The organism is Cytobacillus sp. FSL K6-0265, from assembly GCF_038003465.1.
Taxonomy (GTDB): Bacteria; Bacillota; Bacilli; order Bacillales; family Cytobacillaceae; genus Cytobacillus; species Cytobacillus stercorigallinarum.
Window position 1 is genome coordinate 1,210,525 of sequence record NZ_JBBOPE010000001.1, and the last position, 57,671, is coordinate 1,268,195.

Genomic DNA, 57,671 nt, shown 5'->3' on the forward strand with positions numbered 1-57,671 from the left:
CGGATTTATTAGCCATGCAAAAGGGAGAAACGAAGCAAACAGAGAGCGCCTTGGTTTTATTAGCCATGCAAAAGGGAGAAACGAAGCAAACAGAGAGCGCCTTGGTTTTATTAGCCATGCAAAAGAGAGAAACAAAGCAAACAGAGAGCGCCTTGGTTTTATTAGCCATGCAAAAGGTAGAAACGAAGCAAACAGAGAGCACTCTGGATTTATTAGCAAAAAGGTAGAAATAAGGCAAACAGAGAGTGCCTTGGTTTTATTAGCCATGCAAGAGAGAGGAACGAAGCAAACAGAGAGTGCTTTGATTTTATTAGCCATGCAAAAGGGAGAAACGAAGCAAACAGAGAATGCCTTGGTTATTAGCCATGCAAAAGGGAGAAACAAAGCAAACAGAGAGCGCTCCGGATCTATTGCCATGCAAAAGAGAAAAACAGAAGCAAACAGAAATAGCCCTGGTTTTATTAGCGATGAAAAATGGAGAAACAAAGCAAACAGAAATAGCCCTGGACCTATTAGCCATGCAAAAGGGAGAAACGAAGCAAACAGAGAGCGCCCTGGATCTATTTGCCATGCAAAAGAGAAAAACGAAGCAAACAGAAATAGCCCTGGTTTTATTAGCGATGAAAAATGGAGAAACAAAGCAAACAGAAATAGCCCTGGACCTATTAGCCATGCAAAAGGGAGAAACGAAGCAAACAGAGAGCGCCCTGGATCTATTAGCGATGAAAAAGGTAGAAACAAAGCAAACAGAGAGTGCCTTGGAGCTATTAGCCATGCAAAAGGGAGAAACGAAGCAAACAGAGAGCGCCCCGGATCTATTAGCCATGCAAAAGGGAGAAACGAAGCAAACAGAGAACGCTCCGGATCTATTTGCCATGCAAAAGAGAAAAACGAAGCAAACAGGGAACGCCCTGGTTTTATTAGCCATGCAAAAGGGAGAAACGAAGCAAACAGAGAGCGCCCTGGATCTATTAGCCATGCAAAAGGGAGAAACGAAGCAAACAGAGAGCGCCCTGGATCTATTAGCGATGAAAAAGGTAGAAACAAAGCAAACAGAGAGTGCCTTGGAGCTATTAGCCATGCAAAAGGGAGAAACGAAGCAAACAGAGAGCGCCCCGGATCTATTAGCCATGCAAAAGGGAGAAACGAAGCAAACAGAGAACGCTCCGGATCTATTAGCCATGCAAAAGAGAAAAACCAAGCAAACAGAAATTGCCCCGGAGCTATTAGCCATAAAAAAGAGAAAAACAAAGCCAACAAAGTTCCATCAAAATTTTTAAGCAACATAAATATAGATACAGTATAAGAAGTAAAAATCCCCATTAAATAAATGTAAAATTCTTGTTATAATTACGTATAAGAACAAGTATTCGTCTTGGTAGAGGACAGTTGTAAAAAGGATCGAAAAAGGTACTTAGTATAATACAAGACAAAACAGTGAAGGATGAACGGAGAATGGAGATAATAAAAGAAATAGCTGGTCCATATAATTTTGATGCTGTTTTAAGTCGCTTATCAAGTGACCCACTTCTATGGGTTAATCGGGAAAGGAGAATGTTAAAGGTACCTCTTAAGCTACAAAATGAATCCATCGTCGTTACGATTACAGGTTTGGGTACAACGAACAAACCAAAATTTCATATTACAGGATTAAATGAAGCAACTAATGAAGAAGCGTTGGTTAGATTAACTGAGATTTTTCGTTGGAATATTCCTTTAGCAGGTGTTCATCAACATTTTCTAAAAACGGATTTACGCCATATTTTTCTTGCTCATTATGGAACACCTTTTGTGTTGGATTTTGATTTATTTGGTTCGCTCCTCAAATGTATTGTTCATCAACAATTGAATATGAAATTTGCTTATACGCTTACAATGAGGTTTGTGCAAAAGTTTGGGTATGAGATAGATGGTGTTTGGTTTTATCCTGATCCTGCAACAGTAGCTGATTTAACCATTGAAGATTTAAGAGCATTACAATTCAGTGGGAGGAAATCGGAGTATGTTATTGGCATTGCTAAAGAGTTGGCAGAAAAGCAATTATCATTATTGCAACTAAAAGAACTGTCAGATCGTGAAATTCATGATAAACTGATTAAATTAAAAGGCATAGGTCCATGGACAGTGCAGAATTTTTTGATGTTTGGTTTAGGTCGAGAGAATCTTTATCCAATGGCAGATATTGGCTTGCAAAATGCGTTAAAACAGCTTTATCAATTGGACAAGAAACCTTCCTACGAACAAATGGAATTATATGCAAAAGACTGGACGCCTTATTTAAGTTACGCCACCTACTATTTATGGCGTAGTATCGAATAACTGTGGAGTGATTATTTTTGAATAAACAAACGAATCGTAAAAAAGAAACTGCCGTTCAGTTAAAACTTAAGCAACGGTTTCCTTTAACAATCAAAAGGTTAGGGATTAACGGGGAGGGCGTCGGATATTTTAAAAAGAAAGTTGTCTTTGTTCCTGGTGCTCTGCCTGATGAAGAGGTTGTCGTAGAGGTTACAAATGTTCAGCCGAAATTTTCAGAAGCAAAGATAAAAAAATCAGGAAATCTTCTCCTTACCGAGTAGAGGCACCATGTCCGTTATTCGGTGAGTGCGGCGGATGCCAGTTACAACATCTTCGTTATGATCGTCAGTTAATAGAAAAAAGGGATATGATTATTCAATCACTGGAGAGACATACCAAAATAGATCCAAGCACCATTCATATAAAACAAACAATCGGAATGGAGGATCCTTGGAGATACCGGAATAAAAGCCAATTCCAAGTAGGGGTGAAGCAAGGTGAAGTGATTGCCGGGTTATATAGTATGAATTCGCATCAGCTAATTGATATTGATGAATGCATCGTACAGAAGCCAGAAACGATATGTAACGAATACGATGAAACGTATTCTTCAAGATTTAAACATTAGTGCGTATAATGAACGCACACGTAAAGGTGATATCCGGACAATTGTGACAAGAGTAGGCGTGAAGACCGGGGAAGTACAAGTTGTGCTCATTACAAGACAAAAAGAGCTCCCAAAATCTTCACTCATAGTAGAAGAAGCTACCAAGCGGATTCCCAATTTACGTTCGATTATCCAAAATGTCAATGGCCAAAAAACATCTCTCATTTTTGGAGATGAAACTATACCACTTGCGGGTGAAACGTTTATATATGAAATGTTAGGGGATATCCAATTTGAATTATCTGCACGTACTTTCTTCCAACTCAATCCTGAGCAAACCGTCAAATTGTATAATGAAGTCAAAAAAGCAGCCAATTTAACTGGTAAAGAAACGATTGTTGATGCGTACTGCGGAGTAGGAACAATTGGATTATGGTTGGCAGATCAAGCAAAAGAAATACGAGGAATGGATATCATTAAGGAATCAATTGCAGATGCAAAAAGAAATGCAGCTAAACATGGAGTGAAACATGCTAAATATGTAACGGGTAAGGCAGAAGAATGGTTACCTAAATGGGTGAAAGAAGGCTTTCGTCCAGATGTTATCGTTGTCGATCCCCCAAGAACAGGTTTAGATCAAGCATTATTAAAAACGATTCAACAAGTCAAACCGAAAAAATTGGTTTACGTGTCTTGTAACCCATCTACACTAGCAAAAGACATCGATTTTCTCCACCGTCAATATAAAGTGAAAAGCATACAGCCGGTAGACATGTTTCCACAAACGGCGCACGTGGAGTGTGTCGCCTTATTAACCTTGATTTAACAAGGTGTTTGGGCAAGGAATTGATGTGATTCATCGCGTTTTAACTACGTCAGAATGACCACATCAACTTCTTGCTTTTTTAGTTTGTAGCGACACTATATTAACTTATTACTATTTAAATACTTTATCAAACTGTGGAGTCTAATGGTTATTTACGAGAGCTAGAACCAGAACCAGAGCCAGAACCGGAACCAGAACCAGAACCAGAGCCAGAGCCAGAGCCAGAACCAGAACCAGAGCCAGAACCTGAACCGGAGCCAGAACCAGAGCCAGGACGATTATCTTTACCTTTTGATCCTGGATTTTTACTTAGGAATTCCTCATTTCCAGCGTCTTTTGCTTCCTTAAGGAGCTTTTTTACGTCGTCTTTCCCCATCTATAAAACCACCTTCCAATAATAATCCTTAATATTTAAGGTAGTTTATTTTATGAAGAAATTTTTTATTGGTTCTAAACTTCCAATTAATTAATAATCATTTGCCTTATTTTTTTCATATGATAATGAGTAAAGTGAGGGAGGCGATGATATAAGATGCAGAAGAATACGATACCTACTTTAAGTATTTCTGCGCAACCGGAACTAATAGAATTTTTGGAAAAAAATATTTGGCATGAGGAATTAATTCCTGCCAAATTAGTTATAAACAATCATCCATTCGATATCGGTATTACTTATCGAGGAAATCATACACGGAAATTAAGAAAAAAATCTTACAAAATTGATTTTGGCACATATAATGAAGAATTTTTCGGACGTGAAGTTCACTTCAATGCAGAGTATTGCGATCCTTCTCTTATTCGAAATAAGCTATCTTTTGATTTTTTTAAGCAAATTGGGAGCCTTTCCCCTGATTGCAGGCATGTTTTCATTGAGGTTAATGGAAGACCTTCAGGAGTTTACTTACAGCTTGAATCTGTCGATGATCTGTTTTTACAAAAAAGACAACTTTCAAATGGACCTATTTATTATGCAACCAATCATCAAACTAATTTTTCTTTATTAACTACGAAAGGAGAGCCCAAATCTTCCCTGATTGCAGGGTATTTTCGTAAATTAGGGGATAGCGAGGATGATTTTGATTTAGAAAAGCTAATAATAAAAATTAATACGATACCACGTAATGAATTTGGCAAAGAAATTATAAAGTACTTGGATGTCAAAAAATATTTCATTTGGCTGTGTGGTGTGATTTGCACACAAAACTACGATGCTTTTATTCAAAATTATGCACTTTATCGAAATGGTGAGACAGGATTGTATGAAATGATCCCTTGGGATTTCGATGCAACATTTGGCAGAGATTGGAATGGACGGGTTATGAAGTTTAACCGAGTACCTATTGAAGGTTTTAATACACTCACTGCAAGACTTCTTGATGTAAAGGAATTCCGTGTTCAATACCGCATACTTTTAGAAGAAATATTAGAGAATTATTTTACCGTTTCGGAATTTGAACCAAGAATTACTAATCTTTATAATCTATTACGTCCCTATATAGCATTAGATCCATATAAAAAGGATGCCATAGAATTATTTGATAAAGAGCCAGCATTTATCCTGCAATTTATTTTACAACGCAATCATTATCTTAGAAATCAACTTAATGATCTGGTATAGACTCTCAGTATTTTAGATGGGAGTCATATTGGTGTGCAAAGGGGGGAAACAGAGTATGAAAGGTCCCTATGGACGGGGATTCGACCGCATACGAGTATGCCTCGTCGGTGGTGCTGAATTTGAAGGCAGCCCTAGATAAATCCTCTTGAATCGCTTTCAAGTTTAATTTTTATTGGACTAGTTTGTTAAACAAAACACGGTTGAGATCAGGCTGCGGAATCTCCATAAATCGTTAAAATGCATTCGTTGTGTCTTACTCTAATAATGAATGTGCATGTAATGACAGGATAATTCAAGTGATTTAACCGATGATTATTCATCCTCTTTTTCAGAATGGCTCATTAATTTTTGAATAAGTTTGAAATATCCTTTATCCGTACCGATGTCATAGCGTTTTGCAGATACTTCCACACCGTAACACTTTTCTAACTTTAATAATTTTTGTATTGCATCGGTTAGTTGAACTTCACCTCCAACTCCTTTCTCACCTTTTTCTAAATATGAAAAAATAGATGGTTCAAAAATGTATCTCCCACTTACGGCTAAGTTAGATGGCGGAGTGGAGCGGGGTTTCTCTACAATATCAGAAATTTCATAAGTATTATCTTTCAAATTAATTCCTTTCACTACCCCGTAGTTTTTTAATAACTCTTCGTGCAATTTTTCAAGCGCAATTACTGTAGATTGATAATTTTCGTATACGTCTAAAAGCTCTCGTAAAGCGGGTTGCCTACTTTGTAAAAATATATCATCAGGAAGAAGAACAGCAAAAGGATCTTTATTCGCAAATCTTTTACCTAAAAGTATTGCAGTACCTAGTCCATCTGCAAAGGGTTGACGGACATATTGAATAGAAATAGCAGGTCCTACAATTTTTTTCAATAAATGCTGCTTTCCTGTTTTTTCTAAAAAGGCTTCATATTCTAGAGATCGATCAAAATAATCTAAAATCATATTTTTGTTACGGGATACCACGATTAAGATTTCCTCAATTCCTGATTCTATCGCTTCTTCAATAATATATTGTATGGCTGGTTTACCTGCAATCGGAAACATTTCTTTGGGAAGCACCTTTGTTATTGGCAAATTTCTCGTACCGAAACCTGCAGCAGGAATAATTGCTTTTTTTATTGTCTTCATCTTAAACCTCTCCTCTTCACTTTCTATATATTAATCTAATATATTTTACTTGGTAATTTGTCCAATAAGAAAAGGTACATAACCATCTAGTTTTTGTTTTTTCAATTTTATCCTAAATCCTTTTCCCGCTTTCACGTTTTGTTTGAAGCTAAATAAGATAATGATAAATTGATGTTTTTAACATGAGCAAGTAAGGATGATAATGGTGAAAATATGTGTCATTGGTACAGGGTATGTAGGTTTAACTACTGGTGCTGTGTTGGCTGACTTAGGTCATGAGATTTATTGTGTTGATAAGAATAAATCGAAAATAGAGAAATTAATTAAGGGAGACATCCCTATTTATGAACCAGGTTTAAAGGAACTGATTGTTCGAAATAAAAAAAGACGTCTCCTTCATTTTTCAACCGATATTCAGAGCGTGATAAAAGAATGCCCAATTCTTTATATTACAGTCGGCACCCCCACAAATGAGGATGGGAGTCAAAATCTAACTGCTTTGAACGAAGTCATAGACACCCTAGTACAGACGATAACCTCTCATAAAACAGTTATTATTAAAAGTACGGTATTACCAGGTACAAATGAATGGATACATCAAACTTTAATAGAAAAAGGGATCGACTCTCGTCTGTTCGATGTTGTATCCAATCCAGAGTTTCTTAGAGAAGGAAATGCTGTATTTGATATGATGAATCCAGATAAAATTGTTGTGGGTGGAAAAAGCCCCCAATCTATGAAAATCATAAAAACGCTCTATGAGAAGTTAGATGCTCCTTTTATTCTTACTTCATTAACGGGAGCAGAGATGATTAAATATGCCAATAATGCTTTATTGGCAACAAAAATCTCATTCATGAATGAAATCGCCCGTATTTGCGACGCCTATAATGTGGAAGTTACTCAAATTGCAAAAGCGTTAGGGACAGACACTAGAATTGGTCCCTATTTTTTAAATGCAGGATTAGGTTATGGTGGGTCTTGTTTTCCAAAGGATATTCGCGCATTAGAATACGCTGCGAAACAGAAAAATATCGATCCGGAGATGTTAAAGGCTGTTCAAAATATCAATGACTCTCAAATTGATTTATATATTGATAAATTAACAAATAAATTAACCAACTTGGATGGAAAAAAAATAACCGTTTGGGGTTTAGCTTTTAAGCCCGACACAGATGATATACGTGAGTCAAGGTCATTATTGTTAATTGAGAAATTATTGGAAAGAGGGACAGAGGTCCACGCCTATGATCCTATTGTTCATTCTTTTGAACATGCCATTACCATTCATCAAGATATGTATGACGCTATTAAAGGAGCAGATGCATTAATCATTGCTACAGAATGGAACCAGTTTAAAACCGTAGACTGGAAAATGGTACATGATTTAATGAAGGGGAATATTTTAGTGGATGGCCGGAATATTATTGACCCTAAAACTGTAAGAAACCATCAACTTCAATATATTGGGGTGGCGAGACAATGAGGATTATCGTAACAGGAGCCGCTGGGTTTATCGGTTCTCATTTATGTGAGAGGTTATTAAAGGAAGAAGAGAATGTTGTTATTGGCATTGACGGCTTTATAGATCCTTCCAAGAAGTCAATTAAACTAAGAAATATAGAAAATCTGTTGATCCATCCACGTTTTCAATTTATAAATAAGAATTTACTAGGCATTGATTGGAGTGAAATTCTTAGCAAAGATGATGTGATATATCATTTAGCTGCTGTACCTGGTGTTCGTTCTAGCTGGGGTAACAACTTTAAACTATATGAAGAAAATAATATTCTCGTCACCCAACGGTTATTAGAGGCTTGTAAAAATATTCCTTTAAAGAAGTTTATTTACGCTTCTACCTCTTCTGTATATGGAGAAAAGGTTGGTATGGTTTCAGAAGATTGCCCGCTTTCGCCACTTTCTCCCTATGGGGTAACGAAGCTGACAGGAGAGTATTTATGTAAGGTATACAGTGAAAATGATGGTCTCCCAATAACTATACTTCGATACTTTACTGTTTATGGACCTAGGCAACGGTCTGACATGGCGTTTCATCGATTTATTGAATGCATTTTAAAGAATAAATCTATTCCAATATACGGGGATGGCAACCAAACACGTGATTTTACGTTTGTAGAAGATTGTGTAGAAGGAACTTTCGCTGCTCTATATGCAGAGGATACCATTGGAGAGACAATAAATATCGGTGGTAAAGAACGGAAATCGATCTTGGATGTCATTAAAATATTAGAAGAGCTAACAGGTAAAAAAGCGACTGTGGAATTTATCGGGCAAACACGTGGAGAACCACGACATACTTGGGCAGATATTTCAAAAGCATGGAAGATTCTTCAATATAAGCCAGTTGTGCCGTTAAAAGAAGGGCTTCTCCGAGAAATAAATGATTTAAGAATTATTTACAAGGAGGAAGAGTAATGAGGCTTGCTTTAATTTGTACAGAAAAACTCCCTTCTCCTGCTATAAAGGGAGGTGCTATTCAAATGATGATTGACGGTGTAGTTCCTTTTCTCAGTAAAGAATATAACCTAACTATTTTCTCTGTCACTGATCCATCTCTACCTGATAATGAAGTACGTAACGAAGTGCAATACATTCGGTTACCACCTGAAAGTTATGAAATGGATATTGCTAAAATACTTACTGAAAAAAGGTTCGACATTATTCATGTTTTTAACCGTCCTTTAAATATTCCTCTCTACAAAAAGGCTTCCCCATCAAGTAAATTTGTTTTAGGACTTCATAATGATATGCTTGCTGAAAAAAAAGTATCATTAGAGAATGGCAAGGAAATTGTAAACGCTGTGGAAAGGATTGTTACCGTTAGTGAATATATAAAACGAACGGTTGTGGAGCGGTTTCCAGAAGCGGAATCAAAAACAAAAGTAGTGTACTCAGGGGTAGATCTATTAGAATATCCTCCTGTCTGGTCAGAGAAAGGAAAACAAATTAGAGAAGAATATCGACAAAAATACAATATCGGAGAGAAAAAGGTCATATTATTTGTTGGAAGGCTTACTAAAAATAAGGGTCCTCATCTTCTAATAGCCGCCTTTAAGGCTATTGCTAAAAGACACCCTGATACAGTACTTGTGATAGCTGGGGGAAAGTGGTTTAGTGATGATGGAATAAATAACTATGTTCGTAATTTGAAGAAACTAGCTGAACCATTAGGTGACAAAGTTATCTTTACGAATTTTATTCCGGCAAGTGAAATTTCGAATATCTTTTTAATGAGTGATATTTTCTGTTGTTCTTCACAATGGCAAGAACCCTTAGCTAGGGTACACTATGAAGCATTTGCTGCTGGTATCCCTATTATCTCAACTAATAGGGGAGGAAATGCAGAGATCGTTTCTCATAAAGAAACAGGTTATTTAATTGAAAAGTATGATCAAGTGAGTGAATTTGCAAAAGGAATGAATTTTTATTTAAAGAACCCGGATGCAGTAAATAAAATGACACGAAATGCAAGAGAATTAGTGGAAGCAAATTTTCAATTCCATCATGTGGCCAGCCGATTAACCAACGTTTATTCTGATTTGATGCCAAAACAAAACAAAGACAATTTTCGTAATATGTTCCGGTTGCCGCTCTTTCGATTTTAATCATTTAACAAAATTAGGTTGAGTTAGAGTTGCTAGCAACCCTTATGCTCATCCTTTTTAATGTTTAAGAAACATCATGTAAATCCTTGGCAGTTAATAAAGCAAAATCTAGTGTGTAATCTTTAAAAAGAAGGACCCTTCTTTCTGATTTTATGTTGTTGTGGTAACTTAACTTTATCAGAAGTTATCCTTATTTTTATTAAATCAAACAAAGCCGTTGAAATTTTATAATCATAAATTTCAACGGCTTTGTCATTTATGAGGATGTTTTTGTTAAGATTCAATAGTTGCTTGCTTTATTAGCGATTATTTCTTTATTAAGCCATGGTATGGAAGAAGTAGTAATCTTCTTAATTGGCTGCTTTTGTTTTGGTCGGGTATGTTTTTTCTCTAGAGGCGAGACCTTTTCAGCTACTGCTTTTTTGGTTAACAGTTGCTCTTCTTTCTCGTCATTCATTTTTGAAGTACTGCTAATGTCAACGTTATTTTTAATTTTATATTCAATCCCGCTCCAAACTTGGGAAATATCGTCGATGACTCGATTCCAATTATGATTTTTTTCTGCATAGCTACGTCCATATTGACCCATTTCCTTACAGAGGGAAGGACTAGAAAGTAATTTGGATAAGTGAGTGACAAATTCTTGAGGATTATCTGCTTGCTCAACAATAAACCCGTTTTTTCCAATCTCGATTATTTCAGGGTTTCCACCACGGGCAGTTGTCACAATGGGTAACCCTGCTGCCATTGCTTCATAATGTACTCGAGCTAAAGGTTCTTCCCATTGAGAAGGACAAACGAATATATCTGCAGCAGCAAACCAATCTTGAATTTGATCAGGGTGAACAAAGCCAGTCGTTATAACTGGTATAGGAAGGCGGTCTGCAATCGCTTTAATATAAGCAATGTAATCGGTCATTCTATTATCACTAAAACCTTTACCCCCCATTAAAACCAAAGCCACATTAGGATGCTTTTTAGCTAAATCCACCATAGATCGTAACAGGGTATCTGCTCCTTTGTTTACTGAAAGCCGCCCTGCAAATAAAATCACCTTTTTCGATTCGAGCTTGTGTTTTTGCCGCATGGAAGCTCTAATTCTTTTACCCTTGGCAGAATACGTTGGAACAAAGCGTTCTAAGTCCACACCTGAATAAATGGTTTGAATTTTAGGTTGGGCATCAGGGTAAAGCTTTACTATTTCATTACCAATATAATTACTAATGGTAATAATTTTATCTAATTGATCAATTGCTTTTTGAGCTTCTTCAGGCTCGATTTTTTCCCTCTTAAACATATCATTGTGCATGCTCAATATAAGACGTGATTCTGGTGCCACTTCCCGTATCGGCAATACTAGGCGAGGGCGATTAAAGATGTGAATTAAGTCAAAGGTATTGTTTTTAAGATAATTGACAACCCCTTCCTGATATGTCTCCAATAATCCTCCTGGGACCCTTACATAATGAACCCCATCTTTTATTTCTTTATCCGGTAAGGTTTTATCGCTTCTTCCTATTATTGTAATAGTATGGTTTTTACTTAAGTTTGGAATAGCTCCAGCGATGAATGTTTGTATGGCTCCACCTTTTACTGGTGGGACTGGGAGTTTTTCCGTACAGACAATTAGTACTTTCATTTTCTTTTTCCCCCTCTCCATTCTTTTCGTAATTGCTCAAGAATGGGCCATTTGGTCTTATCTATTTCTACGATTCGTTGGACAACAGAATCCAATTCACTATTTAATGCTATAGTTGGCTCGAATAACATATCTTTTACATTTTTATAATATAAATTAGGTAATGAAAAATCGATTAATAGAATTTCGAACAACTCGTCAGTGATAGGGTGAGCTTCATTGTACGCTTCCAGCATTCCTACAATCCAATTAATATCCCATCTTCCTAGATCATCCATAGAACCAGAAATGAGTTTGCGTAAATCTCGAATAGGCAAATCATATGCTACACCATCAAGGTCGATGATCCACATGCCCCCAGGTCCCATTTGTCCATTCGACCATCCATAATCCTGATGGACTAATCCCCATTCTTTATTTCCTTTTGTCACCATTTGTTGATAAGAAGATTGCTCTAGCATAGTTAACGCTTTTTTTGCTTGTTCCTCAAACATATCTACCGTATTTAGAATGGTCTTGCTCGTGGGCAATTCTGAATATAAATTGGCTACATTCCTAAACCAAGATATTTTTCTCACGACTTTTTTATATGCATTTGGCCACCGTAAAAGTCTTGAAGCATTTTCTGCCCCTTTAGGAGGAACATATCCTTTGGAAAGTTGATGGAATTCTCCAATAGCATTACTCAATAGCTTTGCTCCTTCAATATCGGCGGATACTGGATAGAGAGGTTCAATCCAATCGGCGACAAACCAGATTTTTCCTCCCATTTCCACTATATTGCTACCCGATTTTGTCTTTACAATCGCTGGTATTCTAGCCTTTTTTTCATGGACTAAATATTCCTGTGCACCAATGCTAAATAAACTCCTGGAGGGTTTCCGATGGAGTATTTTTAAACTTTTGGGTCCTTTGTTCGTATTGATTTTCCATATTAGTCCACCCTTATCTGCTTTTGTTGTTATAACTTCCATGCTACTCACATTAAAGTTGTATTGTTTGATCACTTGTTGAGCCATTTCCTCAATAAATGGTGGTACATATAAATCACCTAATGTTTCATCTAAATCCCATGGTGTAATAAGCTGCTCCAAACTAGTCATTCCTTTCCTTGGGTAATTTGTCTTTACATCCTATTCACTTAGGTTAAAATAGGTTGGACATTTGTCCATATGATCATGAAAAATAATGTGTATAAGCCCATGTAAACAAAAGTGAACCTAGACGTTATTTATTTGTGTAAAAAGGTCTGAAAACTTTGGATATATGTAGAGCTATCGATTCATTACTATTAATGGATTTGTCAGAAGAGGTTGATGATATACATCTTACTTTTACATTTATGTATTAAGAGAGTATCTATGTTTTTTATTTAAAACATAAATACTTTCTTAATTTTTTATAGCTGTGATGATTTTTCCAAAACCATTAGTATATTACTAGAAATGTAAGATGTCTTAACATGCGATTTATAAAAAATATATGGTAATTTTCTTTTGTTAAATAATAAAAAGTTATATAGAAAACAATGATTTATTAAAAATTATTGAGTAGAAAGATTTATTAATAAAACTTTATTCAGAATATAATTAATTTATAAAAAATTAAGTCTTTTCATCTATTTTTCTATCCACTATAATAAATGACAAGTAAGCACTGTAACAACAGTGTTTTCTACTTAAAACAAAACTGTCGGATAGTGTGGTTTTAATGGTCTTAAAATTATGAATAAAAGGGGAAGAGTAAATGAAGAAAAACAAAAGGTTAGTACTGGCTATTATGTTCGTTGTAAGTATGTTTTTAACAGCGTGTGGGAGTGGTGGTGGACAAGCGTCAGGAGATGGTGAAGGTGAACCAATTAAATTAGGTTTTACACTTGCTTTAACAGGAAATTTTGCTTTTATGGGTGAAGGGGTGAAAGAAGGGGTAGAGCTTTTCTTCGAAGAGAATGATAACAAAATTGGTGATAGACCAGTAGAATTATTTTTCGAGGATGATGCTGGAGATCCTCAAAAAGCGTTGAAAAACTATCAACAGTTAACCCTGAATCAGGAAGTGGATTTCCTTGGAGGAGGTACCATTGGTAGTATTTCATATGCACTCACAGAAGCTGCTGAAAAGGACAAACGTGTACCAATCATTAATGTAGTCGGTTCAGGTAATAGCTTATCATGGGGAGAAAAAAGTGATTATGTTTGGCGAATTGGTTTTTCATCTCTTAATTATGCAGGCACCTTAGGTGTTGATATGGCCGAGAATATTGGTAAAAAAGCTGTCGTTATTGCTTCTGACTATGTGGCTGGGCATGAACAGGCAACTGACTTTTCTGCTAATTTTAAGGAGCATGGGGGAGAAGTGTTAGATATTCTTTGGGCACCTTCAGGCACAAGTGATTTTTCTTCTTATATTAATCAAATTAAACAGCATGATGCTGATGCTGTCTATATGTTTATACCTGGAGCAGACGGTCCAAGGTTTGTGCAACAATTTAAGGAATTTGGATTAGCTGAGAATTACGCACTTGTCGATGGCGGCTCTGTATTGAATGCCCCATCAACAGTTGAAGCGGTGGGGGATGCGGTAGTTGATGGTTATGTACTGTCTCATTATCATGTTGGTTTAGAAAATGAGTTAAACAAAAAGTTTGTTGAAGATTATACCGCGAAATATGATAAAGTGCCTGACAACTATGTGATTAACGGCTATGACACGGCTAAAGTGATGTCTGAATCCATTCAAAAAGCGGGTAGTACAGAAGTTGGCGATATTATTGACACTTTAAAAGCTGGTTTGTCATTTGATAGCCCTCGTGGACCAATTGAGTTAGATCCTAAAACGAACCATCCAATCCAAAATCACTATATTTTAAAAGGTGTAGAGAAAGATGGCGAAATCGTCTTTGAACTCGTTCGTACGTATGAAAAAGTGCAAATGCCGGCAGAAGATCCTGGTTACGAGAAAGCAAAATAATATTTAAGAGGGAGTATTACTTGTAAAGGAGTAGAAAGGGATGAGGCATGATGTATCATAAATGCCTTTTCCCATAAAAAAATGCCGAGGAAAAGGTATTTATTCTGAAGGGAGTCGAACAAGTGGAATTTTTTATTGCTAACACCGTTTCAGGATTGGCGTATGCTATGTTGTTATTTTTAATGGCGGCAGGTCTCTCTATTATCTTTGGTTTAATGAAGATTATGAATCTTGCCCATGGATCATTTTTTATACTCGCGGGATATGTGGCTTATACGTTCTCAAGGAGCGGAATGAATTTTTGGCTATCAATGGTTTTGGCGGTTATTGTGATTTCCATTTTTGCTCTTATTATTGAAAAATTACTTATATCGAGAGTGCATGGGAGTGAAACCGATCAGGTTTTGCTAACTGTTGGTCTCGTTTTTGTACTTGGTGATTTAGCTTTATGGATTTGGGGTGGTAATTTTCTCTCCATTCCAGTTCCAGCAATCTTTGATTTTTCACTAGATTTTGCGGGTATGACATTTCCTGCTTATCGTCTGTTCGTCATTGCTATGGGTATCCTATTTGCTTTCGTCCTTTGGTATTTTGAAGCAAAAACAAGAGTAGGAATGATTGTGCGAGCAGGTGTAGATGATATGGAAATGGTATCAGCACTTGGATTTAATGTGAAGATTATTTTTTCAGGGGTATTTATTTTTGGTGCTGCTCTGGCTGCTTTCGGGGGTGTGCTTAGCGGACCAATACTTGGAATGTACCCGATGATGGAATGGGAGATTCTTGTTAATTCAATGATTGTCGTCATTATTGGTGGTTTAGGCAGTTGGAAAGGTGCATTTATCGCTTCAATGATTGTTGGGTTTGTCGATATTTTCGGAAGAATTTATATGCCTACGTTTGCGATGGCTTTCATCTTCATATTAATGGTCGCAATTTTAATGGTTAAACCAACAGGTTTATTCGGAAGGGTGGAATCATGAAAAAAGCATTATTATCAACCGGTCTGTTGCTTATTACTATCTTAATTCTGCCACTTTTCATTTCTCCGTTTTTGGTGTATTTATCAACAGAAATTCTTGTTTTCGCTATTTTTGCAATGAGTTTGGGTTTGATTATGGGTTTTGGAGGAATGCCATCATTAGGACATTGTGCACTATTTGGTTTAGGTGCTTACACAGTTGCTATTTTGAGTGAATATACAGCAAATATCTATTTACTTTTAGGTGCAGCGATCCTCATCTCACTCTGTTTCTCAATCGTTACAGGTTATATTGCTATTCGTAATAAAGGTGTCTTCTTCTTAATGATTACATTAGCCTTTACTCAAGTCTTATTTTTGATTACTTCAAGAATGAAGTTCTGGGGAGGAAATGATGGCTATAGTGCCAGTGTAACAGCTAATTTTGGTTTTGGAGAGATTACTTCTAATATGGGTCTTTTTTATATGATGGGATTTTTCTTCGTTCTTTCTTATTTTCTCTTGAAACTTTTTGTTAATGCCCCAGCAGGCAAAGTGCTAAAAGGAATGATGGAGAATGAAGGTAGAATGATTGCTCTAGGCTATAATCCGAAGACTTATAAAATGATTGCTTATTTAATTGCCGGTAGTATGGCTGGTTTAGCTGGGGGTTTATACATTTATAAAACTCAATTTGTTTCTCCGGCACTCTTCAGTGTACATATGGGTGCAGAAGTAATGATCATGGTCTTTATTGGCGGTCTGGGTACAGTTTTTGGCCCGGCATTAGGTGCTGGGGCATTTGTTTTCCTGCAAAACTATATTAGTACGATGACGGATCGTTGGCCGCTCATCTTAGGATTATTATTCATTGCAATTGTTCTTCTAAAAAGAGGAGGCATATTGCACCTTATCCAGTTTGTTACGACATTTGGCTTAAAGTTGTTTAAACCATCTAGATCTAGAAATGCTCCTGTAGATAAACAGGTTAAAGGAAAGGAGCAAGCTAGCTAATGACATTATTGAAAATTGAAGACTTAAATAAATCATTTAAGGCATTGCATATCCTAAAAGATGTCAATATCGAAATAAAAAAGGGTGAACGTCATGTGATTATCGGCCCCAATGGAGCTGGTAAAACAACATTATTTAATTGTATTTATGGTACATTGCCATTATCTTCAGGAAAAGTGTATTTAGCTGGCGACCGTATTGATCATATCCCTTCCTTTAAAAGAACTGAGAAGGGGATGGGGAGAACGTTTCAGAAGAACAATCTTTTTGAGGAATTAACAGTGGAAGAAAATGTACGTTTAGCGATTATGGGCAAAAAAAAATACCGCCTCAATATGATAAAACCTATGCAGAATTATACTGATTTAGCAGCAGAATGTCGTCGGTTACTAGAAGAATGGGAAATGATAGATCGGCGTGCTGTATTGGTCAAAGAACTTTCCTATGGTGAACAACGTTTATTAGAGATTATTTTATCCTTGAGCACAAATCCAGAAATTATTCTCTTAGATGAACCGACCTCAGGTATGTCGCCAACAGAAACAAGTAGATTTGTTAAACTAATCAAAAAAATACCTGAAAGTATTACTTTGGTTATTATTGAACATGATATGGAAGTTGTGTTTAGTTTGGCTAATAAAATCACTGTCCTCCACCATGGGACAGCGATGATGACCGCTAGCCCTGAAGAAATTCGAGGAAATCAAATGATCCAAGAAATTTACTTTGGAGGAGGGGCTTTGAGTCATGATTGAGCTAAAGGAAGTACATTCTTATTATGGTCATAGCCATATATTACATGGTGTTAATTTAAAGGTGAATAAGGGTCAGTGTGTTGCCCTTCTCGGTAGAAACGGTGCAGGCAAAACAACAACGATTCATTCTATTGCTGGGCTAGTTGTTCCTAAAGAAGGTGCCATTGCGTTCAAGGATAAAGAGCTTATTGGTAAAACACCTAATCATATTTCCAAAGCTGGTGTGGGTCTTGTACCTCAAGGGAGACGGGTTTTTTCTTCTTTAACGGTGAAAGAAAATTTATTAATAGCTGAAAGAAAAAGTACATCTAGTGAAAAACAATGGACAATTGAAGAAATCTATCAATTATTTCCGATATTAAAAGAACGTGAAGAGAATATGGGCAATGAATTATCAGGAGGCCAACAACAAATGCTAGCCATTGGCCGTGCGCTCCTGCTTAATCCAGACTTCTTATTAATGGACGAACCATCTGAAGGACTGGCACCTGTTATTATTGAACAAATCAAAAATATCATTTTAGATGTGAAGAAAACGGGATTATCCATGTTAATTGTGGAACAAAATATTGATTTAGCTTGTTGTGTAGCAGATGAAGTGATTATTTTAAACAAGGGAGAAGTCGTTTGGCAAGGGCTTCCCAACGAGCTATTGCATAATGAAGAGTTATTAAAAGTTCATTTAGGTGTTTAAAGGACCAAAAAGTATATCAAATCAATCACGAGCAGTTCATATTTCGTTGAACTGTTTCGTGATTATTTTTTATTCCCACTTTCTTATTTCAACTTTTTACAATTGAAATGTTCCTTTATGTTAAAAAGATTTCTGGATAGTTTGATTTAGGTGAATATTTATATTTATGTAGGAATGTGGAATCATTTCAAAAACAACCGATATAAATAGTATAATATACCTATAAAATTACTCGGGGGAAACATTCATGAATTTGTTTAAAAAAAGTTCGCGTGAAAAGTTAAATGAAGTGGTTGATGAAGGGAAGGGTGTATTGGATCTTGGTAATGCCTCTAAGTTTGCACGACAATTAGATGTAATCAATTTAACTGAAACTGATTTACGTCTCATAAACAAGATTCAGCCAATCATTCATACGAACAGTGAACAATTAGTCAATCAATTTTATGATAATATATTTAAAGAGCAATCACTTATTAAAATTATTGAAGATTATAGTACGGTAGAGCGTTTGAAAGGAACGTTGATGAGACATATTGAAGAAATGTTTGCCGGAATAATAAATGAGGAGTATGTGGTGAAGCGATTAAGGATTGCCCATGTACATGTAAAAATAGGCTTACAAACGAAATGGTATATGTCTGCCTTCCAAGGATTATTATTATCGATTATCCAGCTTGTTGAAAAGATGGATCTTACATCTCGTGATTGTTGCCTTTTAATTGCTGCCATTACGAAAATTTTCAGCTTCGAACAACAACTAGTCTTAGAGGCTTACGATACAGAAATGGAGGCAATAAAAGCAAAAGAAGAAGAAAAGAAGCAAGAAATACGGGGGAATGTGGCAACAGAAACCGAAACCCTTGCTGCCATTTCTGAAGAAACGAATGCATCTTTCCAAGAATTAATTGCTCAAGCAGAAGAGATAGTTGACCATGCTGAGAAGGGGCAAGATTTTTCTCTACGCGCGAAGGATTATGCTGAAAACGGCAAGCAATTTATCAATGTACAAGGTGAGTTAATGTTGACGATTGTCGACTCTGTTGCAGACATTAAAAAAGATGTAAAAAGTTTATTATATGTGATGGATGAAATGCATGAAATTACGACAATTGTAACGGATATATCGAGTCAGACAAATCTCTTATCACTCAATGCTGCTATTGAGGCCGCTAGAGCAGGGGAACATGGACGTGGGTTTTCTGTAGTAGCAGAGGAAGTGAGAAAACTGTCTGATCAAACAAGATCATCTGTAGAAAATGTCTCACAATTAATCGCTAATACAAATGGTCAAATTAATAAATTAAGTGAATCACTTCAAGAAGTAAGTAATACTGTTCAAAACGGTCAGTCTCATATGAAAGCGACAGAAGAACATTTTGAATATATTGTTGGTACAATGAAAGATACGATGCATCAGAATCAAAAGATTATGGAAGAAATCGATGAAATTGTTAACGTAGTCCATGTTTTAGGAAAAGGATTTGAAGAAGTCGCGTTTACAGCAGAGAACTTAACCTCAATCGCTCAAGAGATGTGACGATGAGAAAAAATATATAATGATAAATGAAAAGATATGCTAATTTAGGGCAGAAGTGTTGTCCAATCTAATCTAGCTTTTAATCTTAAACTGTATAACCCTTTCTATTAATAGAATCTTCTCAGCTATTTGCTCCTTTATCTTTCTTTGATGTTCGAGTGTTTTCTGTAGGAGTTTTTAAATAGTATAAATTACGAAGAAAAAGAAATTCTTCCGCTCTTGTTAACATGATCAACACTCTTGTTATTCTATCCCTACTTATTTACCTATTTGTGTAAAAATCAAACAAAATTTATCTAAGTAAAAGCTAGGTACACATGGTTGCACCTAGCTTTTATGACTTTTAACAAATGAGTAAGCAGCTGTCTTTTTATTCATGAGAAAAGGTAAAAAAGTTAATATAATAAGAGTTAAGCCACTTACTAAGAATATATTTTGAATCCCAAAAAGGTGAATAAGAATGGCTCCTCCAAGAGGGGAGATAAAAATCGTTGAACTTGTTAATGATTGATAAATACCAGCAATGGCACTCACTTCGTCTTCCTTTGGTATTGTTTGAATACAATAGTTAGTAATAATAATAGAAATGCCAGTTCCGATCCCGCATAAGACACCAAGGAGGAGAATATAGCTAAGGGAAAAGCCTTTTTCTAAAAAGCTAAGGCCAGTAAAGCCTAGACCAAGACTAAGAAGGGCAAAACTAAGCCATCTCTCTAACCGCAAAAATCGTTCTTTTTTACTAATGAAATAGATTGTAAATACTGAACCGCACCCGATACTTGCAATCAATAGTGTCATATATACAGGTTTTGTTGGTGCAATCAGGTGAAATAAAGCAGGGAATTGTGCGTCCACTAATTGGATAATGAACATTCCTACAATATTTAATGATAAGACCATCATTAAAGTAGGAGCACGATATAAACTTTGCCAACTGGCTTTCCATTGATTAATAAAAGTATTGTCAACAGTATCACTCCGTAATTGCGTATACTTTGCTTTTGTTCGTATGATATTTCGCAAAGAAAACAATAACCATGCAGAGATCATAAAAGCGAAAGCATTAAATAGTAATAAGTGTTTTGCAGGTAATAAGGTGAGTAATGCGCCACCTATTAATGGAGCGATGATTTTTGCTGCTTGATTCACCCCCCCATTCCAAGAAACAGCCTTTAGTTTTAGATGAGCTGGAATGAGTTCATGAACTAAACCTTGTTGAGCGGGAAAGTGAACAGTACCGACAAAAGACCGAAGTGCCAATAAAATGAGGGCTAACCAGGGAGTGCTTGCAAAGAATAGCAAGATTGTAAGAAGTACCGTTACTAAATCAGCACATCCCATAAGGATTATTTTATTGCGCTTCTGCACAAAAATACCAGAAAATTGCGAAAACAAAACTTGTGGTAAAGCATAAGCAATAGGTATGAAAGCAAGTAGAAAAGAACTCGTTTGCCAAACATACCCGAATAGGACCATAATCGCTACCATGTCAAACCATTGACCGATCATTGATAGGCAATAAGAGAAAAATAACCTATTGTATCCTTTGATTTCCCATATGGAACGGGGAATTTCTTTTGTTTGCCATGGCGAAGGGAGCTGCTGAGTGCGTGTTTCCACCGTACTCAGCAATTCTTCTATTTTGATTTTTGCTATTTCATAAGGAAAATGTTCCATGGTTTATAAGACAAGTTCGCCAATATTAGTTACTGGTTGCTCATCATGCTTTTGTACAACATTAATTTCACCTTTAAAAGATTGATTGATCTTTTTCTTTAAAACCCCTTTTGTTGACTCATCTACAACTAAAATATCCCCTGCTAAAATAATTTCTGAGATATGGTCAATATCTTCATTTGTTAACATGTCATTGATTGTTAGTTGACCTTGTATGATTACCGTTGTTTGTGGATCTAACTGTTTAAAGTTACTCGAAAACCATGTCTCCTCTTTTACTGCTATATAGTTCTTAGCATAAACAAATACTTCATTTTCGAGATTCGTTAATTTTTCAAAGAGAATATCTTCTGTACCTTCTGGACACAAGATATAAGATAATGAATGAATAGCAGAGAATGCCTCATTCAATCCTTCTCTAGTTACAGTAGAATCAATAAATATCGGTTTGGATGTATAGATCAAGTGTTGTTTATATCTCTTAATATTATGTTTATTTAAATGGGTTTGAGTTGAGAGTACTTGATACCCTTTTGGGATAATGAATTGTTTACCGTTAATACTTAATTTTCCTGAGATTAAAGATTGTTGGAAATCATAATAATGGATTGTGCCGTTAATATCTAATCTCTCAATTTTTTCTTTCAATAATGTTAAATCAACATGCTCATCAATTGTCACTTTCCCATTAACTAATAGAGTTGTGCCTTCATCTAGCCCGGCTAAATATCCTGTTGTTAAATGAAGGTTCCCATTTTCTAATTTAGGTTCTGCTCCTTTATAACTGACCAATGTCCCATTTGTTGTTAATAGTTTGGATTGGATTGCGCCTTTTAAGTGAGGCGGAGAATAGATGACACCGTTGACAATAAATGTAATGTTCTTTTGCTGAAGTTCTTCAAGTGTGACATCTACATTCACAATGATCACCCCATTGATAAATACCATTTCATGGTCATCCACAATTTTTAAATATGCAGAATCAACCTTGAAGACACCATTAGCCATTTTTACATTCTTCTCGACCATAATCGTTTGACCTATATTTTTTATATTTAATTTTGGCACAAGGTATGCATTCTTTTGCGAATAGACGAGTAATCCGACATTGTTAATCTTTTCAATATCTTGAATGCTTTCTTCAGTCGCTTGAATAAGATTTAAAACCCCGACATTACTATATTTTTGTCCCATTATTCATTCTTCCTCCTCTAAAATCTTGCGTAGTTTTTTAATTGCCTTTGCTAAATGATACCTAACAGTTGAAGCTGATAAGTCGAGCTTTATAGCAATTTCATCACTATTTAAGCCAATCCAGTATTTTTTGAAAATGATATCACTTTCAATAGCTGTTAATTGGCTAAGTAACTCTACCATTTCAATTGAGGTTTTCATTAAGGTAGGTAAAATCACTTCTTCATTTTGGTCAATATTCATTTCTCGCTTGAATTTTCTCCGCTGATCAATCAGTTGATTTTTCATGACACGGTAAAACCAAGCTTTTTGCTTATGTTTTGGCCAAGAAGATAAATCACTTAGATGCATGGCCTTTTCTAAAGCTTGTTGGATCAAATCCTGTGCTTCATGCTCATCATAAGCAATAGATGAAGCAAACTTATATAAATCATCGCGCAATGATAAATAAATAGATTGCAATACAATCACCTTTATTCCATGGAAAGATAGTTTTTCTTCTCAGCTTCATATAGATAACGAAATAGATACTTAAAATGTTGGTGGAAAATAAAAAAGTTTTGAGAAAAGTGAAATTTTGAACAACAGATCTAGAAAATGTTTTTAGCAAGAATGAAATATAGGAATTTTCTTCCTAACTAGAAATTTCTAATGAAAACTGAGCAAAAGGGGTTCTGCCGGGTTCCCTTCATTTGACCATGCCTACATAATTGAATATGTACATCGTTCTCTTCACATTTATAATGCCTGATACTCTAGCTTATCATGGGAAACTTTTCTTTACCTTAAAGCATATATCTTTTATTCCTCTTATGAATAGTACGTATTAATATTTAGAATTTAACAAATATACAAACAATGGTACGATAGGTAGTAGTTATGTGATTATTTCTAGCACGATAAGGGGGTTATAAGATGAAGGTCTCACTATTTGCTACTTGTTTAGTGGATATGTTTAACAGTAAAGCAGGAGTAGCAACTGTAGAATTATTAGAAAGGCTAGGCTGTGAGGTAGATTTTCCTGAAAATCAAGTATGTTGTGGTCAACCATCTTACAATAGTGGTTACGTAAAAGAATCAAAGGATGCAATGAAGAGGATGATAGAAACCTTTAGCCATTCTGAATATGTGGTTTGCCCATCTGGTTCATGTGCATATATGTTTCATGAATATGAGCAACTATTTAAAGACGATCCACATTGGGGGCCGCAAGCGAAAGAATTAGCTAAAAAAACATATGAATTAACAGAGTTTATCGTAGATGTGTTAAAAGTGGAGGATGTAGGCGCAAGCTATCAGGCAAAAGCTACTTATCATACTTCCTGTCATATGACACGCTTGTTAGGTGTAAAAGAAGCGCCGTTGAAATTATTATCACATGTAAAGGGATTAGAGTTTAAGGAATTGCCAAATAAAAGTCAATGCTGTGGATTTGGTGGAACATTTTCAGTAAAAATGGGAGCCATCTCAGAACAAATGGTAGATGAAAAAGTTGCCCATATTAATGAAACAGGAGCAGAGCTTTTAATTGGCGCTGATGGCGGTTGTTTAATGAATATTGGTGGACGAATTGATCGCGTGGGCGAACCAGTTAAAGTGATGCATATTGCTGAAGTATTAAATAGTAGAACAGAAGGATAGGGTGATTGATATGCCAATGAGGATTGGAAATGAGCAATTTACTGATCGTGTAACATCTGGTTTAGAAAATCGCTTTATGAGAGGGGCGGTTTCAGGGGCGCAAGATCGCTTGGAAGTGCGTAGACAAGATGCAGCCAATGAATTGGGTGATTGGGAAGAATGGCGAGCACATGGGGAAGAAATTAGACAACATGTATTAGAAAATCTAGATTATTATCTATTTCAACTAAGTGAGAATGTAGAAAAGTTAGGCGGACATGTTTTCTTCGCGCAAACATCAGAAGAGGCGAATGATTATATTAAAGGAGTAATTAAGAAGAAAAATGCCAAGAAAGTAGTAAAATCGAAGTCGATGGTGACAGAAGAAATCGATCTCAACCATCATTTAGAATCGGTTGGGTGTGAGGTCATTGAAACAGATTTAGGTGAATATATTTTGCAAATTGATGAACATGATCTTCCATCACATATAGTAGCTCCGGCTTTACACAAAAATAAAGAGCAAGTAAAAGATGTGTTTACTAGAAAACTAGGTTACCAGGGAACAGATAGACCGGAGGAATTAACAAAACATGCTAGGAAAATGCTGAGAAATGAATATTTAACAGCAGATGTAGGTATAACAGGGTGTAATTTTGCCGTCGCTGAAACAGGTTCAATTTGTCTTGTTACGAATGAAGGAAATGCCGACTTATCAACTTCTTTGCCCGATACACAAATCACTGTAATGGGAATGGAGAGACTTGTGCCATCGTTTACAGAATTAGAAGTATTGGTAGGAATGCTTTCTCGTAGTGCAGTCGGACAAAAATTACCAAGTTATGTTACCGTTTTAAGTGGTCCAAAAGAAGAGGGAGCAGTGGATGGTCCTGAAGAGTTTCATTTAGTTATTGTTGATAATGGTCGTTCAAATATTTTAGGTGGAGAATTCCAATCGATCCTACAATGTATACGCTGTGCCGCTTGTGTAAATGTCTGTCCCGTTTACCGTCATGTAGGCGGACATTCATACGGATCCATCTACTCAGGTCCAGTTGGTGCAGTACTCTCTCCATTACTTGGGGGTTATGAAGACTATAAAGAGCTTCCTTATGCTTCCACATTGTGCGGGGCGTGTACGGAGGTTTGTCCGGTGAAAATACCCTTGCATGACCTCCTTCATAAACATAGGCAAGTCATTGTTGAAAAAGAAGGAAAAGCACCCATCTCTGAAAAATTAGCGATGAAAGCTTTCGGCCTTGGAGCAGCTTCTCCTGCCTTATATAAAATGGGTGGGAAATTTGCTTCCAAGGCGGTTGGTCCATTTTCTGATGGCACAAAGCTTACAAAAGGTGTCGGTCCGTTAAAGGCATGGACTGAAATTCGTGATTTTCCTGCTCCGCAAAAAGAAAGATTTCGTGACTGGTTTAAACAAAGGAGCAAGGAGGAAAAGAATCATGGCGATAGAAAATAGAGAAATATTTCTTAAGAAAATTGCAGCGCGTCTAGGAAAAGATGAAGTGAGCAAGAAGATAGAAAAACCGCAGTGGAAATATGCACCACAAAAGCGGGTATTAAAGGGGGCATCACAGAGCCAATTAATTGAGGTTTTAAAGAACCAATGCAAATTAATTCACACGGATTTGATTGAAACAAGTTTAGCAAACTTGCCGCAAACATTAGAGGACCGAGTGTCAGATTACGGGGGTGAATCCATCGTAACTTGGCGTGATAGTAGATTAAAAGAATGGGGTGTTACATCTAAGCTTGATGAATTGCATAAGCAAGGTGTAGCGTACTATGAATGGAATCATGAAGCTGAAGCAGAAAATATCGCACTAGCAGAAAAGGCGAATATCGGCTTAACGATTAGCGAGATTACCCTTGCAGAATCGGGAACTGTCGTATTATTTAGTGATAAACATAAAGGAAGAACAGTAAGTTTCTTACCAGAAAAATCAATTATACTTGTACCTAGAAGTTCTATCGTACCGAGGATGACACAAGCAGCGGATTATATTCGCGAAAAAATAAAAGAATCAGGAGTAATCCCTAGTTGTATTAACTTTATAACTGGACCGAGTAATTCTGCTGATATTGAAATGAACTTAGTCGTCGGTGTACATGGACCAATAAATGCAACTTATATGATTATCTCTGATTTATAAGCTTACTGTGGAACAAGGGGATTGGCAAAATTAGAATCCGAACAAATACTAGGGAATAGTGTTTGTTCGTTTTTTTATGGACATTTTTCATTTTGTTATAATTTTCGTCATGGCTTTTTCTCATATGTAGGCCCATTCATTCATCATACATGTATACACCTACTGGAAATGAACTGGTTATTTCCGTTTTATTCTCACTTATTTATTTTTTAAATATAATTTTTTGGTTTGTTTCTTTTCTTTTAGTGGTACATTTATTTTAAAGAAAGAAATCATTGTTTCTTCTTAAATATAGGAAAAAAATAATTATTCGCAAAATAATTTTTATTGCTAATTTATGATATAATGACCATGTAAAAATTAATAGACAAGGAGTAATCGCTATGCTGAAAGATCTATTTATAGGCTTATCTCAAAATCAATTTTTAAATAGTGCAGCAAAAAAATATGGTTTAAAACTCGGTGCTCAAAGTGTCGTTGCGGGTACAAATATTGAAGAAGCGATTGTTAGGATTAAGGAATTAAATGCCCATGGTATCTCATGTACAGTAGATAATCTAGGGGAATTTGTTAATCAAAAAGAGGATGCGACTGCAGCAAAAGAACAAATCTTAGCAGTTGTTGAAGCGATTCATGAGCATGAAGTGGATGCCCATATTTCGTTAAAACCCTCTCAATTAGGTTTAGACATTGATTACTCCTTTTGTTTGGAGAACTTAAAGGAAATAGTAAGTAAGGCTCATGAGTATGGCATCTTTATCAATTTTGATATGGAGGACCATGGCCGTTTGCAACCTTCTTTTGATTTGTTGGATGAATTGTCAAAAAGTTATGATAATATAGGAACTGTGATCCAAGCCTATTTTTATAGAGCAATAGAAGATATACAAAAATATAAAAATTATCGTTTGCGTATTGTAAAAGGCGCATATAAAGAACCAGCTGAAGTTGCTTATACTTCTAAAGAAGATATTGATAGCAACTATATTAAACTAATAGAATTTCATTTGTTACATGGTAAATTCACGTCCATTGCGACACATGATCATCATGTAATTAATCATGTGAAGAAATTTGTAAAGGAACATGATATTCCAAATGACCAATTTGAATTCCAGATGTTATATGGATTCAGAAAAGAAATGCAATTAGAGCTTGCGAAAGAAGGTTATCATTTTACCACATATATTCCTTTTGGTGATGACTGGTACGGCTATTACATGAGACGTCTTGCAGAAAGACCACAAAACATTAATCTCGTTGCAAAACAAGTATTTAATAAGAAGACGAATACCATTCTTGGTGTTGCTGCTGGGGCGTTCTTACTTGGTAGATTATCTAAAAAGAAAAAATAGACTGATATAATAAAAGGTTCCAAATTGGAGCCTTTTTTTGATTATGGAAAATAGAGTGTAAGGAAAGAGGCTGGGACATAATTAAACGAGCTAACCTCAAAAAAGAACAATAACAAATGAAGATCTTAAAACGTCATTTGCATAAAAAGTCCGTTCCATTGCGCTCACGTACACTCGCTTTCCGCGGGGAGGGGTGATCCTCCTAAGGCATTGCCTGTGGGGTCTCAGCTTTCCCTCTATTTCCCGCAGGAGTCGAGTGTCTTCCGCTCCATTTCACTATTCTTGTCATATAAGGGTTCAAATCACACGAAAAACCGAATCATTAGATGTTAGATACTACTAATCATAAGGATAAATCATTAGCTAGAATACTTAAGTCTCAGCCTCGTCACACTCTCCTTCTATTCATTTTAGAGCAATTTTTCAATGTCATTCGTTAATTTTTCAGGTTCGGTTGTAGGCGCATATCTGTCGTATACTTTCCCGTTCCGGTCAATAAGAAACTTGGTGAAATTCCATTTAATATTTTTTGAAAGTACACCTTTCTTCGCTTCTTTTAAATAAGCAAACAGTGGATCTGTGTTATCGCCGTTTACATCTATTTTTGCAAACATAGGAAAGGAGACACCATAATTCACTTGACAAAATTCTGTTGTTTCATCGATATTCGCGAATTCCTGATTGTTAAATTGAGCACATGGAAAGCCAAGGATGATAAAGCCTTTTTCTTTATACTTTTCATATAGCTCTTGTAATCCTTCAAACTGAGGAGTAAGGCCGCATTTACTTGCCGTATTTACGATTAAGATTACTTTTCCCTCAAAATCTTTTAACTGTTGCGGTTGACCATTTGTTTTGTTTACTTCAAAGTCATAAATGGTTTTCATTATTTTTTCCTCCAAATATAAAGTAGAATTGTTTTAGCCCAATAGACTATTTATAGATAGAATTCAGCTTGTTCATTGTAAAGCATGGATTCGCTTAATTCTTTTCTTACCCTATTAATATGGTTATTCATTAATTGCCGCGCTTCATCACCATTTCCTGATGCAATTGCCAAGTAAATTTCACGGTGTTCTTCCATAGTAGATTTTTCCCGTTTATTGTTTTTGGCAAACCGATTTGACCTTGTTACTTTAATTGTATTTTTCATATGTTCAGTAAGGTTAGTCATAAGATTGATAAATATAGTATGGTGTGACGCATAAACGATATGTAAGTGGAATTGAAAATCCGCGAGTATGCCGTCTTCTGGTGTGGATGCCGTTTCCATCGATAAAAGCGAATGACGAATATTGGCTATATCTGTTGATGTCGCTCTAGTGGAAGCCAAGCCAGCACACTCCACTTCTAAAATTTTTCGTAAATCTAACATTTCATATATATTTGTCTTCGGATTAGCAGAAAGGATAGGTGCTTCAGAAGTTAAATACTCAACTGATTTAATGTATGTTCCACTCCCTTGCCTAATCTCTAAGACACCTTTCATTTCTAAAATTCTCAATGCTTCTCTAATTGATGTTCTGCTAGAGGAAAAGAGAGTTGCTAATACTCTTTCAGGGGGGAGGCGATCTCCTGGTGATAGTTTTTGATTGATAATGTATCCTTCTAATTGTTCGGTAATAATCATATGTATTTTTTTCTTTTGCGACATGATTTCCACTCCCTTTCATATCATCATACAAAAAAAGGGAAAATGCAGCAATTTTAAATTTTTAATTATTGATTTTTTTGAATTTTCTTGTACAATGAGAACATGTTAGACCAATTTTCTCAAAATTCAATAATTGGTCTGTACAATTTTGATTTGTAAGGAGAGACTAAACAGATGAAAACAACAGAGGGCAATCAAACGAATAAGCAAGAATTAGTAAGCGCTTTATTGAGCTTTTTAACAGATGAACAAGTATCTATCAATGAAACCATCCTTGACTTACATAGTAAAGATGAATCCTATCATAAAGGTAGTCATCCTGATATTGTTGTTTATCCAAAAAATGCTAGTGAAGTCAGTCAAATTATACAGAAGGCGGGAGAATTCCAAACGCCGATTATTCCTTTTGGGGTTGGGTCAAGTTTAGAGGGACATGTCATTCCTTACAAAAAGGGAATAACAATGAATTTTGCTGAAATGAATAGAATTTTAGAAGTAAAGGAAGAAGACTTTTTAGTAAAGGTTCAACCAGGTGTGACTCGTTCGCAACTAAATAAAGAGTTGAAAAAGTACGGTTTGTTTTTCCCTGTTGACCCAGGTGCTGATGCTACATTAGGCGGGATGGCGGCAACCAATGCAAGTGGAACAACTTCAGTTAAATATGGTGTAATGAGAGATCAAGTACTAGATTTAGAAGTTGTTTTAGCTGATGGGGAAATCATACATACCGGTAGTTTAGCCGCTAAGTCTTCTTCTGGCTATCATTTAAATGGATTATTTGTCGGATCAGAAGGGACTTTAGGCTGCTTTACTGAGTTGACGTTAAAAGTGTATGGTATTCCAGAATTCCAAATGGCTGGTAGAGCAACTTTCCCTACAATTGATGATGCAGTTGGTGCTGTGGTTGGCATTCTACAAGCTGGTATTCCGATTGGCAGAGTTGAGTTGGTAGATGAAGCTTCAATTAATCAAGTGAATCTGTATAGTGAGACCAATTACGAGATTAAACCAACGTTATTTTTAGAATTTCATGGTAATGAAGCAGGTCTTCAACAAGATGTTGAATTCATGAGAGAAATTGTAGCTGATTTCCATTGTCAAGATATTACATTTGAGACGGATACGGCTGCACGTAACCTTTTATGGGATGCAAGACATAATTTAGCTTACGCTTATGTACACGGCTATCCAGGTAAAAAAATGATGGTAACAGACGTATGTGTACCGATCTCAGAATTAGCGGGTGCTGTTACATACGCAAGAAAATGCCTCGATGAGATTCATTTAATTGGTGGTTTGACAGGGCATGTAGGAGACGGAAACTTCCATTCGCTTGTTATGATTGATTTGAATAATGAAGAAGAAGTAAATAAAGCAAAACATTTCAATGAACAACTTGTCTTGTATGCCTTAGAGAAGGGTGGCACTTGTACTGGCGAACATGGTGTTGGGGTAGGAAAAATGAAATATCAAGAACAAGAACATGGGAAAGCGTTAGATGTGATGAGGAAGATAAAGAATGTCTTAGATCCTAATCATATCTTAAATCCAAATAAGGTGATTCCTTTTAAAGGTGAGGGGGAGAGTTAATTGAAACTTCTAGAAACGATTAGTAATTTGGCAGGTAAGTACTTTGCTGTTCTTGTGATAATTGCAGCAGTGGTTGCCTATCTTTATCCTCCGCTATTCCTCGTATTTGGTGGTTATATTACGTTGTTACTTGGGATAGTAATGTTTGGTATGGGTTTAACTTTAAAGCCAGTGGATTTCAAGTTGGTATTTTCACATCCACTTCCAGTTTTACTTGGATTTGTGGCTCAATTTACGATTATGCCATTGACTGCATTTGCTATCGCCTACTTACTGCAATTACCTCCTGAGTTAGCTGCTGGTTTAGTCTTACTAGGGTCAGTTCCTGGGGGAACAGCATCAAATGTTATGGTGTATTTAGCTAAAGGGAATGTACCGCTATCGATTACGATGACTTCAATGTCGACTCTTTTAGCCCCAATCATGACACCTCTTATTCTTTTAGCATTGGCAGGTCAATGGATGCCAGTAAATGCTTGGCAAATGTTCTTGTCCATTATACAAGTCATTATTATCCCAATTATCTTAGGGATTGTTGTACAGAAACTATTACCTACACTGGTTGAAAAAAGTTTAAATGTCGTACCACTAATTTCTGTTACAGCCATCATCATTATTGTCACAGCTGTTGTGGCCGGAAATGCAGAAAAGTTAGCAACTGCTGGTCTTTTAGTCTTTATCGCGGTAATGCTACACAACGCAGCTGGTTTACTTTTAGGTTATTTAGCTGGCCGTATATTTAAAATGGATGAAGGCACACGAAGGGCAATATCCATTGAGGTGGGCATGCAAAATTCTGGTTTGGGCGTAACATTAGCACTAGCTCATTTTGGTCCAGTTGCGGCTATTCCAAGTGCTTTAGGTGCGGTTTGGCATAATATTTCTGGACCTATCCTAGCAACTTATTGGGCGAAGCGTCCAGTTAAGGATACTAAACCAGTAGAAATTAAAAATAAAGTTGTATAATTAAAAAGAGCATCCGAAAAAAACTAGTACCTGTAGATAAAACACACAAAAAAATAGTGTTGATCTACAGGTATTTTATATACTTAAACTTTTGTCCAAAGAAATAGGAGACAACACGAGTAAGCTACTTTTACAATACAAGTCCAAAATATCAGGAACTACTGAAAAAGCATGGATTAGGTCAGTCTGTGGCTATAAGGGAAACTGTTGGGGTAACGCTACTCTAGAATCTTTCTTTGGACATAGATGTATGATAACCATTATCGATATCAATGGAATCTAAAAAAGATGACCCCTAAACAATATAGAGATCATCAGTTAAAATTCTTACCTTTTTTTATTATATCGTTGAATTAGGGAACAGCTTAAAATGGATGTTCCTTTTATTATTATTGTACAACAGCGATAATCCCTTGTTCTTCGTCTAGTACGAGGTTTATACCTGCATATGGATCGCGATTAAGAAATTCTTCTAACCATAATCTTAATGCTTCGATAATATTCGCTGTAATTAAGACTTGCATACGACCGCCAACATGAGATTCTGCAGAGAAACCATAATCGTCATCATACATGAGCTCGATTTCGACTTCTTCTAGCTTCACTTGTTTTTTACGAGAAATGTATACGCATAATGCATTGACAATATCTTGTTCAGGAATAATTAATTGTTCCATGGATTTGGTTCCTGTTTTTTCTTTTTATCTTTAATCATTGTAAAGATTTTACGAATAATCATAATGACAAAGACAATAGCTAAAACATTGACAAGTAAACCAAGAATACTACCTAACATACCCATATTTCCAAAAAGGCCGCCAAATAATAATCCCGCGAGTCCACCTAGCATAAGTCCTTTCATTAATCCGCCAGAGAAGAAACCGCCATTATTCTTTTGTTGTTGATTTGTAGCCGTGTTGTTTTTTTGTTGTTGGTTATTTTGAACATTCGATTGGTTGTTATTGTTTGTTGTGCTGTTATTAAAGTTAACACCTTTTTTACCTGATTTATAAGATTTCGCTTCAACAGTTGAAACCTGGTCTTGGAAGATTGTTGGGCCTACTGGTGAAAAGACAAGTGCTGCAGTAAGTATGGCTGCAAAAATTTTTTTCATTATCTATAGTTCCCCCTAATAGTGTATTACTACTTATTATATCAAAATAGGTTAACAATTTGTAAGCAAAATTAGATTGTGCGTTTTTTGACATAATTCATTTAGGCCGTTATTCATTGCAATGATGAAAGAAGTTAGCTATAATTTTCGCGATATAGATAATTTTCAGAAAGGTTGTGTTTGCTTGAACAAATACTCACTTGCTTTTGCAAAAGAAAAGGACCAGCAAGATCAATTGGCAAAATATCGTAAGGAATTTTACTTGAGAGACGATTTAATATATCTAGATGGCAACTCGTTAGGATTATTATCTAAAAGAGCTGAACAATCACTAAATGAAGTCATTCAATCATGGAAGGAATACGCGATTGATGGTTGGACCGAGGGAAAGGCTCCGTGGTATTATATGGCCGAAACAATTGGGGCAAGGATGGCCAAACTAGTTGGTGCTAAGAAAGCAGAAGTTATTGCATCAAATTCTACAACTGTTAATTTGCATCAAATATTGGCTACCTTTTTCCAACCAAAGGAAGGGAAAAATAAAATTATTGCTGATGAGCTAAACTTTCCGTCTGATATTTATGCGATCAAAAGCCATCTTCGTATGAGAGGCTATTCAGAAGAACATTTCATTAGTATACAAAGTAGAGATGGGCAATTTATTCGTGAAGAAGATATTATTGCAGCGATGGATGAAGAAGTGGCACTGATTATTTTACCAAGTGTTTTGTATCGAAGTGGACAAATTCTACAAATGAAAAGGTTAGTCGAAGAAGCCCATAAAAGAGAGATATTAATTGGCTTTGATTTGTGTCATTCGATTGGGGCTATTCCCCATTCCTTAACAGAATGGAATGTTGACTTTGCCTTTTGGTGCAATTATAAACATCTAAATGGTGGACCTGGTGCTGTAGGTGGTTTATATATCAATGAAAGGCATCATGGAACAGCTCCTGGCTTAGCTGGCTGGTTTGGTTCTCATAAACAGAAACAATTTGACATGGAACATGAGATGACTCTAGCAGATGATGCAAGTGCCTATCAAATGGGCACACCACAAATTTTAAGCATGGCACCATTATTGGGCGCGCTTTCTATGTTTGATGAAGTGGGCATAGAGGCTATTAGGGAAAAGTCTTTGCAATTAACAGAGTATATGATGATCTTAATTCACAATGAATTAAAACCTTTTGCCTTTCAACTTTACAACCGAAAAGATGAGAGTAGAGGAGCACATATTTTACTTGGACATAGAGAGGCAGCGAGAATATGCAAAGCTTTAAAGGCGGAAGGAATCATTCCTGACTTCCGCATGCCAGATGGAATCCGTTTAGCCCCTGTCTCTTTATATAATTCGTTTGAAGATGTTTGGCGTGCGATAAGCATACTGAAGAAAATTATGGAAGAAGAAACATATAAAAAATTCGAAAATAAACGAGGAGTGATTGCCTAATGGGACATTGGATAGATATTTCTCAGCAACTACACAATGGGATGGCACATTGGCCAGGAGATGAAGCTTTTTCTTATAAGTTATCTGCAACGAGAAAAGAGACCGGTTCGGTTAACATTGGTCAACTGTCAACAAGTATACATATCGGTACCCATGTAGATGCCCCGTTTCATTTTATAGAAGATGGCACAAAAACAGATGAACTGGATATTAATTTGTATATTGGTAGAGCTAAGCTGATTGATTTATCAGGAGAAGATAGAATTACGACAGCCCTATTAGAGCGGTTCCCATTACAAAATGTAAAGCGACTATTAATCAAAACGAGTAATGAGGCTAAACCAAAGCATTTTCCGACAAGTGTACCTGTCATAAGTGAAGATGTCCCGCAATATTTACAAAAATGTGGGGTGGAACTGATTGGTGTTGATTTTCCGTCAGTGGATGAATTGGATAGTAAAGCATTACCTATTCACCATAAGCTCCATCAACACAGTATTCATATACTAGAGAATATCGTTGTACATGATATTGCACAGGGTGACTATGAACTGATTGCCCTTCCCCTAAGAATTGCAGGCGGAGATGGCAGTCCAGTAAGAGCAGTAATAAGAAAATTAGAAGGAGGAGGTGCGTAATGACAAAAAAAGAAGGGCAGCCTCCGTTTGAGAATGAAAAAGGGATACACACCTCATTCGAAGAAAATATGACATATGGTGAATACCTGCAACTAGATCAAGTACTAGGCGCGCAAAAAAGGTTGTCTGGTCATCATGATGAGATGTTGTTTATTATTATTCACCAAGTATCTGAATTATGGATGAAACTTATCTTACATGAAATACAATCAAGTATTGCAGCCATTGAAGCGGATGACTTGTCAACAGCCCAAAAATGTTTATCTAGGGTAACGAAAACGCAATCACAAATTATTCAAGCTTGGGACGTTCTATCCACTCTTACACCATCTGAGTATATCGAGTTCCGACCTTTCCTCGGACAAGCATCAGGCTTCCAATCTTATCAATATCGTATGATTGAGTTTGCTTTAGGGTATAAAACACCGCATGTGCTAAAAATCTATCAAAAAGATGCAGACTTGAAAGAAGAGTTGTTGAAATCCTTTGCAGCCAAAAGCCTCTATGATGTGAGTATCCATTGTTTACATCGTAATGGATTAACAATTGATGAGATGATTCTAAGTAGAGATGTTCAAGATACTTATGAATATAATGAATCGGTTAAAGAAGCATGGAAAACGGTGTATTTAAATAATGAGAAGTATTGGGAGCTCTATGAGTTAGGTGAAAAACTAGTAGATATTGAGGATTCGTTTCAACAATGGAGATTTAGACATATGAAAACAGTAGAGAGAATAATAGGTTTTAAGAAAGGGACAGGTGGCTCATCAGGCGTCGGTTATCTAAAGAAAGTCATCGATCAACAATTTTTCCCTGAGTTATGGATGATAAGAACAGAATTATAAAAGGTTAAATAGTAATGGGATAAAAGTCTCTTTGTATGAATGGATGTTAGAGGCTTTTTTCTGCTATTATGGCAAATTGTTGGGTGAATGAATGAAAAGATAGGAATTAATCATTCAGTAGGTAAAAAGTAGGCATTTATAACAGGATTCGATTATTTTATACTTAAATTTCTGAATATTTAGGTATTTAATCTCTTGTCATATTTTACTAATATTACTATATTTATTCTTAATTGATGGAACAATTGAAACGAGAAGGGAGGAGGGAGTATTCGAAAGATTATTTCGGTCATTGGTAATAGTTTATTTGTCCTTCTCATTTTATTAGGTGTTCTTTCTTTATACACTTTAATCACTAGTGACCAGAATCAAGAAAGGCCACCATCTTTATTTGGCAGAAGTCTTCTTATTGTATTAACAGGAAGCATGGAGCCGAGCATCTCACCGGGTGATGTTGTTGTGATTAAACAATCTCCGTTTAATCAAATTAAAGAGAATGATGTGATTACATATAGGAATGGGGCAGACTTTGTCACTCATAGAGTAACTGAAGTAGCTAAGGATGAATCTGGCTCATATTTTAAGACGAAGGGCGATGCAAATAATACAGAGGATGAAACGAAGATACGGACTGAACATCTAACAGGAAAAGTGGAGTGGGTGTTGCCAAAGGTAGGCTCCATAGCTGAATTCCTAATCAGTCCATTTGGTTTAAGTGTGATGTTTTTCATCGTCCTCGTCATTATTTTTTCGGACAAGCTGTTTAAAAGGAGAAACAAAAAAATAAACATAAATGAATTTGAGGGGGAGAAGAGTTGAAAACGAAATTATCGTTAAGTTCATTAGCATTATTATTAATTGCTACAGCTATTTTTGGGACTGTTGCTTATTTTTCTAAAAGTTTTACGAGTACAGGAAATACAGTACAAGCAGCAAAATTTAATGTGAACGCGGTGAATGAAAATGGTGAGACGATAGGTAATGGACAGTTCTCCTTAGGTGAAAATTTTTACCCAGGGATGGAGCCTGTCAAAGTGTATGCTTTTGAAATTCAAAAGAATGATACGGAGTTGCCCGTTGAATATCAAGTGGATTTAATTCCATCGGGTAAATTATTCCCTGCCAATGGAAACTCGCCAATTGTTTTGTCATTAGAAAGAAAAGTGAATGGGGAATGGAAAGAAATCGATCATACCTCAACATTTAAACCGACAGTGGATAACGAGCAATTTCGTATCTTCGCAAGATGGCCGCATGGTGACAATGATATTAATTTCCAAGGGAAAACAGGGAACTTGAAACTGAACGTTGTTGCTACGCAAGTGGATGAAGAGGAAGGGCCACCGTATTATACTGGTTCCATCGCTTTTAAGGCCACTCCTTCAGGGAATCTCAGAACAACAGCAAATAAAGAAGTGAATTTCTATAAAAATGACCAAGGTAATAAAGTCATTGAAGTGAAGATGGGAGAAGGTAATGGAGACTTCGAGAAAAAAGTCGGTAATTTTACAATAACGGAATCACAAGAGGGAGGAAATACATGGTATAAAGTCGTGACTGATCATGAATATTACGCAGGAGAAAAAGTTTGGAAATTAACAGCGGATCGTGTCAATACTTCCCAGTCTGGTGTAATTGATTTTAGAAAAGAGTCAAATGTTTATTTGACTATTGAATCACAGCAGTTATACAAATGGTTTACGGGAAATAAATAATGAAGGCAGGCAACTACAGCTTACAGTTGAATGGTTTTAGTTAGAGTTTAAGAAGGGGGCAAGGTGGTTGTTATTATATGAATCAATATATATCTTCTTTTCAGCCTAATCTAATAAGAAAAGGGGTAAAGAATGATATATACGAGTAATCTACAAGATATAACGATAGACAGGCTATCAGGTTTTTTTGTTGGATGGGGGAATTATCCGCAACCAGACACGCATTTATACCTCATGCAAAATAGCTATAAAGCGATTGTGGCCATTGATGAAACAAACGAAAGAGTTGTTGGCTTTATTACGGCTATTAGTGATGGTGTGATTTCGGCATACATTCCGCTGCTAGAAGTACGACCAGACTATCAACAGCAAGGAATTGGAGAAACCCTTGTAAAGATGATGTTACAGGAGCTGAGCGATATTTATATGATTGACTTATCTTGTGATGATGATTTAATTCCTTACTATGAAAGGTTCGCCATGAAAAAGGGGAATAGCATGATTATACGCAATTATGAGAGACAGTCTGGGAGAAAGATTAAGAGATCGATATAAACATGTTCTCACATTAAAACGGGCAAATGCTATTCCGATAGCTGTGCTCGTTTTTTTGTATTGGAAAAGAAATGAAATGGAAAGATGTTCACAGATGTTTGTGAACACAAAAAGTTGATGGTATCCTGCAGATTCATTTGCCCTGACTGGTTGTCTTTATTTTGCCCAGGACTTCCAGTATGCTTAGGTTAAGAGCAACTGTAAGGAGGATACATATGAAGCAAATCTATAGTGATATTATTCAATTTAGAGGCAATCATTATGATTATGGTTTTTTGCAAGGGGAATTATTAAAGGACTCATTGTCCTTGAAAAATAGAGAAGACCAGTGGAAGGTAAGGAAGCCGCGCTTTACAATCAATGTAAAAGAAGCAAAGGCGATGGTTACACAATTTGCTCCAGGAGTTTGGGATGAACTCATTGGTTTACAAGAGGCATTAGAATGGCCAATCGAGCGAGTGTTACAAGAATTCGGTGGCTATCGCGTGAATCATCATAAATCAGGCTGTTCTATTTATATAGGTGAAGATTATTTAATCCGCAATTATGATTATCATCCTAAAACATATGAAGGGCGATATACACTATTCCAACCAACTGATGGAATGGGTTATAGTATCATTGGTCCGTCGCAACGAGTGACAGGTCGAATGGATGGTATGAATGAGCATGGTTTAGCAATGGGCTATAACTTTATGAATAGAAGAAGACCAGGTAATGGATTTATCTGTTGTATGATTGGCCGACTTATTTTAGAGTCATGTCAAAATGTTGAAGAAGCCGTTGCGATGTTAAAAGAAATTCCCCATCGTCACTCCTTTACTTACGTTGTTCATGATAAAAAGGGGAGAAGTGCAGCAGTAGAAGCCACTCCAAGAAAAGTGGCAGTGCGTGAAACACTATCTTGTACAAATCATTTTGAGAAACTATTAACAGAAAATCGCCATCAATTAGCAGATTCAAAGCGTCGTTTAGCAGTTATGGAAGAAAACCGTGCAACAATAAGTAGTCCAGAGCAAGCTTTTCAATTGATGAATGGTAAAGGAAAAGGAGTATTTTCTGATTTGTATGGAAGCTGGGCGGGGACTATTCATACATCGGTTTATTTTCCGCGTAGTCAAAAAGTATGGATGGCATTAGGTGGTGATCAGCAACCTTATGAGCTTGACTTTTCTTCCTGGCTATCCGGACAAGATTTTTCTTTGGAGAAAATGACTGGTGAAGTGGATACCGATATTCCCTTTCTTCACATGGATGAAGGGGCCAATTGGTTTAAATGAAGCGACAATCAAATAGAAAATATATATAAAACAAAAGCCAGTTGTGCAAATGAAGAAATGCGCAACTGGCTTTAGGCTGGCCTGTAATGGCGTTGATTTTGATTATAATTCTCTTCTCATCGCCTTTAGAACATCCACTTTGGTTGCTCTCTTAGCTGGACGGAGACCTGAGAATACGGTTACGAGTAAACAAATACCGACACTAATAAGGGTAAGTGACCAAGGAATATATGATAATAAAAATCCTTCTGGTGCTGCCTCATCAAATGCTGTTTGAATAATAAATGGTACACATAAATTGACTAGGAAGCTGATACCATAAGCAACAATCGTACCAAAGATGGCGCCTAATAAGCCGATATAAGTACTTTCTAATAAAAAGATATTTTTAATTGTACGTGGATGTGCACCAATCGCTTTCATAATCCCAATATCTGGTGCTCTTTCCGTGACTGCCATTGTCATTGTATTATAAATACCGATGGAAGCAATAATAAGTGCAATCGTACCAATAAAGATAAGGCCGATTTTCATAATAAGGAAAATGACATTAATTTGTTTCATTTCATTGGCAATTGAATAAATCATATAGCCTTTATCTTCAAGAGCCTTGTTAATTCCTTCTACTTCTTGAACGTTATTTGCGTATACTTTTACATAATCATAGACTTCTTCCGATTGATTGGCGTCAAGTTCGCCGCCTTCGTACATTTCAGATGCCCCGCGCATAACGCCAGTGAATTGTTCAACTTCTTGTAAAATTTCTTCGGAAATAAAGACATGCTCTTCATACGCCCAATCACGAGCAGGCTTTTCAGCGATTCCTACAATTTTAACAGAAATGGTTTTCTTCGTTTCTTTCCCATCTGTTAATTTAATTACTTCCATGTCCATTTCTTTATTTAGCAAGTCATCAGTATAGACATAGTCCTCGTTGATATTTCCTTCATCATCGTACAATTTCTCAGGGTTAGCACCGTTTTTAATTAAGCTTTCAGTAAAGTGATAACCGACAACAACTTCATTCTCCCCCTCAGGTAAGCGCCCAGAGGCGAGCTTGAAGTCTGCTTTAATCTCTGATGGAAAGTGTGTGACGATGGCATTCGTATTAGATGTATAGTCATCTAGTTGGAAGAAAGGCATCTGCGCCAATTCATTTCTGCGGGTAACAGCTTCAACTCCATCCATCTCTTCAAAGTAAGTAATATCTTCATTTTTAAGTCCTTGTGAATCTTCTTTCCCGTAGATCTCCACTTGTGTAACCAATTGGTTTTGCATCATATCAGAAATAAGCGATTTATGAAGTCCGAAGCCGACAGAGGCAAGTACAATTAAGAATGCAACACCAATCGCAGTAGCAAGTACTGTCATAAACAATCTAGATTTATTCTTCTTTAAATTTTGTCTAACGAACTTAAACTGATCTTTAAATGTCATTTCCCTACTTCCTCCAATACATGACCGTCAACAATTTCTATTGTGCGATGACCGAACTCGGCAACCTCTTCATCATGAGTAATGATAAGGAAAGTAATCCCTAATTCTTCATTTAATTGTTTAATGAAAGCGAGTAAGCTTTTCTCTGTGTCACTATCTAGACTACCTGTTGGTTCATCAGCGAGAATAAGAGGTGGATTGACTACGAGTGCACGAGCAATACTGACCCTTTGTTGTTGGCCACCGGATAACTCGCTTGGATAATGGTCCTTAAACTCTGCTAATCCAACGCGCTCGAGTGTCTCTAGTGTTTTTTGTTTTCTTTCTTTTTCATTCATCCCTTTAAAAGTCAGCGGCAATTCAACATTTTGGAATGCTGTCATACTTGGAATCAATTGAAAGTTTTGAAAGATAAATCCGATATGCTGAAGTCTAAAAGAAGCAAACTCTCCTTCAGAAAGCTCCGTCACAGTTTGATTATTAATCTTAACTTCACCATCCGTTGGTTTAATAAATCCGCTAATAATATTTAGTAAAGTTGATTTTCCAGATCCGCTTTTACCTACAATGGATACAATTTCTCCTTTGTTAATTTGGAATGATACATCCTTCAGAACAGGTATGACCGTTTTCTTCTCTTTTTTACCTATTTCAAAAGAATGATAAATCTTATTTACCTCAATCATGCATTTTCCCACCTTTTCTTTTGAATACAACTTAATAGACGTAAGTGAAATGGAGTATCCCTACATATTTATCAAAAAAAATTTTTGAAATGCAAAAGTCATTCAATTGTTAATAGAGATTGAGTTGAAGTAGTGATGTTGTGATAAACTATTATCATTGAGAAAAAGTCGAGGTGTACGTAATGGAAACGGTGTTAATCGTCGGTGGTGGCATAAATGGTCTATCAACTGCCCATGAACTACAAAAATGGAAAAACGCAAACAATCGAGACATTCGCATTATATTAACAGAAGCACACAATCATCTAGGTGGAAAAATTAAAACCATTGAAGCAGATGGGTTTATGATGGAAACGGGCGCTGATTCGATTGTCTCCAGAAAAGTAATGGGTAGAGAGATCTTCAAAGAATTGAATTTAGATGAAGAGGTCGTCTATAACGGGACAGGTCGCTCGTATTTATTTACCGATGGGGAGATAAAGCCCATCCCAGTTGATGCGGTATTTGGGATACCAACAAGTATCGAGTCATTGGCTAAAAGTACATTAGTCTCTGCTGAAGGAAAAGTTCGGGCATTAAAAGATGTTTATCACAAGGAGAACCCTTTTACTGTAGAAGATAGTATTGGTGATTTTCTTAGCTATTATTTTGGTGAAGAATTAGTAAGGAAGCAGATTGCTCCGGTATTATCGGGTGTTTATTCTGGAAAACTACAAGATTTGACAATCTCATCTACCTTGCCAGCTGTTTTCGAATATAAAGAGAAATACGGTAGCATTATCAAGGGTTTCAACGCTCATAAAGAGAAATATCAGAGTAGCGGTGAGAAGAAATTCCTCTCTTTCAAAAATGGTCTTTCAACCATTATTGACGCATATGAAAAATCTCTTGGGACAGTCGAAGTCAGAAAAGGATACGAGGCACAATCCATACAGAAAGAGAAGCAACAATATAAGGTGAGTTTTTCAAACGGTGAAGTGATAGAAGCAGATTATATTGTTATGAGCACTCCACATCAAGTTGCGCAACAATTACTTGATGATGCAGCGTTGAATCATTATTTTTCTAACATGAAAAACAGTTCACTTATTAGTGTTTACATAGGATTTGATGTTCCTGATGCGGTTTTACCCGAAGATGGAACGGGCTTTATTACTTCAAATAATCATGAGCTACATTGCAATGCATGTACATGGACGAGTAGAAAATGGAAACATACATCTAAAAGTGGAAATCTCCTTGTCCGTCTCTTTTACAAAAGTAGCCATCCTTCATTCGATAGAGTGAAGGATAAGAAAGATACAGCATTACTTGATCTTGCAAGAGAAGATTTACAGAAAAGCTTAAAACTAGCAGCTGAACCCATTGTATGGGATATAACCAAATGGAATGAATTAATGCCCACTTATACACTTGACCACCCACAGGTAATCAAAGGAATTGAACAAACACTTCTAGAGAAATATCCTGGCGTGTATATAGCAGGAAGTTCTTATTATGGTTCAGGCATTCCAGATTGTATGGAGAATGGTATTGAAGTAGCTAGAAAAATAACAGCTACATTGTGAAGATATAAAAATAACAAGAGGGGGGAGGTTAGTCCTCCTTCTTGTTATTTAGTTCTTCGATTTTTTCTTTCTTTTTCTTTTTTAAGCGTTTTTTCTCTTCTTCCATTTTACTTTCAATCCAACGTTTTTCCTCTTTTAATTCTTGTTTGATTAATTGTTTTTGTAACCTTCTTGACATTAATTTATCCTTTGTTGCTCCTGAAAGTTCGAGTTCCTTTTTCACTTGTTGAAGTTCTTTAACTAAAGATATAGTCATTAGGATCATTACAAAGGAAAATGGGAATGCAGCAATAATCATTGTATTTTGTAGTGCTTGGAGGCCTCCAGAGTAAAGCAATACAGTAGCAATGGCTGATAATAAGACACCCCAAATGAGTTTATTACGATTAGAAGGATTTAACACGCCTTTTACTGATTGCATACCTAAAACAACCGTAGCTGAATCACCTGAAGTAATAAAGAAAATGGCAATCAAGATGAGAGAGAGAAGAGATGTGATAAAACTTATAGGCATCTCTCTCAATGTCCCAAATAGCATTTGCTCAGTATTCATTGAAGCCAAATCAGCTATCCCTGACATTTGTAGATCGATAGCGGTACCTCCTAAGAAAGCGAACCAAATAAAAGTGACGATGGTAGGTACAAGCAATACGCCAATAGTAAATTCACGGATGGTCCTTCCTCTAGATACTCTTGCTATAAAAGTGCCGACATAAGGAGACCATGCCATCCACCATGCCCAATAAAAGATTGTCCAATTATTAATCCATTCTCTACTTTGCTCATTATTTGGTGTTAATCTAAAACTCATTTCTGGCAGTCTTTGTATATACTTCCCGATCGTGTCTGTGAACAAATTTAAGGAATAAACCGTTGAACCAAAAATAATAAAAAAGAGGAGGAGCACGAGAGCAAGAATCATATTCACATTCGATAAGATTTTAATACCTTTATCAATACCTGTAACTGCTGAAATCAAAAATATAACTGTAATAATGATAATAATCACTAATTGTATTAGAAAAGAATTAGGGACATTCCAAATGTAAGAGATCCCACCATTAATTTGACTAGCACCAAAGCCAAGAGTAGTTGCGATTCCGGCAACAGTGGCGATGATACCGATAATATCTACTATTTTTCCTAAAGGACCGTCTGTATTCTTCATAATAGGGGATAGAGTAGAGCTGATCGAACCATCTCCCCCTCTCCGAAAATTGAAAAAGGCAATACAAAGAGCAATAATGACATATATACTCCAACCATGAATACCCCAATGAAAAAAGACGTATCTTAAAGCGTCCATTGCGGCTTGATCTGTACCCATTTGCCCTGTAGGAGAATCAATAGCGAAATGAGAAATAGGTTCTGCCGTTCCCCAAAAAAGAAGTCCTGTTCCCATCCCGGCACTAAATAAAAGGGCAAACCAAGTAGGATAACTATATTCTGGTTTTTCGTCAGACTTCCCAAGTTTTAATTTGCCATAAGGGCTAACAATTAAGAATAAGCAGACACAAACAAAAATAGTGACAATGATTAAATAATACCATCCAAAAGTAGAGGTGATGGCTGATTGAATAGCAGCTGTATAGTTTTCCATCACCTTTGGAGCGAATGCACCGATTAAAATTAAAACGAGTAAAATACTGACTGACCAATAAAAGACGGCCCCGAATTTTTGTTGTTTATCTATATTTTTCACTCTCGTATCCCACCCTTTTTATGTTTCGAAACATTTAAATCGATCTCATTTCTTTTCCTCCTTTTTAGTGTTTCGAATTAATATAATTATTATGTACACTGATCATGTGAAAAATGGTGTCGGGAAATAAGGCGTATAAGAGTGATAGGAAGTTCTTCCTTTTTGCGACCTGAGTTAACCTATCCAAACAGAGCAATAAATGACAGGAGTAAATAAATGATGCGTTATACAATCAAAGCGGAGGGGGAAGAGAATATGAGTTGGGTAACAGATATACAAAAAGCGTTGGATTATATTGAAGCCAATTTGTTGGAAAAATTACACAGTGAGGAGGTAGCAAAACAAGCGAATACTTCTCCTTTTCATTTCCAACGAACGTTTGCCATTTTAACGGATATGACGCTAGGGGAATATATAAGACGACGAAGGTTAACAAGTGCAGCCATAGAGCTTGGTAATTTTGATGAGAAAATCATTGATATTGCACTAAAATACGGCTATGAAACCCCAGAAGCATTTACTAAGGCATTCAAAAAACAACATCATATCTCACCATCAGAAGTAAAGAAGTACCGTGGAAAGTTACAATTATATCAGCCTTTAAAAATACATGTAACATTAGAAGGAGTCGAACCAATGAATCATACGATTATTTCAAAAGAAAGCTTTCAAGTAGTCGGTATAAGAAAGAATTATTCGCTTGAAAACGATGAAAATCTAAAAGAAATTCCAAAGTTTTGGAATCAAGTAAATCAAGATGGGACTTGTGAACGTTTACTTTCATTAAATAATGGTTCAATCAAAGGTCTACTTGGTGTTTGTGTGGATTATAAAAAACAACAAGAGATTGAATATTGGATTGCTGTGAACTATGATGGAGATTCGACTAACTTTGAAACAATAACGATTCCAGCTTCAACTTGGGCCGTATTTCAAGTGACAGGAGAGATGCCACAAGCAATGCAGCACACGTGGAAACAAATATTCTCAGAATGGTTTCCAACAAGCGGTTATAGACATGCGGGAACGGTTGAGTTAGAGGTATATCCTGAAGGTGATTCTAATCGTAGCGATTTTTACTCAGAAATTTGGGTCCCTGTAATCAAAGAGCTTTAAATAAAATTAAAAAGCTGGGTTGTAATCATAAACCCAGCTAAACGATTATGAGATTTGCTTGAGGTTTGTGGTTTCCTGCACAAAAACATTCCTTCCTGCGCCAATACCACATAAAGTAAAAAGAATAGCAACAGTAATAAGGGCAAAAAATGCTGTATGCCATTGGTGGAAAAGGTCATAAAGAAAACCAAGTAAGAAAGGACCACATGCGGCCAATAAGTAACCAAAAGATTGAGCCATGCCAGAAAGAGAGGCTGCCTGCTCACTGTTCATAGATCGTAGACTCATTAATGCTAAAGAATGACTTATGGCAGCACCTAGAGAAAGACCGATGAGGATAATACTCAGAAATGATATCACCGTACTTGAAGTAAGAAATAACCCACATAAACCTGTAATAAGAGTTGAACCAATTCCTAAGCCAATCCATTTTTGATGCGCTAATCTTTCTCCTAGTATAGGAATAAAAAAACTTGCTGGTAACCCCGAAAATTGCATGACAGTAAGCATCCAACCACCCATTTCTAACGTGAAACCTTTTGATAACAAAATCTCTGGTAACCATGTGGAAAAACCAAAATAAATAAACGATTGTAATCCCATAAATCCGGTGATTTGCCATGCGATGCCCGATTTAAACAAAGTAGAGAATGAAAGGAGCGGGACAGGATTTATTTTAGGTCTCTTTTTAATAAATGGTATCCATAGAATACAAGCAAGTATGACAGGGATTGCCCAAATGAGTAGACTAGGTTCCCATGTGATTCCATTGCTAGAAAGTGTTCCGCTAATACCTGGTGCAAAACCAGCAAATACACCCATTGCTAACGTATATATGCCGGTAATTAATCCTACTTTTAAAGGGAATTGTGCTTTAACAAGACTTGGGAGTAACACGTTACAAATACCTATTCCTATTCCAATCATGAAGGTACCAACAAATAGAATGAACAATATATTAGTAGAGCGCATGAAGATACCTAGCCCAATCAGTGTTAACCCGCAGAAAAGTGTCCTCTCTATCCCCCATCTTTTTGCAAATATAGGGGCAAAGGGGGAGATGGCTGAAAAAGCTAATAAAGGGAATGTGGTTAGTAAACTCACTGTACTCGTATTAAATTGCATTTCATGTTGAATGTCTCCAATAATTGGGCCAACTGAAGTAATCGCAGGACGTAAATTAAACGCAACTGCGATGATGCCTATAAAAATAAGTATATTCCTACCTTGATTGCTTCTATCTGTCATAATTAACGCCTCTTTTCAAGTTATCCAAGACGCGTTAATTATAATGAATTTTCTGACTAATGTATAGGGTGATGACATGTTTTTTAATGTCTATTATTTTTTTGTCTTCGGTGGTAATTGAAGACAGCGCAACAATTGAGTTTCTATACTATTTTGCACGGTGTGCTCAATAAAGAAATCGCTAATCATCTTTTTGTATTTTTCGTCTTCGAACATTTTTTTATTTTGCAGTTCCATCTCGGCGAGCCCTTCATATTTGGCAATGAGGCAATAGGTATGATCCTTGCCGGAAATAGGGGAGAGAACTTCAATCTCGTGACTATAGTTTTCGTTGCGAAAGCTTTTGATATTAGCGAGATTTTGAATACCTTCTTGAAAGTTTTCTTGTTTAAGTTGAAACGATTGATATACATAAATACTCATAATGAACATTCCCCAATCTTCTTTTATCAATTTAAACTTCATTTATTTTTTGTCGATATTGAATGATATAAGAGTATTTTGATATTAATATGCTGCGATTATTCATTTTCTTCTTAGAAACTTAATTAAAGGAAGGGGGGGTTATCGGAGTTTGCGCAACTATCAAAGGCAAATGCACTATGAGCAAATCATCTATGCGCAGTTTTTTACTGTTATCGCTATGATTTATGGGAAAATGGTTTCTACTCACTGCTACTTGTTTAATACTGAGGAGTTAGGAAGACAATAAAAAAGCACTTGATGATGTCATCAAATGCTTTCTCGAGGAAACTTATTTCTTAAATACTGTATTAACAAGGTCGTTCATTGACATGTCGCTATTAACTTCAAATGTACCTGGGCGCAGGTCATTTTCGAGGCCTTTTTTCTCTACTGTATCAAAGAAGTCTTTACCATTTTTAATAATTTTAGCGGACTCAAGTGCATCACCGACGTCGATACTCGTCATACCAGAAGTAACTGTGAGCATCGTACGGTAAACAGCTTTTTCATTTTCATTTGCTTTGGCATCGTTAAGTTGCTTTTTAAGCTTTTCATTTTCTTCTTTAACAGAAGCAATATCTTTCATATCTTTATTGATATTGTTCCATTCTTTTTCACTGTGAATAATAAATCCTTGAGATTGTAATGCTTCTTCCATCTCTTCTGTACTAAGTTCTTCTTTGTTTGCTTCAGCTGGTTGGTCTACTTCTTCGGTTGCTTTCGGCTCAGCGGCTTCTGTTTGTTTGCTATCAGACGGACTAAGGAAATAGGTAATTCCGAGGATGACTGCTGCAACAATTAAACCACCAGCAAAGCTGCGCATCGTTTTTTCACTCATTGAGCTACTTTACTCCTTTCCGTACTACGTTTTTCGTATGGAGCTAGTAGGTTGTTCACTTCTTGTAAAGACATCTTTTGTTTTTGAGCGATGCTTTCGTTGGAATATCCTCTTCTATGTAGGTCTATCATTTCGCGTAGAAGTAATCTATGATCAGATTGTACTTCAGAAGTACCTGCTTCTACGGCAGTTATCTCAGCATCTATTTCCATGAATTTCACTTTTTGTTGCAATTGGTGAATTTCATCCATTAAGGAAAAAGAAACCTGATCAATATGTTGCTCTTGTTCCGATTTCGATTGTTTACCCTTAACAAATGATAAAATGAGCAACACAACTGCTGCACCAAGTAAAATGGCTAATACCCATTCCATCTCATAATTCCTCCTCATATGAAACTATTATCCTGTGATTTTATAATTATACCTTCCTTTTTGTCGAAATACGATTATTTATGACAAAAATGCCACTAAAGTCATATTTCTGTAATATAAAAACACAGCTTACATGCTCCTATTATAGTATAAGAGAATGGGGTCTGATTTCAAGCAATGTACAATGAGTGTTTTTTTTTGCAAAAGGTTTGCGTCTTTATGAAAGAAAAGGTTAAAATGCAATAAATATATTGAAGGAGTGCAACATGAATACATTATTTAATAATCAAGCAAAAGTTTATAAAGAGAAAAATAAAAATAGGGGACGCCTACTCATTAAATGTCCTGATCGACCAGGGATTGTCGCCCATATTTCGAAGTTTTTATTTCAATATCAAGCCAATATTATTGAATCCAGTCAATATTCTACTAATCATGAAGGCGGCAACTTTTTTATGCGCATTGAATTTGAGTGCCCTGACCTTCCACAAAAATTTGCACAAATGAAAGAGTCATTTATAAATGTTGCTCAAGATTTTGAGATGGAATGGAAGTTACAACAAAATAGTGAATTAAAAAGAACGGCCATCTTCGTATCAAAGCAACTACATTGTTTAAGAGAGATACTCCTAGAATGGCAGAATGGCGACATGATGATGGAAATTCCATTAGTTATTAGTAACCATCTAGAGGCAAAAGAAATTGTTGAGTCATTAGGTATACCTTTTTACCATATTCCTGCTTCAAAAGAAAATCGTGAAGAAGTGGAAACAAAGCAGCTACAATTACTTGAAGAATATAATATCGATGTTGTCATTCTCGCTCGTTATATGCAAATTTTAACGTCGCGATTTGTGTCTGCTCAACCGAATAAAATTATTAATATCCATCATTCTTTTTTACCGGCATTTGTTGGTGCGAAACCATATGATCGTGCCTATGCACGTGGAGTGAAGATTATCGGTGCAACTTCACATTATGTCACCAATGATTTAGATGAGGGGCCGATTATCGAGCAAGATATAAGTCGAGTTGATCATAGGGATGAAGTAGAGGACTTGAAGAGAAAGGGAGCCTCAATCGAGCGCAGTGTTTTAGCTAGAGCAGTAAAGTGGCATCTTGAAGATCGCGTGATTGTATATGGTAATAAAACGGTTGTTTTTTAAAAAATAAATCATAATACTTAAATCGGGGATTTTTCCTCGATTTTTTTCTGAAAAAATGATGAAAGCGGTTTATTGTTCAAAAAGAATGATTAAAGTAAGAAAATATCCTTATTTATGCGGGAATTTGAATTTGACAGCTTGTTTAAATTTTTTTCAATGCATTACCAGGACATTCGCAAACAGTACCGCTGGTGTGGAAGCTGTTATAAGCGATGAAAACGAAAAAAATAACTGCACAATTCGCTATTATGGTTGTCCTGCAGAAGAAGTTCTTTCTGGGAAAAGGGAGAAGGGAAATTTCCAAGTGAATTACTTGCAACACTTTTAGTAATGTTGTTGGAATGTAAAAGAAAGAGGAAAAGAATATAAAGCAGCGATTCTTGATAATCTCTCCCCCCTAAAACTAATCAAGCCTTATCATTCCCAAAAAAAGCCCAGATCACATTGAATGATTTTAAATGAATATAATAGGTGCGGGCTTTTCTTGAGTGGAAAATAGGTAAATTAGTTACGGTGTTATTCTACTATCATACTCATTTTCTCCGTATTTTTCTCGATAATGTGCCAACGCTAATAAGGGGAAAATATAGCGATAACTGTGATAATGAAAATAAATAGCACCCGCGAGACCTTGACCTGCAGGGTAGTCTTCGCGCCAATCATTATTGTCCAAAGATGTGAGGAGATATTTTACGCCTCTTTTAATTGTCTCATCTGGCTTCTGACTTACCGAAATTAATGCATCTATGGCCCATGCTGTATGTGTGAGTGTACTATCACCTAATGGGATATATTTTTTTTGTTTGTCACTTAATGCGGATTCCCCATAACCTCCATCAGCATTTTGAATGGATCGTAGCCAGCTCGTAGCCTTCTTGATCATTTTACTTTTATTGTCATATTCAATAGCTGATAATCCTGTAAGAGCTGCCCAAGTCCCGTATATATAACAAATGCCCCATCGGCCATACCAGGAACCGTTCTTTTCTTGGTGTGTTTTAAGCCACTCAATACTTCTGTGAAAATGAGGATGTTGGTGCGGCATATGTGTGTAATTTCCTAAAAACTCCATGGCTCTTCCTGTTAAATCGGCACTGCTTGGATCCGTAAGAATAAATTCACTATCTTGGATTGGTACTAAAGCTAATAACTTATTATTGGTGTTCTTTTCAAAAGCTGGCCAACCACCATCATCATTTTGCATGGAAACGAGCCAATTGACGCCTAAATTCCAAGCCTCTTTTATATCATCACGGCTTTTTGCAGAGTTAGTAATAGCACGAAGAGTGGCTGAGGTATCGTCAGTATCTGGCTGAAAAGTATTGATGTCAGAGAACCCCCAAGCTCCTGGTTTTGTCTTAGGATTATGAATGATCCAATCTCCAAATTTATATTGTTGTCTACTAAGTAAATAATTGGTTGCTTTTTTTATCATTGGATCATTTGGTGTTAATCCAGCTTTTTGTAAAGAATAACTAAGCAAGCTTGTATTCCAAACAGAAGCAGTAGTGAATTGGATATGTGTATGACCTTTTACTTTTGTTTGGAATCCGTATAATCCTTTTACCGCATTCTCAATCAACGGATCATCTTTTTTATGTCCTAATGATAGTAATGCGAATACCATTAAAAATGTTGAGCTAATATATCCGAATAAGGTCCCGTCTGGTTCTAGGTGATTAATCATATATTGTTTCGCACGGCTCATACTCAGTTGGTGTAGTTCTTGTGGCAGGCCTATAATTTTCTTCATACTTGCTTTAATTGTTTTGTGTATGGTTCGCCATTCAGAGGATCGGGACCAACTAAAGTTTGCTTCCACTCTCGAAGTGAACAAATCTGATAAATCTGGACTGCTGGCTGTTCGAAAACGAAATTTTTTATCTGCAATGATCATAATTGGAACTATATTTGCTCTACCGTATACGGAGATGCTATAGAAATTGATTGGCATGACAGGCTGTATGAGCATCAGTTCAATTGGCAGGGGAAAGAACTTTGGCCATTCATACTGTCCTGTGATTGTAAGAATCAGTTTGGTTAGGAAATGGGTTTCCTCTATGCCTCCTTGTTGTAGAATGAATCGTTTCGCTCTTTTCATTCGATCATCTTTTTTATCGATATAACCTGAATACAACAATGCATGATATGCCTCGACAGTTAAGGAAAGACTACCGTTTCTTTCATCATAATAATGTTTCCATGCACCGTTTTCCTCCTGTTTACTTAGTATCCTTTTAACCAATTGTTTTATCATCTCTTCATCATCAATTTCCAAACTTCTTAATAAAATAATCATATACGTATCAGTGGATATACTAGATTCAAAAGGATATTCCCAAGTACCTGAAGCTGTTTGGTCTGCTCTTAAAGTAGCAATTAAATGATCGATTCCATTTGAGACCTTCATGATATTCACCCTTTTCGTTACTTTTCCTAACAATGTAATCATTATTAATACATGAGTATTCATTGGACAAAATAATCATTCATAATGGTGGTGTTTTCCATTTTTTTAATTCATAAATGGCGAAAAAGAAGAAAAAGGATAAAATCATCTATTGCTGGGAGAAAGTTAAAAAAAGAATTAGTGGTCCTATTAAAGAAAAACAAGCAGAACACAATAAGTGAACTTGATCTTGACGAACAACAGATTCTAGAAAAAATAAAACAACAAACAACGGCTTGTAATCTTAATAATGTGACAAGAACAAATGCTTATTTCAAGTTTTATTTGAAATTCCCCCAAGTTCACTGGGCTTTGTTAGCCCATTTTGTCTCAAGAAATGCAGGTTGGAATATGACAGATTTAAAAGGGGATTTATTATCAAAGATATTAAGTGAGACAGAACAGCATGCGTTCTTTCAATTTATGGAACGAGCAAATTGGTTGATTTTTCAAGATGCATATCCACAGTTATTGCTTTACGAGGAAAGTGTCAGACAAGGTAAACCGTTCTTTCATTTGCTCTCTCATTTAGGCGTCTCTTCATTTATGCAAGCAATATGGTCATTTTTTTGGCAACAAAAACAATCTCAAATCCTTACACATGCGCTTATTATTAATGAACAAAACTATATAGAAAAAAGAGTGATACAAAACCCAATTTTTAAAGAAGAAGTGACATCAACACTTGAGTTTAAATTACAAGATGTTTTTGCTTTTAACTATATTCTCTTCCCGTATCAGACGCATGGAATATCACAGTTAAAGGGTTTAGTCGTTCATTTATTTACAAAGTTAAATCAGAGAATAGAAATAGGGTTTAAATTGTACTCACTTCTTTACGAAAACCCTTCTCAATTACGAAGCTTTGTTAAGTGGGCTAACCAACATCCCCATACTGGGTCAAGAAGTGATTACTGGAGGAATGTCTATTGTGTCATCCAAGAAGGAATACCGACAAAAACATATAAACCAAGAATTACAGATGGACATTTAAAAAACGGTGCGAAAAAGTTATATAGTCCTGTGCTTGTTCATGTATGGAAAAACACTAGTCATAAGCAGCCAGGAGGAGATGATTGGTTCAAGAATGAGGGAATAGTGAAAATGCTATTCAAAGAAATGAATATAGCTGATAATGACGTGAAACTGGCGTATATGAAATCTTTAGAAAGATTGGAGCTAGCAGTTGCTGCGAAAAGTTTATTATCGTAATGCAAAACATACCTTTTTAATTCAAAGGTATGTTTTTTTTGTATTTGTTTCACTTTACTCATGCTAAAGAGACGTGATGAGATAGCTAACAATTATATGGTATTTAAGTGAGTTTATATAAATAAAAGCGCTTTCAAATAAAAAGATTATTAAAAATAATGATAAAAGACAAAATGTTCTTTTAATTTAAAAAGGAGCGTGATACTATTGTAAAATATCAAAATCGAATTTAAAGGAGTGGCATGTATGTCTCAGTTAATGGCTTTTGTAATCGTGATTGGAATTTTATTTATTGGGGATATGGTAGCTACAAGAACAAAGGCATGGGTGCCATCCATGTTTATATGTGCATCTTTGTTTCTCATTGGTTATTGGACGTTTTTCCCGTCAGACATAGTTGAGGTGGCAGGAATCCCCTCTTCAGTGGCGACTTTATTGATGTATTTATTGATTACGAATATGGGAACATTGTTATCGCTGCAGGAATTAAAGAAGCAATGGAAAACTGTATTAATTGCGTTATCGGGGATTCTAGGAATCATTGTATTGCTATTTACAATCGGTGTATTGTTATTTGATTTTGAAACAATGGTTGTCGCTATCCCTCCACTAGTAGGAGGTGTTGTTTCTGCTTTAATGATGTCAGAAGCCGCAGCCGATGCTGGACTTGTTACTTTATCTGTTTTTGCAATCGTCATTTATGTGATGCAAGGTTTTGCTGGTTACCCGCTCACATCTTTTGTTTTAAAGAAGGAAGGGAAGAAGCTGCTACAGCAAGTCCGAAAAGGTGAATTAAAGATGAAGGATACTGTTGAGGAGACAGCAGCCACAACAGAAGAAGTAGAATTAAAGTTGTTTAAATGGCTACCTGAGAAGTACAATACAGACTTTTTTAAGTTTTTCCGTCTCGGTATTGTTGCTTTCTTTGCCTACCTTGTATCAACCGTTTTAGCACCGGTTGTTTCCATTAGTCCATTTGTCCTCTGTTTATTATTCGGTGTGATTGCCACAACATTAGGATTTTTAGAGAAGCAGTCATTACAGAAAGCAAATGGATTTGGTTTCGCAATTATGGCACTGATGTTATTTATCTTTGATGGATTAAAGCAAGCAACACCAAGTATGATGCTTGAAATTATTTACCCCCTAATCGCAACCATCGTCATTGGTGTAATCGGTATGTACATTTTCTCAATGATCGTCGGTAAAATTCTTAAGGTGAGTAAAGAGATGGCCTTTGCTGTATCTTTAACAGCATTATACGGATTTCCAGCAGATTACATTATTACAAATGAAGTAATTAAATCTTTAACAGATGATGAAGAGGAAAGAAATATCCTCACTAGTCATATGTTGCCTCCAATGTTAGTGGGCGGATTTATAACTGTCACGATCGTCTCGGTTATTTTAGCAGGCCTATTTGTGCAATTCTTATAAATTCGCAATGGAAATGAAGGAGTGATGAATGTTGAGTAATGTATTAGCTAGAATTGATCAACATATAAAAACATTGGGTCAGTATACAAGTACGCCTGGAAATGGTACCACAAGAATGACGTATTCCAAAGAAGATTTACAAGCAAGAAACTACTTAAAGGAAGTAATGAAAGACTACGGATTAACTGTATCGGAAGATGGTGTTGGGAATATTTTTGGTAAGTTAGCTGGTGAGGTAAATGGACCAAGCGTATTGATTGGCTCTCATTTTGATTCTGTTCCACATGGTGGCAATTATGATGGCCCTGCTGGGGTGATAGCTGGATTGGAAGTGGCCAAACTATTCCAAGAGAATGGCATTCAACCTAAGTATCCATTGGAAGTTGTTGCTCTAGTAGAAGAAGAAGGGTCAAGATTTGGTGGCGGGTTAATGGGGTCAAGAAGTATAACAGGTAAGCTTACAGACCAAACATTTAGAGAGTTGACGGATTCACAAGGAGTTTCAACAGTTGAAGCGATGAAGAGTATTGGTTTGAACCCAGAACTCATAAAGAAGCGCGACAAAGAGACGATGAAGGCGTATTTAGAACTGCATATTGAACAAGGACCGATTTTAGAAAAAGAAAAAATTTCGATTGGGATTGTGGAAGGAATTGTTGGCTTATCGCAATTGGAAGTTACGATTCAGGGAAGGGCAGGACATGCAGGCACTACACCTATGAATGATCGGGCAGATGCACTAGTTGTGGCAGCACAGATTATTGCTAAGTTACCAACTATAGCTGAAATTTACGGTGAGGGAACCGTCGCAACAGTTGGTAAACTATCAGTCTATCCAAATGGAGCCAACGTTATTCCAGGATCAGTTACATTTACGATTGATTTAAGGTCAACAGATGAAGCGAATTTGAAAAGTTTGCTAAACGATACCCAAACTTTTATTCGTCAATGGAAGAAGGAGAAAATCTCCATTTCAATAGCCGAACAATTATATATGTCACCAACAATATTAGATGATGAAGTGAAGCAGCAATTAAAAAAAGGATGTCAAAAACATGAAATCTCTTATCAATCGATTTTCAGTGGGGCTGGACATGATGCCATGGTATTTGCAGAACAAACGAAGGCGGCTATGATATTTATTCCAAGCAAGGATGGATTAAGCCATTGTCCAGAAGAATGGTCAGATCATCATGATATTGAGAAGGCAGTCTATGTTCTATTTGAAGCAGTAAAACATCTCACGGAGGCGAACCAGCATGAACAACTATATTAAAGAGGCTATACTCGCTAGAGCGAATGAAGTGATTCAATTAAGAAGAAAGTTTCACAGTGAACCAGAATTATCATGGGAAGAAGTAAAGACAACGGAGTTTATTGCTAATTACTTGGAAGAATTGCAAATTCCTTATAGGAGAATGAATCCGACTGGCATTGTCGCAGAAATTACTGGCAGTAAGCCTGGAAAAAAAGTGGCGTTAAGAGCGGATATTGATGCCCTACCAGTAGAAGAGTTAAATACAGAATTATCATACGCATCTAAAGTGGAAGGGAAAATGCATGCATGTGGCCATGATGCTCATACAGCAATGCTTTTAGTAGCAGCAGATGTTCTTAATACTATGAAGGAAGAGTTAAAGGGGAGTGTTCGCCTTATTTTTCAACCAGCTGAAGAGGCTGCTAGAGGTGCGTTGGCAATGGTAGAGCAAGGAGCAATGACAGAGGTTGATCATGTGTTCGGTATTCATATTTGGTCACAAATGGAGACAAATAAAATTGCTTGTACCGCGGGTCCTCAATTTGCATCTGCTGATATTTTTCATGTAGCTTTTCAAGGGCAAGGAGGACATGGTGCAATCCCGCATGATTGTATTGATGCCACAGTGATGGCATCTTCCTTTGTTATGAATTTGCAGTCTATTGTTTCTAGAACAATTGACCCGCAGGCAGGAGCAGTAGTAACGGTAGGAAAACTTGAATCTGGAACTAGATTTAATGTCATTGCTGAGAATGCTAAACTTGAAGGAACAGTACGTTGTTTCGAACCTGCAGTTAGAGATCACATAGAGGAGCAATTAACTCACTATGCAAATCATGTGGCTGGTCTATATGGTGGCAAGGCAGTGGTTGAGTATATTAGAGGGACACAAGCAGTCATTAATCATGAGGAGAGTGCGGCATTAGTCCAAGAGGTTGCAGTAGACTGTTTTGGCACTGATGTCCTTTTCGATGAAAAACCAACAATGGGCGGAGAGGATTTTAGTTTTTACCTTGATTACGCACCGGGCAGCTTTGCGCTTGTTGGGAGTGGAAATAAGGATAAGGATACCGAATGGGCACATCACCATGGTAGGTTTAATATAGATGAAGATGCTTTAGTAACGGGTGCAGAGCTTTATGCACAATTTGCATGGACATACTTATTACGAGACTAATCTACACCATTAATAGGGGCTGG

53 protein-coding genes and 2 pseudogenes (1 of these 55 running past the window's edge) are annotated in these 57,671 nt (G+C 36.3%); 36 read left to right on the forward strand and 19 right to left on the reverse strand.

Annotated elements, in window-relative coordinates; genetic code table 11:
* The 4 genes and pseudogenes from MHH73_RS06200 to rlmD form a co-directional block, all read left to right on the forward strand.
* Positions 1 to 227: the 3' portion of a hypothetical protein gene (locus MHH73_RS06200; protein WP_341065585.1), read on the forward strand. It extends 190 nt beyond the left edge of the window; 227 of the gene's 417 nt are visible here — the last part of the coding sequence; the start codon falls outside the window, past its left edge; its stop codon occupies positions 225 to 227.
* A 120-nt stretch (positions 228 to 347) separates the two neighbouring features.
* A complete protein-coding gene (locus MHH73_RS06205; protein WP_341065587.1) occupies positions 348 to 1,280 on the forward strand; it encodes a hypothetical protein in 933 nt (310 codons plus the stop codon).
* 175 nt (positions 1,281 to 1,455) lie between these two features.
* Positions 1,456 to 2,319: a DNA-3-methyladenine glycosylase family protein gene (locus MHH73_RS06210; RefSeq protein ID WP_341065589.1), complete on the forward strand. Its 864-nt coding sequence runs from the start codon at positions 1,456 to 1,458 to the stop codon at positions 2,317 to 2,319.
* A gap of 17 nt (positions 2,320 to 2,336) precedes the next feature.
* A pseudogene (gene rlmD / locus MHH73_RS06215) lies at positions 2,337 to 3,731 on the forward strand (23S rRNA (uracil(1939)-C(5))-methyltransferase RlmD).
* A gap of 148 nt (positions 3,732 to 3,879) precedes the next feature.
* Here the strand turns inward: rlmD and MHH73_RS06220 are convergent.
* A complete protein-coding gene (locus MHH73_RS06220; RefSeq protein ID WP_341065591.1) occupies positions 3,880 to 4,107 on the reverse strand; it encodes a hypothetical protein in 228 nt (75 codons plus the stop codon).
* A gap of 156 nt (positions 4,108 to 4,263) precedes the next feature.
* Here MHH73_RS06220 and MHH73_RS06225 point away from each other — a divergent pair, with 156 nt between their 5' ends.
* Positions 4,264 to 5,349 (forward strand): CotH kinase family protein, encoded by a 1,086-nt coding sequence (locus MHH73_RS06225; RefSeq protein WP_191815881.1) that lies wholly within the window; start codon positions 4,264 to 4,266, stop codon positions 5,347 to 5,349.
* Positions 5,350 to 5,661: 312 nt separating this feature from the next.
* Here MHH73_RS06225 and MHH73_RS06230 read toward each other — a convergent pair whose 3' ends face one another.
* Positions 5,662 to 6,489: a UTP--glucose-1-phosphate uridylyltransferase gene (locus MHH73_RS06230; protein ID WP_341065594.1), complete on the reverse strand. Its 828-nt coding sequence runs from the start codon at positions 6,487 to 6,489 to the stop codon at positions 5,662 to 5,664.
* 205 nt (positions 6,490 to 6,694) lie between these two features.
* On the opposite strand from MHH73_RS06230, the gene MHH73_RS06235 reads away from it, so the two are divergent.
* The 3 genes from MHH73_RS06235 to MHH73_RS06245 are packed head-to-tail and all read left to right on the forward strand — an operon-like array spanning position 6,695 to position 10,115.
* A complete protein-coding gene (locus tag MHH73_RS06235) occupies positions 6,695 to 7,975 on the forward strand; it encodes a UDP-glucose dehydrogenase family protein (RefSeq protein WP_191815885.1) in 1,281 nt (426 codons plus the stop codon).
* Complete coding sequence (locus tag MHH73_RS06240) at positions 7,972 to 8,925, forward strand: NAD-dependent epimerase/dehydratase family protein (protein ID WP_191815887.1); 954 nt, start codon at positions 7,972 to 7,974, stop codon at positions 8,923 to 8,925. Before MHH73_RS06235 ends, MHH73_RS06240 begins: the two co-directional genes overlap by 4 nt.
* Positions 8,925 to 10,115 (forward strand): glycosyltransferase family 4 protein, encoded by a 1,191-nt coding sequence (locus MHH73_RS06245; RefSeq protein ID WP_341065596.1) that lies wholly within the window; start codon positions 8,925 to 8,927, stop codon positions 10,113 to 10,115. Before MHH73_RS06240 ends, MHH73_RS06245 begins: the two co-directional genes overlap by 1 nt.
* Before the next feature lie 280 nt (positions 10,116 to 10,395).
* On the opposite strand, the gene MHH73_RS06250 is transcribed toward MHH73_RS06245, so the two are convergent.
* Both MHH73_RS06250 and MHH73_RS06255 read right to left on the reverse strand, forming a co-directional pair.
* Positions 10,396 to 11,754: a glycosyltransferase family 4 protein gene (locus tag MHH73_RS06250; RefSeq protein ID WP_191815891.1), complete on the reverse strand. Its 1,359-nt coding sequence runs from the start codon at positions 11,752 to 11,754 to the stop codon at positions 10,396 to 10,398.
* Entirely contained in the window at positions 11,751 to 12,848 is a 1,098-nt protein-coding gene (locus MHH73_RS06255; RefSeq protein WP_404826108.1) for a CotS family spore coat protein, read from the reverse strand. Before MHH73_RS06255 ends, MHH73_RS06250 begins: the two co-directional genes overlap by 4 nt.
* A gap of 652 nt (positions 12,849 to 13,500) precedes the next feature.
* Here MHH73_RS06255 and MHH73_RS06260 point away from each other — a divergent pair.
* The 6 genes from MHH73_RS06260 to MHH73_RS06285 all read left to right on the forward strand — a co-directional run bounded on the left by MHH73_RS06260 (position 13,501) and on the right by MHH73_RS06285 (position 19,688).
* Positions 13,501 to 14,724: an ABC transporter substrate-binding protein gene (locus MHH73_RS06260; RefSeq protein ID WP_341065600.1), complete on the forward strand. Its 1,224-nt coding sequence runs from the start codon at positions 13,501 to 13,503 to the stop codon at positions 14,722 to 14,724.
* A 122-nt stretch (positions 14,725 to 14,846) separates the two neighbouring features.
* Positions 14,847 to 15,707 carry a branched-chain amino acid ABC transporter permease gene (locus MHH73_RS06265; protein ID WP_341065602.1) on the forward strand — a complete coding sequence of 287 codons (861 nt, stop codon included), beginning with the start codon at positions 14,847 to 14,849 and terminating at the stop codon, positions 15,705 to 15,707.
* Entirely contained in the window at positions 15,704 to 16,699 is a 996-nt protein-coding gene (locus MHH73_RS06270; protein ID WP_341065605.1) for a branched-chain amino acid ABC transporter permease, read from the forward strand. The genes MHH73_RS06265 and MHH73_RS06270 overlap by 4 nt, the downstream gene beginning before the upstream one ends.
* Positions 16,699 to 17,454 carry an ABC transporter ATP-binding protein gene (locus MHH73_RS06275; protein ID WP_191815900.1) on the forward strand — a complete coding sequence of 252 codons (756 nt, stop codon included), beginning with the start codon at positions 16,699 to 16,701 and terminating at the stop codon, positions 17,452 to 17,454. The genes MHH73_RS06270 and MHH73_RS06275 overlap by 1 nt, the downstream gene beginning before the upstream one ends.
* Positions 17,447 to 18,148 carry an ABC transporter ATP-binding protein gene (locus MHH73_RS06280; protein WP_191815901.1) on the forward strand — a complete coding sequence of 234 codons (702 nt, stop codon included), beginning with the start codon at positions 17,447 to 17,449 and terminating at the stop codon, positions 18,146 to 18,148. Before MHH73_RS06275 ends, MHH73_RS06280 begins: the two co-directional genes overlap by 8 nt.
* 247 nt (positions 18,149 to 18,395) lie before the next feature.
* On the forward strand, positions 18,396 to 19,688 hold the full coding sequence (locus tag MHH73_RS06285; protein WP_341065609.1) for a globin-coupled sensor protein: 1,293 nt from the start codon (positions 18,396 to 18,398) through the stop codon (positions 19,686 to 19,688).
* A gap of 327 nt (positions 19,689 to 20,015) precedes the next feature.
* Here the strand turns inward: MHH73_RS06285 and MHH73_RS06290 are convergent, their stop codons facing one another.
* From MHH73_RS06290 to MHH73_RS06300, 3 genes are read right to left on the reverse strand one after another with little or no spacing between them, the layout of a single operon-like run.
* Complete coding sequence (locus tag MHH73_RS06290) at positions 20,016 to 21,308, reverse strand: MFS transporter (RefSeq protein WP_191815906.1); 1,293 nt, start codon at positions 21,306 to 21,308, stop codon at positions 20,016 to 20,018.
* Positions 21,309 to 21,368: 60 nt separating this feature from the next.
* Positions 21,369 to 22,559, reverse strand: a complete 1,191-nt coding sequence (locus MHH73_RS06295) for a hypothetical protein (RefSeq protein WP_191815908.1) — start codon at positions 22,557 to 22,559, stop codon at positions 21,369 to 21,371.
* 3 nt (positions 22,560 to 22,562) lie between these two features.
* Positions 22,563 to 23,030: an RNA polymerase sigma factor gene (locus MHH73_RS06300; protein WP_318245500.1), complete on the reverse strand. Its 468-nt coding sequence runs from the start codon at positions 23,028 to 23,030 to the stop codon at positions 22,563 to 22,565.
* Between the two features lie 444 nt (positions 23,031 to 23,474).
* On the opposite strand from MHH73_RS06300, the gene MHH73_RS06305 reads away from it, so the two are divergent.
* The 4 genes from MHH73_RS06305 (at position 23,475) to MHH73_RS06320 (ending at position 27,702) form a co-directional block, all read left to right on the forward strand.
* On the forward strand, positions 23,475 to 24,200 hold the full coding sequence (locus MHH73_RS06305) for a (Fe-S)-binding protein (protein WP_191815910.1): 726 nt from the start codon (positions 23,475 to 23,477) through the stop codon (positions 24,198 to 24,200).
* Between the two features lie 10 nt (positions 24,201 to 24,210).
* Entirely contained in the window at positions 24,211 to 25,653 is a 1,443-nt protein-coding gene (locus MHH73_RS06310; RefSeq protein WP_191815912.1) for a LutB/LldF family L-lactate oxidation iron-sulfur protein, read from the forward strand.
* Positions 25,637 to 26,347: a LutC/YkgG family protein gene (locus MHH73_RS06315; protein WP_191815914.1), complete on the forward strand. Its 711-nt coding sequence runs from the start codon at positions 25,637 to 25,639 to the stop codon at positions 26,345 to 26,347. The genes MHH73_RS06310 and MHH73_RS06315 overlap by 17 nt, the downstream gene beginning before the upstream one ends.
* 383 nt (positions 26,348 to 26,730) lie before the next feature.
* Positions 26,731 to 27,702 carry a proline dehydrogenase family protein gene (locus MHH73_RS06320; RefSeq protein ID WP_191815916.1) on the forward strand — a complete coding sequence of 324 codons (972 nt, stop codon included), beginning with the start codon at positions 26,731 to 26,733 and terminating at the stop codon, positions 27,700 to 27,702.
* Between the two features lie 410 nt (positions 27,703 to 28,112).
* On the opposite strand, the gene MHH73_RS06325 is transcribed toward MHH73_RS06320, so the two are convergent.
* Together MHH73_RS06325 and MHH73_RS06330 are read right to left on the reverse strand one after the other, a co-directional pair.
* Positions 28,113 to 28,589, reverse strand: a complete 477-nt coding sequence (locus MHH73_RS06325; RefSeq protein WP_191815918.1) for a glutathione peroxidase — start codon at positions 28,587 to 28,589, stop codon at positions 28,113 to 28,115.
* Positions 28,590 to 28,639: 50 nt separating this feature from the next.
* On the reverse strand, positions 28,640 to 29,356 hold the full coding sequence (locus tag MHH73_RS06330) for a FadR/GntR family transcriptional regulator (protein WP_225230687.1): 717 nt from the start codon (positions 29,354 to 29,356) through the stop codon (positions 28,640 to 28,642).
* Positions 29,357 to 29,530: 174 nt separating this feature from the next.
* Between MHH73_RS06330 and MHH73_RS06335 the strand changes: the two genes are divergently transcribed.
* From MHH73_RS06335 to MHH73_RS06345, 3 genes and pseudogenes are all read left to right on the forward strand, one after another.
* Positions 29,531 to 30,946, forward strand: a complete 1,416-nt coding sequence (locus MHH73_RS06335) for an FAD-binding oxidoreductase (protein ID WP_191815920.1) — start codon at positions 29,531 to 29,533, stop codon at positions 30,944 to 30,946.
* Positions 30,947 to 31,912 (forward strand): bile acid:sodium symporter family protein, encoded by a 966-nt coding sequence (locus MHH73_RS06340; RefSeq protein ID WP_191815922.1) that lies wholly within the window; start codon positions 30,947 to 30,949, stop codon positions 31,910 to 31,912.
* A gap of 137 nt (positions 31,913 to 32,049) precedes the next feature.
* Positions 32,050 to 32,269: pseudogene (locus tag MHH73_RS06345) on the forward strand (IS3 family transposase); the annotation flags it as partial.
* Positions 32,270 to 32,301: 32 nt separating this feature from the next.
* Here MHH73_RS06345 and MHH73_RS06350 read toward each other — a convergent pair.
* Entirely contained in the window at positions 32,302 to 32,589 is a 288-nt protein-coding gene (locus MHH73_RS06350; RefSeq protein WP_191815924.1) for a YxcD family protein, read from the reverse strand.
* Complete coding sequence (locus tag MHH73_RS06355; protein ID WP_191815926.1) at positions 32,577 to 33,026, reverse strand: hypothetical protein; 450 nt, start codon at positions 33,024 to 33,026, stop codon at positions 32,577 to 32,579. Before MHH73_RS06355 ends, MHH73_RS06350 begins: the two co-directional genes overlap by 13 nt.
* A gap of 184 nt (positions 33,027 to 33,210) precedes the next feature.
* Between MHH73_RS06355 and kynU the strand changes: the two genes are divergently transcribed.
* From kynU to MHH73_RS06390, 7 genes are all read left to right on the forward strand, one after another.
* Positions 33,211 to 34,479, forward strand: a complete 1,269-nt coding sequence (gene kynU / locus MHH73_RS06360; RefSeq protein ID WP_225230688.1) for a kynureninase — start codon at positions 33,211 to 33,213, stop codon at positions 34,477 to 34,479.
* Positions 34,479 to 35,117: an arylformamidase gene (gene kynB, locus MHH73_RS06365; RefSeq protein ID WP_191815928.1), complete on the forward strand. Its 639-nt coding sequence runs from the start codon at positions 34,479 to 34,481 to the stop codon at positions 35,115 to 35,117. The genes kynU and kynB overlap by 1 nt, the downstream gene beginning before the upstream one ends.
* On the forward strand, positions 35,117 to 35,965 hold the full coding sequence (gene kynA, locus MHH73_RS06370; RefSeq protein ID WP_191815930.1) for a tryptophan 2,3-dioxygenase: 849 nt from the start codon (positions 35,117 to 35,119) through the stop codon (positions 35,963 to 35,965). Before kynB ends, kynA begins: the two co-directional genes overlap by 1 nt.
* A gap of 291 nt (positions 35,966 to 36,256) precedes the next feature.
* Entirely contained in the window at positions 36,257 to 36,784 is a 528-nt protein-coding gene (locus MHH73_RS06375; RefSeq protein WP_318245506.1) for a signal peptidase I, read from the forward strand.
* Positions 36,781 to 37,680, forward strand: a complete 900-nt coding sequence (locus MHH73_RS06380) for a hypothetical protein (protein WP_191815932.1) — start codon at positions 36,781 to 36,783, stop codon at positions 37,678 to 37,680. Before MHH73_RS06375 ends, MHH73_RS06380 begins: the two co-directional genes overlap by 4 nt.
* A 132-nt stretch (positions 37,681 to 37,812) precedes the next feature.
* Complete coding sequence (locus MHH73_RS06385; protein ID WP_191815935.1) at positions 37,813 to 38,235, forward strand: GNAT family N-acetyltransferase; 423 nt, start codon at positions 37,813 to 37,815, stop codon at positions 38,233 to 38,235.
* Positions 38,236 to 38,450: 215 nt separating this feature from the next.
* On the forward strand, positions 38,451 to 39,515 hold the full coding sequence (locus tag MHH73_RS06390) for a C45 family autoproteolytic acyltransferase/hydolase (protein WP_191815937.1): 1,065 nt from the start codon (positions 38,451 to 38,453) through the stop codon (positions 39,513 to 39,515).
* 102 nt (positions 39,516 to 39,617) lie between these two features.
* Here the strand turns inward: MHH73_RS06390 and MHH73_RS06395 are convergent, their stop codons facing one another.
* Positions 39,618 to 40,952 carry an ABC transporter permease gene (locus MHH73_RS06395; protein ID WP_191815939.1) on the reverse strand — a complete coding sequence of 445 codons (1,335 nt, stop codon included), beginning with the start codon at positions 40,950 to 40,952 and terminating at the stop codon, positions 39,618 to 39,620.
* Positions 40,949 to 41,638 (reverse strand): ABC transporter ATP-binding protein, encoded by a 690-nt coding sequence (locus MHH73_RS06400; RefSeq protein WP_095370041.1) that lies wholly within the window; start codon positions 41,636 to 41,638, stop codon positions 40,949 to 40,951. Before MHH73_RS06400 ends, MHH73_RS06395 begins: the two co-directional genes overlap by 4 nt.
* 182 nt (positions 41,639 to 41,820) lie before the next feature.
* On the opposite strand from MHH73_RS06400, the gene hemG reads away from it, so the two are divergent.
* Positions 41,821 to 43,206, forward strand: coding sequence for a protoporphyrinogen oxidase (hemG, locus tag MHH73_RS06405; RefSeq protein WP_191815941.1), 1,386 nt, complete (start codon positions 41,821 to 41,823; stop codon positions 43,204 to 43,206).
* Between the two features lie 28 nt (positions 43,207 to 43,234).
* Here hemG and MHH73_RS06410 read toward each other — a convergent pair whose 3' ends face one another.
* Positions 43,235 to 44,908 (reverse strand): glycine betaine uptake BCCT transporter, encoded by a 1,674-nt coding sequence (locus MHH73_RS06410; RefSeq protein WP_318245501.1) that lies wholly within the window; start codon positions 44,906 to 44,908, stop codon positions 43,235 to 43,237.
* A gap of 216 nt (positions 44,909 to 45,124) precedes the next feature.
* Here MHH73_RS06410 and MHH73_RS06415 point away from each other — a divergent pair, with 216 nt between their 5' ends.
* Positions 45,125 to 46,024 carry an AraC family transcriptional regulator gene (locus tag MHH73_RS06415; RefSeq protein WP_318245502.1) on the forward strand — a complete coding sequence of 300 codons (900 nt, stop codon included), beginning with the start codon at positions 45,125 to 45,127 and terminating at the stop codon, positions 46,022 to 46,024.
* A gap of 45 nt (positions 46,025 to 46,069) precedes the next feature.
* On the opposite strand, the gene MHH73_RS06420 is transcribed toward MHH73_RS06415, so the two are convergent.
* Both MHH73_RS06420 and MHH73_RS06425 read right to left on the reverse strand, forming a co-directional pair.
* Positions 46,070 to 47,272: a CynX/NimT family MFS transporter gene (locus MHH73_RS06420; protein ID WP_341065624.1), complete on the reverse strand. Its 1,203-nt coding sequence runs from the start codon at positions 47,270 to 47,272 to the stop codon at positions 46,070 to 46,072.
* Positions 47,273 to 47,365: 93 nt separating this feature from the next.
* A complete protein-coding gene (locus MHH73_RS06425; RefSeq protein WP_191815945.1) occupies positions 47,366 to 47,695 on the reverse strand; it encodes a hypothetical protein in 330 nt (109 codons plus the stop codon).
* A 151-nt stretch (positions 47,696 to 47,846) separates the two neighbouring features.
* On the opposite strand from MHH73_RS06425, the gene MHH73_RS06430 reads away from it, so the two are divergent.
* Positions 47,847 to 47,984 (forward strand): hypothetical protein, encoded by a 138-nt coding sequence (locus MHH73_RS06430; RefSeq protein ID WP_341065627.1) that lies wholly within the window; start codon positions 47,847 to 47,849, stop codon positions 47,982 to 47,984.
* A gap of 42 nt (positions 47,985 to 48,026) precedes the next feature.
* Here MHH73_RS06430 and MHH73_RS06435 read toward each other — a convergent pair whose 3' ends face one another.
* Together MHH73_RS06435 and MHH73_RS06440 are read right to left on the reverse strand one after the other, a co-directional pair.
* Positions 48,027 to 48,575: a hypothetical protein gene (locus tag MHH73_RS06435; protein WP_191815947.1), complete on the reverse strand. Its 549-nt coding sequence runs from the start codon at positions 48,573 to 48,575 to the stop codon at positions 48,027 to 48,029.
* Positions 48,572 to 48,949 carry a hypothetical protein gene (locus MHH73_RS06440; RefSeq protein WP_191815949.1) on the reverse strand — a complete coding sequence of 126 codons (378 nt, stop codon included), beginning with the start codon at positions 48,947 to 48,949 and terminating at the stop codon, positions 48,572 to 48,574. Before MHH73_RS06440 ends, MHH73_RS06435 begins: the two co-directional genes overlap by 4 nt.
* A gap of 266 nt (positions 48,950 to 49,215) precedes the next feature.
* Between MHH73_RS06440 and purU the strand changes: the two genes are divergently transcribed.
* The gene (purU, locus tag MHH73_RS06445) at positions 49,216 to 50,115 is read left to right on the forward strand and encodes a formyltetrahydrofolate deformylase (protein WP_191815951.1); all 900 of its coding nucleotides are present in this window, start codon (positions 49,216 to 49,218) and stop codon (positions 50,113 to 50,115) included.
* Positions 50,116 to 50,623: 508 nt separating this feature from the next.
* On the opposite strand, the gene shc is transcribed toward purU, so the two are convergent.
* On the reverse strand, positions 50,624 to 52,525 hold the full coding sequence (shc, locus tag MHH73_RS06450) for a squalene--hopene cyclase (RefSeq protein ID WP_341065632.1): 1,902 nt from the start codon (positions 52,523 to 52,525) through the stop codon (positions 50,624 to 50,626).
* A 90-nt stretch (positions 52,526 to 52,615) separates the two neighbouring features.
* Between shc and MHH73_RS06455 the strand changes: the two genes are divergently transcribed.
* The 4 genes from MHH73_RS06455 (at position 52,616) to MHH73_RS06470 (ending at position 57,648) form a co-directional block, all read left to right on the forward strand.
* Entirely contained in the window at positions 52,616 to 53,776 is a 1,161-nt protein-coding gene (locus MHH73_RS06455; protein ID WP_318245503.1) for a DUF2515 family protein, read from the forward strand.
* A 246-nt stretch (positions 53,777 to 54,022) separates the two neighbouring features.
* A complete protein-coding gene (locus MHH73_RS06460) occupies positions 54,023 to 55,213 on the forward strand; it encodes a hypothetical protein (RefSeq protein ID WP_191817146.1) in 1,191 nt (396 codons plus the stop codon).
* 31 nt (positions 55,214 to 55,244) lie between these two features.
* Entirely contained in the window at positions 55,245 to 56,489 is a 1,245-nt protein-coding gene (locus MHH73_RS06465) for a Zn-dependent hydrolase (protein ID WP_225230792.1), read from the forward strand.
* Positions 56,473 to 57,648 carry an amidohydrolase gene (locus MHH73_RS06470; protein WP_341065637.1) on the forward strand — a complete coding sequence of 392 codons (1,176 nt, stop codon included), beginning with the start codon at positions 56,473 to 56,475 and terminating at the stop codon, positions 57,646 to 57,648. Before MHH73_RS06465 ends, MHH73_RS06470 begins: the two co-directional genes overlap by 17 nt.
* Positions 57,649 to 57,671 lie beyond the last annotated feature (23 nt).

Excerpts from the sequence above, each read along its gene's own strand:
- MHH73_RS06205 (WP_341065587.1), top strand. The coding sequence starts at position 348 with ATGCCTTGGTTATTAGCCATGCAAAAGGGAGAAACAAAGCAAACAGAG.
- MHH73_RS06210 (WP_341065589.1), top strand. The coding sequence starts at position 1,456 with ATGGAGATAATAAAAGAAATAGCTGGTCCATATAATTTTGATGCTGTT.
- MHH73_RS06220 (WP_341065591.1), bottom strand. The coding sequence starts at position 4,107 with ATGGGGAAAGACGACGTAAAAAAGCTCCTTAAGGAAGCAAAAGACGCT.
- MHH73_RS06225 (WP_191815881.1), top strand. The coding sequence starts at position 4,264 with ATGCAGAAGAATACGATACCTACTTTAAGTATTTCTGCGCAACCGGAA.
- MHH73_RS06230 (WP_341065594.1), bottom strand. The coding sequence starts at position 6,489 with ATGAAGACAATAAAAAAAGCAATTATTCCTGCTGCAGGTTTCGGTACG.
- MHH73_RS06240 (WP_191815887.1), top strand. The coding sequence starts at position 7,972 with ATGAGGATTATCGTAACAGGAGCCGCTGGGTTTATCGGTTCTCATTTA.
- MHH73_RS06245 (WP_341065596.1), top strand. The coding sequence starts at position 8,925 with ATGAGGCTTGCTTTAATTTGTACAGAAAAACTCCCTTCTCCTGCTATA.
- MHH73_RS06250 (WP_191815891.1), bottom strand. The coding sequence starts at position 11,754 with ATGAAAGTACTAATTGTCTGTACGGAAAAACTCCCAGTCCCACCAGTA.
- MHH73_RS06260 (WP_341065600.1), top strand. The coding sequence starts at position 13,501 with ATGAAGAAAAACAAAAGGTTAGTACTGGCTATTATGTTCGTTGTAAGT.
- MHH73_RS06270 (WP_341065605.1), top strand. The coding sequence starts at position 15,704 with ATGAAAAAAGCATTATTATCAACCGGTCTGTTGCTTATTACTATCTTA.
- MHH73_RS06275 (WP_191815900.1), top strand. The coding sequence starts at position 16,699 with ATGACATTATTGAAAATTGAAGACTTAAATAAATCATTTAAGGCATTG.
- MHH73_RS06280 (WP_191815901.1), top strand. The coding sequence starts at position 17,447 with ATGATTGAGCTAAAGGAAGTACATTCTTATTATGGTCATAGCCATATA.
- MHH73_RS06285 (WP_341065609.1), top strand. The coding sequence starts at position 18,396 with ATGAATTTGTTTAAAAAAAGTTCGCGTGAAAAGTTAAATGAAGTGGTT.
- MHH73_RS06295 (WP_191815908.1), bottom strand. The coding sequence starts at position 22,559 with ATGGGACAAAAATATAGTAATGTCGGGGTTTTAAATCTTATTCAAGCG.
- MHH73_RS06305 (WP_191815910.1), top strand. The coding sequence starts at position 23,475 with ATGAAGGTCTCACTATTTGCTACTTGTTTAGTGGATATGTTTAACAGT.
- MHH73_RS06310 (WP_191815912.1), top strand. The coding sequence starts at position 24,211 with ATGCCAATGAGGATTGGAAATGAGCAATTTACTGATCGTGTAACATCT.
- MHH73_RS06315 (WP_191815914.1), top strand. The coding sequence starts at position 25,637 with ATGGCGATAGAAAATAGAGAAATATTTCTTAAGAAAATTGCAGCGCGT.
- MHH73_RS06320 (WP_191815916.1), top strand. The coding sequence starts at position 26,731 with ATGCTGAAAGATCTATTTATAGGCTTATCTCAAAATCAATTTTTAAAT.
- MHH73_RS06325 (WP_191815918.1), bottom strand. The coding sequence starts at position 28,589 with ATGAAAACCATTTATGACTTTGAAGTAAACAAAACAAATGGTCAACCG.
- MHH73_RS06330 (WP_225230687.1), bottom strand. The coding sequence starts at position 29,356 with ATGTCGCAAAAGAAAAAAATACATATGATTATTACCGAACAATTAGAA.
- MHH73_RS06335 (WP_191815920.1), top strand. The coding sequence starts at position 29,531 with ATGAAAACAACAGAGGGCAATCAAACGAATAAGCAAGAATTAGTAAGC.
- MHH73_RS06350 (WP_191815924.1), bottom strand. The coding sequence starts at position 32,589 with ATGGAACAATTAATTATTCCTGAACAAGATATTGTCAATGCATTATGC.
- MHH73_RS06355 (WP_191815926.1), bottom strand. The coding sequence starts at position 33,026 with ATGAAAAAAATTTTTGCAGCCATACTTACTGCAGCACTTGTCTTTTCA.
- kynB (WP_191815928.1), top strand. The coding sequence starts at position 34,479 with ATGGGACATTGGATAGATATTTCTCAGCAACTACACAATGGGATGGCA.
- kynA (WP_191815930.1), top strand. The coding sequence starts at position 35,117 with ATGACAAAAAAAGAAGGGCAGCCTCCGTTTGAGAATGAAAAAGGGATA.
- MHH73_RS06385 (WP_191815935.1), top strand. The coding sequence starts at position 37,813 with ATGATATATACGAGTAATCTACAAGATATAACGATAGACAGGCTATCA.
- MHH73_RS06390 (WP_191815937.1), top strand. The coding sequence starts at position 38,451 with ATGAAGCAAATCTATAGTGATATTATTCAATTTAGAGGCAATCATTAT.
- MHH73_RS06395 (WP_191815939.1), bottom strand. The coding sequence starts at position 40,952 with ATGACATTTAAAGATCAGTTTAAGTTCGTTAGACAAAATTTAAAGAAG.
- MHH73_RS06400 (WP_095370041.1), bottom strand. The coding sequence starts at position 41,638 with ATGATTGAGGTAAATAAGATTTATCATTCTTTTGAAATAGGTAAAAAA.
- hemG (WP_191815941.1), top strand. The coding sequence starts at position 41,821 with ATGGAAACGGTGTTAATCGTCGGTGGTGGCATAAATGGTCTATCAACT.
- MHH73_RS06415 (WP_318245502.1), top strand. The coding sequence starts at position 45,125 with ATGATGCGTTATACAATCAAAGCGGAGGGGGAAGAGAATATGAGTTGG.
- MHH73_RS06420 (WP_341065624.1), bottom strand. The coding sequence starts at position 47,272 with ATGACAGATAGAAGCAATCAAGGTAGGAATATACTTATTTTTATAGGC.
- MHH73_RS06425 (WP_191815945.1), bottom strand. The coding sequence starts at position 47,695 with ATGAGTATTTATGTATATCAATCGTTTCAACTTAAACAAGAAAACTTT.
- MHH73_RS06435 (WP_191815947.1), bottom strand. The coding sequence starts at position 48,575 with ATGAGTGAAAAAACGATGCGCAGCTTTGCTGGTGGTTTAATTGTTGCA.
- MHH73_RS06440 (WP_191815949.1), bottom strand. The coding sequence starts at position 48,949 with ATGGAATGGGTATTAGCCATTTTACTTGGTGCAGCAGTTGTGTTGCTC.
- purU (WP_191815951.1), top strand. The coding sequence starts at position 49,216 with ATGAATACATTATTTAATAATCAAGCAAAAGTTTATAAAGAGAAAAAT.
- shc (WP_341065632.1), bottom strand. The coding sequence starts at position 52,525 with ATGAAGGTCTCAAATGGAATCGATCATTTAATTGCTACTTTAAGAGCA.
- MHH73_RS06460 (WP_191817146.1), top strand. The coding sequence starts at position 54,023 with ATGTCTCAGTTAATGGCTTTTGTAATCGTGATTGGAATTTTATTTATT.
- MHH73_RS06470 (WP_341065637.1), top strand. The coding sequence starts at position 56,473 with ATGAACAACTATATTAAAGAGGCTATACTCGCTAGAGCGAATGAAGTG.